The organism is Rufibacter roseolus, from assembly GCF_017916365.1.
In the GTDB taxonomy this organism is placed as follows: Bacteria; Bacteroidota; Bacteroidia; order Cytophagales; family Hymenobacteraceae; genus Nibribacter; species Nibribacter roseolus.
Window position 1 is genome coordinate 1,441,372 of record NZ_JAFMSU010000002.1, and the last position, 57,671, is coordinate 1,499,042.

48 protein-coding genes and 1 tRNA gene (2 of these 49 only partly in view) are annotated in these 57,671 nt (G+C 49.1%); 9 read left to right on the forward strand and 40 right to left on the reverse strand.

Annotation, left to right across the window (positions count from 1 at the left end; all coding sequences use genetic code 11):
• A protein-coding gene (locus J3P35_RS14890) for a PepSY-associated TM helix domain-containing protein (protein WP_210465363.1) crosses the window boundary here: on the reverse strand, window positions 1-744 show its 5' portion. It extends 573 nt beyond the left edge of the window; only the first 744 of its 1,317 coding nucleotides appear in the window; it begins with the start codon at window positions 742-744; its stop codon lies beyond the left edge, outside the window.
• Between the two features lie 490 nt (window positions 745-1,234).
• On the opposite strand from J3P35_RS14890, the gene J3P35_RS14895 reads away from it, so the two are divergent.
• From J3P35_RS14895 to J3P35_RS14925, 7 genes are all read left to right on the forward strand, one after another.
• Window positions 1,235-4,456, forward strand: a complete 3,222-nt coding sequence (locus J3P35_RS14895; RefSeq protein WP_210465364.1) for a S41 family peptidase — start codon at window positions 1,235-1,237, stop codon at window positions 4,454-4,456.
• A 68-nt stretch (window positions 4,457-4,524) separates the two neighbouring features.
• Window positions 4,525-5,070: an RNA 2'-phosphotransferase gene (locus J3P35_RS14900; protein WP_210465365.1), complete on the forward strand. Its 546-nt coding sequence runs from the start codon at window positions 4,525-4,527 to the stop codon at window positions 5,068-5,070.
• Window positions 5,071-5,350: 280 nt separating this feature from the next.
• Window positions 5,351-6,658, forward strand: coding sequence for a hypothetical protein (locus J3P35_RS14905; protein ID WP_210465366.1), 1,308 nt, complete (start codon window positions 5,351-5,353; stop codon window positions 6,656-6,658).
• 400 nt (window positions 6,659-7,058) lie between these two features.
• Window positions 7,059-7,130, forward strand: a tRNA-Glu gene (locus tag J3P35_RS14910).
• A 293-nt stretch (window positions 7,131-7,423) separates the two neighbouring features.
• Window positions 7,424-7,897: a hypothetical protein gene (locus tag J3P35_RS14915; RefSeq protein WP_210465367.1), complete on the forward strand. Its 474-nt coding sequence runs from the start codon at window positions 7,424-7,426 to the stop codon at window positions 7,895-7,897.
• Window positions 7,898-8,292: 395 nt separating this feature from the next.
• Window positions 8,293-11,373, forward strand: coding sequence for a beta-L-arabinofuranosidase domain-containing protein (locus J3P35_RS14920; protein ID WP_246850231.1), 3,081 nt, complete (start codon window positions 8,293-8,295; stop codon window positions 11,371-11,373).
• A 208-nt stretch (window positions 11,374-11,581) separates the two neighbouring features.
• Complete coding sequence (locus J3P35_RS14925; RefSeq protein WP_246850232.1) at window positions 11,582-14,347, forward strand: DUF5695 domain-containing protein; 2,766 nt, start codon at window positions 11,582-11,584, stop codon at window positions 14,345-14,347.
• Window positions 14,348-14,512: 165 nt separating this feature from the next.
• Here J3P35_RS14925 and map read toward each other — a convergent pair whose 3' ends face one another.
• The 23 genes from map to J3P35_RS15040 all read right to left on the reverse strand — a co-directional run bounded on the left by map (window position 14,513) and on the right by J3P35_RS15040 (window position 36,473).
• Window positions 14,513-15,277: a type I methionyl aminopeptidase gene (map, locus tag J3P35_RS14930; RefSeq protein ID WP_210465368.1), complete on the reverse strand. Its 765-nt coding sequence runs from the start codon at window positions 15,275-15,277 to the stop codon at window positions 14,513-14,515.
• A gap of 316 nt (window positions 15,278-15,593) precedes the next feature.
• Complete coding sequence (locus J3P35_RS14935; protein ID WP_210465369.1) at window positions 15,594-18,122, reverse strand: cellulase N-terminal Ig-like domain-containing protein; 2,529 nt, start codon at window positions 18,120-18,122, stop codon at window positions 15,594-15,596.
• Window positions 18,123-18,402: 280 nt separating this feature from the next.
• Window positions 18,403-20,079: a glycoside hydrolase family 43 protein gene (locus J3P35_RS14940; RefSeq protein WP_246850317.1), complete on the reverse strand. Its 1,677-nt coding sequence runs from the start codon at window positions 20,077-20,079 to the stop codon at window positions 18,403-18,405.
• A 332-nt stretch (window positions 20,080-20,411) separates the two neighbouring features.
• Entirely contained in the window at window positions 20,412-21,374 is a 963-nt protein-coding gene (locus J3P35_RS14945) for an alpha/beta hydrolase (RefSeq protein ID WP_210465370.1), read from the reverse strand.
• A 116-nt stretch (window positions 21,375-21,490) separates the two neighbouring features.
• Window positions 21,491-22,849, reverse strand: a complete 1,359-nt coding sequence (locus J3P35_RS14950) for a glycoside hydrolase family 43 protein (protein ID WP_210465371.1) — start codon at window positions 22,847-22,849, stop codon at window positions 21,491-21,493.
• Window positions 22,850-22,929: 80 nt separating this feature from the next.
• Window positions 22,930-23,781 (reverse strand): sialate O-acetylesterase, encoded by an 852-nt coding sequence (locus tag J3P35_RS14955; protein ID WP_210465372.1) that lies wholly within the window; start codon window positions 23,779-23,781, stop codon window positions 22,930-22,932.
• A 649-nt stretch (window positions 23,782-24,430) separates the two neighbouring features.
• Entirely contained in the window at window positions 24,431-25,309 is an 879-nt protein-coding gene (locus tag J3P35_RS14960; RefSeq protein ID WP_210465373.1) for a hypothetical protein, read from the reverse strand.
• A gap of 431 nt (window positions 25,310-25,740) precedes the next feature.
• Window positions 25,741-25,962 (reverse strand): hypothetical protein, encoded by a 222-nt coding sequence (locus tag J3P35_RS14965; RefSeq protein WP_210465374.1) that lies wholly within the window; start codon window positions 25,960-25,962, stop codon window positions 25,741-25,743.
• A gap of 82 nt (window positions 25,963-26,044) precedes the next feature.
• The gene (locus tag J3P35_RS14970) at window positions 26,045-26,950 is read right to left on the reverse strand and encodes a tetratricopeptide repeat protein (protein ID WP_210465375.1); all 906 of its coding nucleotides are present in this window, start codon (window positions 26,948-26,950) and stop codon (window positions 26,045-26,047) included.
• Between the two features lie 85 nt (window positions 26,951-27,035).
• Window positions 27,036-27,734: a hypothetical protein gene (locus J3P35_RS14975; RefSeq protein ID WP_210465376.1), complete on the reverse strand. Its 699-nt coding sequence runs from the start codon at window positions 27,732-27,734 to the stop codon at window positions 27,036-27,038.
• An 89-nt stretch (window positions 27,735-27,823) separates the two neighbouring features.
• The gene (locus J3P35_RS14980) at window positions 27,824-28,303 is read right to left on the reverse strand and encodes a hypothetical protein (RefSeq protein WP_210465377.1); all 480 of its coding nucleotides are present in this window, start codon (window positions 28,301-28,303) and stop codon (window positions 27,824-27,826) included.
• A gap of 266 nt (window positions 28,304-28,569) precedes the next feature.
• Window positions 28,570-28,848 carry a hypothetical protein gene (locus J3P35_RS14985; protein ID WP_210465378.1) on the reverse strand — a complete coding sequence of 93 codons (279 nt, stop codon included), beginning with the start codon at window positions 28,846-28,848 and terminating at the stop codon, window positions 28,570-28,572.
• 77 nt (window positions 28,849-28,925) lie between these two features.
• Entirely contained in the window at window positions 28,926-29,450 is a 525-nt protein-coding gene (locus J3P35_RS14990; RefSeq protein ID WP_210465379.1) for a hypothetical protein, read from the reverse strand.
• 63 nt (window positions 29,451-29,513) lie between these two features.
• Entirely contained in the window at window positions 29,514-30,008 is a 495-nt protein-coding gene (locus J3P35_RS14995) for a DUF6756 family protein (RefSeq protein ID WP_210465380.1), read from the reverse strand.
• A 90-nt stretch (window positions 30,009-30,098) separates the two neighbouring features.
• On the reverse strand, window positions 30,099-30,458 hold the full coding sequence (locus tag J3P35_RS15000; RefSeq protein ID WP_210465381.1) for a hypothetical protein: 360 nt from the start codon (window positions 30,456-30,458) through the stop codon (window positions 30,099-30,101).
• Between the two features lie 64 nt (window positions 30,459-30,522).
• Complete coding sequence (locus tag J3P35_RS15005) at window positions 30,523-30,981, reverse strand: hypothetical protein (RefSeq protein WP_210465382.1); 459 nt, start codon at window positions 30,979-30,981, stop codon at window positions 30,523-30,525.
• Between the two features lie 82 nt (window positions 30,982-31,063).
• The gene (locus tag J3P35_RS15010) at window positions 31,064-31,477 is read right to left on the reverse strand and encodes a hypothetical protein (protein WP_210465383.1); all 414 of its coding nucleotides are present in this window, start codon (window positions 31,475-31,477) and stop codon (window positions 31,064-31,066) included.
• A gap of 106 nt (window positions 31,478-31,583) precedes the next feature.
• Complete coding sequence (locus J3P35_RS15015; RefSeq protein ID WP_210465384.1) at window positions 31,584-32,024, reverse strand: hypothetical protein; 441 nt, start codon at window positions 32,022-32,024, stop codon at window positions 31,584-31,586.
• Window positions 32,025-32,134: 110 nt separating this feature from the next.
• Window positions 32,135-32,650 carry a hypothetical protein gene (locus J3P35_RS15020; protein WP_210465385.1) on the reverse strand — a complete coding sequence of 172 codons (516 nt, stop codon included), beginning with the start codon at window positions 32,648-32,650 and terminating at the stop codon, window positions 32,135-32,137.
• A 118-nt stretch (window positions 32,651-32,768) separates the two neighbouring features.
• Complete coding sequence (locus tag J3P35_RS15025) at window positions 32,769-33,188, reverse strand: hypothetical protein (protein ID WP_210465386.1); 420 nt, start codon at window positions 33,186-33,188, stop codon at window positions 32,769-32,771.
• A 111-nt stretch (window positions 33,189-33,299) separates the two neighbouring features.
• Window positions 33,300-33,902 carry a hypothetical protein gene (locus tag J3P35_RS15030; protein ID WP_210465387.1) on the reverse strand — a complete coding sequence of 201 codons (603 nt, stop codon included), beginning with the start codon at window positions 33,900-33,902 and terminating at the stop codon, window positions 33,300-33,302.
• A gap of 98 nt (window positions 33,903-34,000) precedes the next feature.
• Complete coding sequence (locus tag J3P35_RS15035; protein WP_210465388.1) at window positions 34,001-34,402, reverse strand: hypothetical protein; 402 nt, start codon at window positions 34,400-34,402, stop codon at window positions 34,001-34,003.
• Between the two features lie 601 nt (window positions 34,403-35,003).
• The gene (locus J3P35_RS15040; RefSeq protein WP_246850233.1) at window positions 35,004-36,473 is read right to left on the reverse strand and encodes a tyrosine-type recombinase/integrase; all 1,470 of its coding nucleotides are present in this window, start codon (window positions 36,471-36,473) and stop codon (window positions 35,004-35,006) included.
• A gap of 122 nt (window positions 36,474-36,595) precedes the next feature.
• On the opposite strand from J3P35_RS15040, the gene J3P35_RS15045 reads away from it, so the two are divergent.
• On the forward strand, window positions 36,596-36,901 hold the full coding sequence (locus tag J3P35_RS15045; RefSeq protein ID WP_210465389.1) for a hypothetical protein: 306 nt from the start codon (window positions 36,596-36,598) through the stop codon (window positions 36,899-36,901).
• Between the two features lie 261 nt (window positions 36,902-37,162).
• Here the strand turns inward: J3P35_RS15045 and galB are convergent, their stop codons facing one another.
• From galB to J3P35_RS15070, 5 genes are all read right to left on the reverse strand, one after another.
• Window positions 37,163-39,586 (reverse strand): beta-galactosidase GalB, encoded by a 2,424-nt coding sequence (gene galB, locus J3P35_RS15050; RefSeq protein WP_210465390.1) that lies wholly within the window; start codon window positions 39,584-39,586, stop codon window positions 37,163-37,165.
• A 414-nt stretch (window positions 39,587-40,000) separates the two neighbouring features.
• Window positions 40,001-42,454, reverse strand: coding sequence for an outer membrane beta-barrel protein (locus tag J3P35_RS15055; protein WP_210465391.1), 2,454 nt, complete (start codon window positions 42,452-42,454; stop codon window positions 40,001-40,003).
• Between the two features lie 566 nt (window positions 42,455-43,020).
• A complete protein-coding gene (locus tag J3P35_RS15060; protein WP_210465392.1) occupies window positions 43,021-45,237 on the reverse strand; it encodes an acylase in 2,217 nt (738 codons plus the stop codon).
• A gap of 308 nt (window positions 45,238-45,545) precedes the next feature.
• A complete protein-coding gene (locus J3P35_RS15065) occupies window positions 45,546-46,874 on the reverse strand; it encodes a patatin-like phospholipase family protein (protein WP_210465393.1) in 1,329 nt (442 codons plus the stop codon).
• Between the two features lie 205 nt (window positions 46,875-47,079).
• Complete coding sequence (locus J3P35_RS15070) at window positions 47,080-48,111, reverse strand: spore photoproduct lyase family protein (RefSeq protein WP_210465394.1); 1,032 nt, start codon at window positions 48,109-48,111, stop codon at window positions 47,080-47,082.
• A gap of 206 nt (window positions 48,112-48,317) precedes the next feature.
• Between J3P35_RS15070 and J3P35_RS15075 the strand changes: the two genes are divergently transcribed.
• On the forward strand, window positions 48,318-49,397 hold the full coding sequence (locus tag J3P35_RS15075) for a spore photoproduct lyase family protein (RefSeq protein WP_246850234.1): 1,080 nt from the start codon (window positions 48,318-48,320) through the stop codon (window positions 49,395-49,397).
• Window positions 49,398-49,779: 382 nt separating this feature from the next.
• Here J3P35_RS15075 and J3P35_RS15080 read toward each other — a convergent pair whose 3' ends face one another.
• From J3P35_RS15080 to J3P35_RS15130, 11 genes are all read right to left on the reverse strand, one after another.
• Window positions 49,780-50,475, reverse strand: coding sequence for a LytR/AlgR family response regulator transcription factor (locus J3P35_RS15080; protein WP_246850237.1), 696 nt, complete (start codon window positions 50,473-50,475; stop codon window positions 49,780-49,782).
• A gap of 15 nt (window positions 50,476-50,490) precedes the next feature.
• Window positions 50,491-52,011: a sensor histidine kinase gene (locus J3P35_RS15085; protein ID WP_210465395.1), complete on the reverse strand. Its 1,521-nt coding sequence runs from the start codon at window positions 52,009-52,011 to the stop codon at window positions 50,491-50,493.
• An 11-nt stretch (window positions 52,012-52,022) separates the two neighbouring features.
• Entirely contained in the window at window positions 52,023-52,196 is a 174-nt protein-coding gene (locus J3P35_RS15090) for a hypothetical protein (protein WP_210465396.1), read from the reverse strand.
• A 51-nt stretch (window positions 52,197-52,247) separates the two neighbouring features.
• On the reverse strand, window positions 52,248-53,738 hold the full coding sequence (locus J3P35_RS15095) for a serine hydrolase domain-containing protein (protein ID WP_210465397.1): 1,491 nt from the start codon (window positions 53,736-53,738) through the stop codon (window positions 52,248-52,250).
• Window positions 53,739-53,943: 205 nt separating this feature from the next.
• The gene (locus J3P35_RS15100; RefSeq protein WP_246850238.1) at window positions 53,944-54,117 is read right to left on the reverse strand and encodes a hypothetical protein; all 174 of its coding nucleotides are present in this window, start codon (window positions 54,115-54,117) and stop codon (window positions 53,944-53,946) included.
• 235 nt (window positions 54,118-54,352) lie between these two features.
• On the reverse strand, window positions 54,353-54,736 hold the full coding sequence (locus J3P35_RS15105; RefSeq protein WP_210465399.1) for a DUF3037 domain-containing protein: 384 nt from the start codon (window positions 54,734-54,736) through the stop codon (window positions 54,353-54,355).
• A complete protein-coding gene (locus J3P35_RS15110) occupies window positions 54,714-55,511 on the reverse strand; it encodes a HipA family kinase (RefSeq protein ID WP_210465400.1) in 798 nt (265 codons plus the stop codon). Before J3P35_RS15110 ends, J3P35_RS15105 begins: the two co-directional genes overlap by 23 nt.
• 138 nt (window positions 55,512-55,649) lie before the next feature.
• Window positions 55,650-56,075: a hypothetical protein gene (locus J3P35_RS15115; RefSeq protein WP_210465401.1), complete on the reverse strand. Its 426-nt coding sequence runs from the start codon at window positions 56,073-56,075 to the stop codon at window positions 55,650-55,652.
• A 369-nt stretch (window positions 56,076-56,444) separates the two neighbouring features.
• Entirely contained in the window at window positions 56,445-56,660 is a 216-nt protein-coding gene (locus tag J3P35_RS15120; protein WP_210465402.1) for a hypothetical protein, read from the reverse strand.
• Window positions 56,661-56,729: 69 nt separating this feature from the next.
• The gene (locus J3P35_RS15125; RefSeq protein ID WP_210465403.1) at window positions 56,730-57,164 is read right to left on the reverse strand and encodes a hypothetical protein; all 435 of its coding nucleotides are present in this window, start codon (window positions 57,162-57,164) and stop codon (window positions 56,730-56,732) included.
• Between the two features lie 258 nt (window positions 57,165-57,422).
• Window positions 57,423-57,671, reverse strand: partial view of a DUF3943 domain-containing protein gene (locus J3P35_RS15130; protein ID WP_210465404.1) — the final stretch only. It continues 1,311 nt past the right edge of the window; the window shows 249 of its 1,560 coding nt (coding positions 1,312-1,560); its start codon lies beyond the right edge, outside the window; it ends in the stop codon at window positions 57,423-57,425.

A 57,671-nucleotide genomic window follows, 5' to 3' on the forward strand; every position in this document is an offset into this window, starting at 1 on the left:
CAGCGAGTTGTGCAGGTCATGGTTGATGCGTTTCCAGTTGCCGCTGGTTTTGATCTTTAGACCCTGTTTCCAGTTCTTCAGTTTCTTAGGGAACCAGATCACCAGACCCGTTAGGATGATGAACACGAAGATGATGGTAGAGGCGCCCACCACAATTTTACCGGGGTTGAGCGCACCGGGCTCACCTTTCACCAAGAGGGACCGGTGAATGGCTTCGGCGGTTTCAAAGAACTCATGGGCCGGGCCATCGGTGGTGCCTTTCACCTCACCGGTGTATTGATCCACCAAGTACGTTTTACCACGGCCACCGCCGCCACCTGGTCCGCCGGGACCACCCTTGCCGCCTTTTTGACCTTCGCCACCAGCACCAGGACCGGCTGCCATTGCTGGCTTAGCACCTTCGGCTTTGGCCTTCTCCCCTTCTGGTTTGCCTCCTTTGTCCCCTTCCTCTTTTTTAAGGGTGAAACGGTACGGCTTAGCTGGGTCCTGCGGAATCTGAAGGGCGGTCACTTTGCCTTTCTGGGCCTGCTGCAGTTTAATGATCAATTCATCCGGAGATAGAGCCACGGCATTGGCCGGTACCTGCACGCTGAATTTGCCGGGCTCCAGAGCTTCCTCAATCTCGGTGTGGAAGGTGAAGATGGTACCGGTGAGACACACCAGGAACAGTACCAGCCCGCTGGCCAGCCCTAACCAAAGGTGAATGTCATTGAACAATTTGCGCCAGGTGAACCCTTTTTTCATGGATGCTTCTACTTTATGAATGTACTTGATTTCCGCTTTGGGGCTGTTTCTCAGGAATTGGGCTTTAAACCGGTACCTTGTTGAAAGGCTGGGAGGTATGACAATCCTTCTCCTTTACACGATGGCAAACTAACCATCTATTTAGATTAATTCCAAACTGAAGGAAAAAGAATCGGCACCAAATATTAGATTATCTAGATGGGATTAAAAAATGGTCTCCAGCGATGCTGGCGTCGTTGTTTGAAAGGCGCAATCGGCACGTGGAATTATATTCAATTTTTCCTATTTAAACTCATGGCTACGCCCACTTTCTTTAAGGAAAGAACTCAAGGGAAGGGGCATTTTGAGGAATTGGCAATCTGGTCCGATCCTCCAAACCAAAGGCCTCCATCTCCTCTGGAAAAACCCTAAAAAGGTTGCGGTAGCGGACTCCTTGCCTCTTTTATATCATGCAAGCTCTCCGTAACTTACTGCGCATTTCTACCCTTCTATGCTTAAAAGACTATTGTACACCGGGGCCTTGTTGGCCGGCACAGTAAGTGCGGCACAAGCCCAAAACGCACCCTCTTGGCTGCGTTACTCGTCTATCTCACCAGACGGCCAAACCATTGTCTTCACCTACAAAGGTGATTTGTACCGGGTACCGGCCAGCGGCGGTACCGCCCTGCCCCTCACCGTGCACGAGGCCCACGATTTCATGCCGGTTTGGAGCAAAGACGGCAAAACCATTGTGTTCGCCTCGGACCGCTACGGCAACTTTGACCTGTTCCAGATGCCAGCCACCGGCGGAGAGGCCAAACGCATGACGTTCCACTCGGCCAATGAGTATCCGTATGAGTTCAGCCCCGACGGCAAAACCGTTTACTTCGGGTCTACCCGCATGGACATGGCCAGCAACCGCCAGTTCCCTACGTTTGCCTCCCCCGAGCTCTACAAAGTGGCGTTGGGCGGCGGCCGCGTGCAGCAGGTAATGACCACCCCCGCCGAGGAAGTGAAACTGAGCAAGGACGGCCAGATCATGCTCTACCAGGATAAAAAAGGCGGTGAAAACCAATGGCGCAAGCACCACGTCTCTTCGGTGGCCCGCGACCTTTGGAGCTTTGATACCAAAACAGGCAAGCACACCAAACTCACCACCTTCGCCGGCGAAGACCGCACCCCGGTGTTCACCGACAATGACAAAACCATCTATTACCTGAGCGAGGAAAGCGGTACCTTTAACGTGCACCGCATGGCCGCCGATAAGCCCGGCACCTCTACCAAGGTAACCAACTTCACCAAGCATCCGGTACGCTTCCTCACGGCCTCCAACAACGGTCTGCTATGCTTCGGGTTTGACGGAGACCTGTACACCATGCAGGGCAACGGCGCTCCGCAGAAAGTGAACGTAACCATCGCCACGGATGTGAAATCCAACAACGAGCGCATTGTACCGGTAGCGGGCAACGGTGTGCAGGATCTGGCGGTATCGCCTAACGGCAAGGAAGTGGCCTTCATCTACCGCGGCGAGGTATTCGTATCGGCGGTGGAAGGATCTGCTACCAAGCGCATCACCAACACCCCGGAGCAGGAGCGCCACGTGAGCTTCTCGCCTGATGGAAAGACCCTGATCTACGCCACTGAACGCGGCAAAGGCTGGAAGATCTTCCAGACCCAGATCACTCGCAAGGAGGAGCCTTATTTTTACGCTTCCACCCTGCTGGACGAGACCCCGGTCATCAACAATGACAAGGAAAACTACGAGCCCCAGTTCTCGCCAGACGGCAAAGAGATCGCGTTTGTGGAAGACCGCATGACCCTGAAGGTCTACAACATCAAATCCAAACAAGTACGCACGCTGCTCACCACCAATGAGCTGTTCTCCATGCGCGACAACGACCAGTACTTCACTTGGAGCCCAGACAGCAAATGGATTGCCTTCGATTTCTCCGAGCCCGGTTTCGCCAACGGCGAAGTTGGCCTGATCTCCGCCGACGGCAAAAGCAAAAAAATCAACCTCACCGAGAGCGGCTACCAGGATGATTCTCCGCAGTGGATGGCCGGCGGCAACATGCTCATCTGGAACAGCACCCGCGAAGGCATGCGGGCCCAGGCCAACAGCGGCGGCGCCCAGTCAGATATCTTCGCCCTATTCATAAACCAGGCGGCGTATGACAAATTCCGGTTAAGCAAAGAGGATTATGCCTTGGTGAAGGAAGCCGATGAAAAAGCTGCCAAGGAGAAGGAAAAAGACAAAAAGAAGAAAAAAGACGAGGAACTGACCATTGACTGGGAAGGCCTCAAAACCCGCAAAGCCCGCCTGACGCTGCATTCGTCCCAGTTAGGCGACGCCCTGGTGTCTAAAGACGGCGAGACGCTGTACTATTTGGCCCGTTTTGAGAGAGGCTACAACCTCTGGAGCACCAACCTGCGCACGAAGGAAACCAAAATGGCCGTGACCCTGAACGCGAACCGCGCCAGCATGGATTGGGACAAGGACATGAAAAACCTGTTCCTCTTAGCCGATGGCCGGGTGATCAAGCTGGACCCTGCCGCGAACAAACAGGAGAACGTAGCCATCAGCGGGGACATGAACCTGAACGTAGCCGCCGAGCGCGCCTTCATGTTTGAGCACGTGTGGCGCCGCACGCAGAAGACCTTCTACACCGCCGGTTTCCACGGCGCCAACTGGAAAGCACTGAAAGGCGATTACGATAAATACCTGCCGCACATCAGCAACAATTACGAGTTCTCCGAGATGCTAAGCGAACTGCTGGGCGAGCTGAACGTGTCCCACTCGGGCTCCAGCTTCTCTAACGTGCCAGTAAACGCCGATGCCACCGCTTCCCTGGGTATTTTCTATGACCCAAGCTTCACCGGAGACGGCATCAAGATTGACGAGGTGATTCTGGAAGGACCGCTTCAAAGAGCCGGTTTTGATGTGAAGCCCGGCATGGTGATCGAGAAAATCGATGGGGAAACCGTTACCGCTGACCGCGATTACGCCCAGTTCCTGAACCGCAAAGCCGGCAAGAACACGCTCATCACCATCTATGACCCAAGCTCTAAAAAGCGCCGCGACATCACCGTGAAGCCTATTTCACCCGGCGAGGAAAGCAGCCTGCTCTACAAGCGTTGGGTACGCCGCAACGCCGAGGAAGTGGATCGTTTGAGCAACGGCCAGCTGGGCTACGTGCACATCCCGGGCATGAACGACCCGGCCTACCGCACCGTGTACGAAGAAGTGATGGGGAAATACGCCAACCGAAAAGGCATGGTGGTAGACACCCGCAACAACGGCGGCGGAGACCTGGTTGCCGATCTAGCCATGTTCCTGAGCGGTAAAATGTTCCTGAACTACACTACTGACAATCGCTCAACCGGTATTGAGCCCTCGTTCCGTTGGAACAAGCCCAGCATCGCGCTGGCCAACGAAGCCAACTACTCAGACGGCCACTGCTTCGCCTTCAGCTACCAGGACCTGAAACTGGGCAAGCTGGTGGGCATGCCGGTACCGGGTACCTGTACCTTCGCAGGCTGGGAATCACTTCAGGACAACAGCGTACGCTGGGGCGTGCCGCCGCTGGGCGTGAAAGACGTGCAGGGCCGCTACCTGGAGAACCTGCAGACCGAGCCAGACGTGAAAGTGATGAACGAGTTTGAGCAGGTGAGCAAAGGCAAAGACCAGCAGTTGGAAGTAGCCGTACAGGAACTCCTGAAAGAAGTGAAATAACCAGCTTAACTACTACAAGAAAGCCCCAGCCCAACCGCTGGGGCTTTCTTTTTGCGTATTATTGAATCATGAATGATAAAGACATAAGCAAATTCCTGAGTCTGGTACTCCGGCATGAGCCACAAAAAATAGGGATTACCCTGAACCAAAATGGCTGGGCGAATGTAGATGAGTTGCTGACTAAACTGCAGCACAAACGAATGAGCGTTGACCTGGAGAGGCTAAAGCGGGTGGTGGAAACCAACAACAAACAACGGTTTTCCTTTAACCCAAACCAGACTAAAATCAGAGCCAACCAGGGACATTCTGTGCAGGTAGATGTAGGCCTGTCCCCCACTACTCCGCCTGAGATGCTGTACCACGGTACATCCGTTACTACTGCAGAGATTATTCTAAAAGAAGGCATCAGGAAGCAATCCCGTTTACACGTACACCTGTCCTCTGATATTGCTACCGCTTTGCAGGTAGGTAGCCGGCACGGCAAACCTTATGTTTTCACCGTACTCAGCGGCGAGATGCACCGCAGTGGAATCCCCTTCTACCTATCCGAAAACAAGGTCTGGCTCACAAACTATGTAGATCCTGCTTATTTATCAGAATATAAATTATCCTAACCCGTAAAGGACAAGACAATACCCAAGCCCCATCCACAGTTTAATTTCAGAGGCACTTACCGCCAGACATTTAAGGGTGTGCTTTCCGGAATCTTCCGTACAGCTACAAATTATCCTAAAAATACAATACCCCTTAGAAAGGATAACCGTATTATTAGCAACACCGGTGTTAATATACCCGGTGCATGCCCCTAGAGCGGGGTTTGGGCCTTTCTTTCAATAAGAAGCCCCTAAACACCCAATGCCAGCTTTTAACTTCTGAAAGAAAAATAACTGATTTATGCAGGTGAAGGAAAAACTTACGACATATTACCACCATTATCAGGAATTAAAAGAGAAAGGCGGCCCTGAGGAGAATACCGAATTATTTGAAGAGGTCATCCACCTGGAGGAGGAGATTATGGCCTCCTATGGCTTGCCTCCGTCCCACACCCACCTGCAGATTTTGTGGCAGTTCACAGAAAAAGCGCCCTTAAGCGAGGAAGTCATTCAGGGTACCCAGGAGAAACTGGAAACCGCGGCTACTGAGCACCTCATGGCACCCGTGAAGACAAACCTGGAAGTTTTGCAGGAAGCAAAATCCGGGAAGATGAGCGCGTTCAACGTGCTGCCCGAGATTGGCCAACCAACCCATGATTATCCTATTTTCCTGTTTGAGGAAATGCTGCTGAAAGACAAAGCCACCCCCGAGGCCGTATTACAAGAGATGGAATCTGTGAAGGAGCTGGACTGCTACGGCGAGGTGGCAACTTTGCTTTACTACCACCGCAAGACTTTCAGGAGAACCAAAATCTACAAGGCCCTGAAACCGCACCTGCAGTTCCTGGACACCTACCTGCAACAATTGAAAGCCCTGGGCGACAGCACGGAGCACAGCATTTTTGTGTCCAGCCTCGCCAAAGAGGCCCAGCAACTTTCACAGCCTACTACCCTGCCTGAGGACAAGATCATCTCCCTCATTGGGGTAGACCCGGCTACCTACACGCCAGAATCTATCCTGCTCACGGATATCTTTGAAATGGAGGAGATTGTCTACGATGTGGACACGGCCATCACGGTTACCGGCAAACTGAACAAAGGGGATTCTTCAAAGGCCGTTTCGCTGGGGTTTGACCTGGGCGAACTTTGCGGCCTGCTTTCCCAATACCAGGAGCAGGGTCAGCAAATCCTGGCCTTTTTCCATAGAACCCCAGACCTCAACCTCCCGGACTCCCCCATTGTCATCAACCTGAAGGACTGCACCGGCAGCACTTTCCTGGCCGATGCACATTATTTCAGGGTATACAAACCCTTGGTGTTGGGCGAAGACGGTACCCACCAGATGATGCAGGAGGAGTTTTACCTGGTTGAGGAAATTCTGGAAAGAGACACCTTTGATGCGGAACAGCTTAAAAGAACCTCAGAATCGCTCAATGGTTTACTCCAGCACCTCAAAGGCAGCTACCAGGAATATGTGGCTTACCTTCAGGAAGGCGAAACCGAAAAGAAAGCCCGCCAGAAGACCGGATTGGATCACCCCACCACCTTTGAATTGGCTCGTCACCTGTACAACTATGAAAAGCACGGCGGCAAAGCCAGCTTTGATTAGGCTCATCTGGTTGCCACTGCACAAGCGGGAAGAAGATCAGGTACGAGAGGCAGCACACTACTGTTTTGAGTCTGTTTTTGTATAAATAACCTCAAAACAGGTAAGGTGAAAATGGTCTGTTTTAAGGTACCGAACTTTCTGCATCCTTTGCCTAGGCTAGTTTTCCTCTAGGGTAAGAACCCCAGCATGTACCTTTATTCGGGGTTTTAGAGCTGATTTAGAGAAAACGGTCAGGAAGCACGAAATTTTTTTTAAAGTTTAATCAGCTTGATTTTTCTTCAAAATCAGACACTTAGAAGACAAAGGGGGAAAACTGATTAAAAAACAACACTTTTTTTCTGAGAGATGTTTTGCAGATCAAAATCATCCCTCTATATTTGCACCATCAAAACCGAAAGATGGTCCGTTCGTCTAGGGGTTAGGACACCAGATTTTCATTCTGGTAACAGGGGTTCGATTCCCCTACGGACTACTCAAAAGCCTCTCAGTTCATTCTGAGGGGCTTTTTTGCTTTAAGGCTGTACACATGCACGTACAACTCTCTACTCCAACCTTTCTTTCTATTGAAGACAGGCCCGAACGGGCATTCATCTCCCAATTCTCCTGCTGCTCCTTGACCTAGAGCATAGTTACCAATCCAGTTTTTGCTTAAAATCCAAATTGAAAAGGCCTTAGCTTTTAAATAGATAATGTATTTCAAATGCGCCTTTATTTGAATAACTTAAAGACAATCAACAAGTTATTCACAACATAAACTCTATGATTATGAAAAAGGTGTTTTCCTTTAGCTTTCCAGTCATGGTTTGTTTGATTACTTGCCTGACCTGGAGTTGTTCCACAAAAGAGACAGATCCCTCCCCTTCCTTTCTTTTCGTAAAGGAAGCCTCCACCAAAACCGCTGATTTGAACAAGAAGGAACCTATAGTTTTCAATACCATCGCAACTTCATCAGAAGGTTCCACTTATTTCGGAACGGTGGCGGTATCTGGTGGAATTAATGCAACGGGCACCTACGTAATGCCCACAGAAACGCTTGGGATGGCGCTGCACTGCACCCTTATCCTCACCCTACCTGAAGGCTCTATTACTATCCGGATGAACTGTAACATGAAAACTTCAGAAGGCCAGTGGAAGATTTTAGCTGGTTCTGGCAGTTACCAAAACTTAGAAGGTGGTGGTAGCCTTGTTATGCCAGATGACATAAGAGAGATTTTAACGGGATCCATTTCCTGGAAATAAGACAGAATAAATTTGAGTTTGCTAAACAAGGAAGCCTTGAAGTACAAACCTTCAAGGCTTCCTTGTTTAGGAGCCACAGCCTCTTACTCCATTCAACAACTGATCTGAATCCGCTTGGCAAATCCCTCCTGAAGTTCCCCCCCCAATGGTATTACAGTTACCCCCAGCCGTCCATTCATCCTCTGAAGGCCTTCTCCTCCAACTATCTCATGTTCTGAAAAGGACACATGTTAATATCATATGATTATCGGCTAAAATAAGCTTATAGAAACACAGGTACTCTCTCTAGTTTTAGAGAAGTGTAAAAGCGGAATCACCTCACCCTGCACACCTTGGTTTTCAGCAGGTTATCTTATAACCATCAGCCTTTAGGAGGAAAAAAACGGACTCTAAATATGAAAATGCAAAAAGTATTCTTTCAAGCCATTCTGTTTGTCTCTGTGTTAACCCAGTGTGTTTACACTTCTCAGGCCCAGAACGGTGACCAAATTTTAGACGGTATTGGTGAAACAGGAATGATTGCCCGCTATGTGTTCAACGGAGACCTGAAAGACTGGTCTAGAAATACGCTGCATGGTAAAATCCAAGGTTCCCAGGCTTCCTTTGCCAATGACAACAAGTTTGGAAAGGTCTTGTCGCTTTCCGGCGATAACAATGCTTTTGTAACCATTCCGGTAGAAGCATTAACAGATCTGGAATCATTGAGCATCTCAGGGTGGGTCAACTTGCGCTCAAAGCAAACCGGCCAAAGGTTCTTTGATTTCGGGAAGGATGCAGGCAGGCATTTCTTTGCGGCTCCGGTGGGTACCAAAACCCAGGAAGGCTTCCAGGCGCTCATTACTGCCGATAAAGGAAATAAAAAAGGAGCTGTCTCTCCGGCCATTGAGGTGAACAAGTGGGTGCACCTGGCCATAGTGGTAGATGTCCCGTCCAGGTCCTTGATTACTTATGTAGATGGTAAGCGTGCCGGTGAGGCAAGGGATATTCCCCAGGAGTTAACAGAGGTATTTGGCAAACAACCCGGAGGAAATCTGCTTTACATCGGGAAATCCCTAACACCCGGAGATCCCAACCTGAATGCTCTCCTACATGATTTCCGGATTTACCGCATTCCCCTGACGGGCAGGCAGGTCGCTGGAATCTACACCAATGCCCAGAAAGGTAGAGGCGTCAATGAAGGCATGGTCAATACTACGGGTAAGCAGGCCGAGGATGATCTGCCCCGCTTTTCCCCAAACCAGCCCCAGCTTTATAATGCCTATCTGGTTCAGGTGTCTGATGTGGAAGTAGAAACAGAGGTAGGAAACTTGCCCAGGTTGCCCAGTCATGTACAGGGAACCTATAAAAACGAAATGCAGGGGAAAGGGCCCAAAGTGCGGGTAATCTGGCCGGCTGAAACGGACAATAGTCCTGTTCTGAAACCCGGGCGCTATACCATTACCGGCCGGGTACCCGGCACCGCTTTTCAACCGAAGGCCAATGTCACGGTAAAAGCCTCTCAGAAATCCTCCAAACCAGATCTGAAGCTGGCCTCGTTTGATTTGGGAAAGGTTACCCTCAAAACCGATGCCCAGGGCCAGCAAACCCAATTCACCGAAAACCGCGATAAATTCATCAACACCTTAGCACAAACAGACCCTAATTCCTTTCTCTACATGTTCCGCCATGCCTTCGGTCAGAAACAACCTGCCGGTGCAAAGCCCTTGGGCGTATGGGACAGCCAGGATACCAAACTGAGAGGCCACGCTACTGGTCATTATCTCACGGCCATCGCGCAGGCCTACGCCGGAACAGGGTATGACAAGGCGCTTCAGGCCAATTTCTCCAAAAAGATGGAGGAAATGGTAAACACCCTTTACGAGCTATCCTTGTTATCCGGAACACCGAAATCAGAAGGTGGCCCCCAGATGTCTGATCCGGCTGCGGTGCCGATGGGCCCTGGTAAATCAGCGTACGACTCAGATCTGAGCGATGAAGGCATCCGGACGGATTATTGGAACTGGGGTGTAGGATACATCAGCGCGTACCCGCCAGACCAATTCATCATGCTGGAAAAAGGAGCCAAATACGGCGGGCAGAAAAACCAGGTCTGGGCGCCTTACTACACCCTTCATAAGATCCTGGCCGGTCTGATGGATGTGTACGAGGTAAGCGGCAATAAAAAGGCCCTGGCTACCGCCTCCGGCATGGGAGATTGGGTATATGCCCGCCTGAGCAAGGTGCCCACTGACACGCTGATTAAGATGTGGAACACCTACATCGCCGGGGAGTTTGGCGGCATGAATGAGGCCATGGCCCGCATGTACCGGCTTACCGGTAAACCCAATCACCTCAAAACCGCCCAGTTATTTGACAACATCAGGGTGTTCTTCGGCGACCCCAATCATTCGCATGGATTGGCCAAAAACGTTGACCTTTTCCGCGGTCTGCATGCCAACCAGCACATCCCGCAGGTAGTAGGAAGCATTGAAACGTACCGGGTCACTAAAAATCCGGAGTACTACAACATAGCCGATAACTTCTGGTACAAGATGGTCAATGACTACATGTACAGCATAGGGGGCGTGGCTGGTGCGCGTAACCCAAATAACGCAGAGTGTTTTGTGGCCCAGCCCGGAACCCTGTACGAAAACGGCTTTGCGGCCGGCGGGCAGAATGAAACCTGTGCCACCTACAATATGCTCAAATTGACCAGTGACCTTTTTCTCTATGACCAGCGGGGAGAATACATGGACTATTATGAGCGGGCGCTGTACAACCATATCCTGGCCTCGGTGGCCGAAGACAGCCCTGCCAACACCTACCACGTACCGCTCAGACCAGGGTCTACAAAACAATTCGGCAACCCCAACATGACGGGCTTTACCTGTTGCAACGGTACCGCCATAGAAAGCAGCACCAAACTGCAGAACTCCATCTACTTCAAAAGCAAAGATAACCAGGCGCTTTACGTTAACCTATTCGTACCCTCTACCCTGGATTGGACAGAGCGCAAAGTAAAAGTGGAACAAACCACAACTTTCCCCAAGGAAGACCAGACCCGCCTGACGATTAAGGGTAATGGGAAGTTTGATGTCAATGTGCGGGTGTCCGGCTGGGCTACCAAAGGATTCTTCGTGAAGATCAACGGCAAAGAGCAAAAGGTTGACGCCAAGCCGGGCAGTTACTTAACCCTAAGTCGTAAATGGAAAGATGGAGATGTGATTGACCTGAAAATGCCTTTCCAGTTTCACCTGGATCCGGTGATGGACCAGCCCAACATCGCCAGTCTGTTTTACGGACCTATTTTGCTGGCCGCCCAGGAACCCGAAGCAAGAAAAGAATGGCGTAAAGTAACCCTTGATGCTGAGGATTTAAGTAAATCCATCAAAGGCGATCCCCAGCAGTTACAGTTCACCATTGATGGAGTGGTGTATAAACCCTTCTACGAATCATACGGCCGGCATTCCGTTTACCTGGATGTTAACTTAAAATAGGCTTAAAACCCAAAGGGGCTGATAGGGCCCTCACTCACGTGAGCGATGCCCCCATCAGCCCCTTTAATTATCATATCAGGTTATTTCCCAGCACCCATTTGCTTAAGCAGTTCTATCACTGCATTGCAGCACTACCTCCTTTCCAGCTGGCGCCGTGAGAAATTTATCTTTGACACCCCCTCTATAACTTTCTAAGTTAAAATAGACAATGATGTTTACCCCAAAAACGACTGTTACCTTTAGAAGACTGTTTTTTCTAACCCTGCTTGGGTGGCAGTTCCTTTCCTGGCCGCTCTCCCTGTTTGCCCAATCATGGAAAGACCTTGCCCAACGCCCCTCCACCTTGGATGTAGAGCAGGGTACTATTTCCTTTCAAACTCCCTCTTTTAAGGTGGAATTGGTAAAAGCCTCTCAAACCGTATCAGGTTTGCACCCTAAGGCAGAACCGGCTTTTGATTATACCCCCGGTGACCGATTGAAAGTGCGTAGCAGTAACGGCATGTATCACCTGGGCGATTTAAACTTGAGAATCCGGGAAGGTCAAGCAGGCCAGTGGAAGTCTTTTTCAACAGCCTCCCAACGAAAGCCAGTACAAACATTGGCGGCAAAAGGTATTGTTCTGGCGGCCGCAGATCTGGCCAATACTTTGCCGGCAGACATACCCCTTACCGTAAAACGTTTCTGGCAATTAGAGCAAGGGCAATTGGTGCTACGCTTTGAATTGACCAACCGTACCGCAAACCCTGTGGAAATTGGGGCCTTGGGCATTCCCATGATCTTCAACAACATTCTGGAAGGGAAAGACCTGGTACAAGCCCACGCGCAAAGCGTTCTGTATGATCCCTACATTGGTCAGGATGCTGGGTATTTACAGGTAACCCGTCTGCACGGAAGAGATTCTTCCTTGTTGGTGCTCCCTTACGGAAATTCTCCTTTTGAGGCCTATAACCCTTTGAATGATGATCCAACCCCCAGAGGAATTGCCTTTGAAGGCTTCCATGAGTGGATGGTACACAGCAAGGCCTTTGCAGAAAATGAATGGAAAAAAGCAGAGCCCTGGAACAAACCAACTTCCGTCATCCTAAAACCGGGAGAGTCAAAAAACTATGGGGTTCGCTTTGTGCTGGGAGGAACACCGCAAAACATTGAAAAGAAATTACTGCAGAACAATCGTCCCGTAGCCGTGGGCATCCCCGGGTATGTGCTGCCCCAGGACGTGAACGGCAAGCTGTTTATCAGCTATAAGAGCAAAGTCCGAAGCATAAAGATGGAACCGGAAGGTGCTTTGATCATTACCCCAGCGCCCTCTACTAAAAATGGCTGGAAGGCCTATGCGGTCAAAGGCCAGAAATGGGGAAGAGCCAGGGTCACGGTTCAGTACGAAGATGGCCTGGTACAGACGGTACATTACAAGGTGATCAAGCCTGAAAAGGAAACCGTAGCCGATTTTGGAAACTTTCTAACTACTAAGCAATGGTTTGAAAAAGAAGGTGACCGCTTTGGCCGAAACCCTTCGGTGATCAGTTACGACAATGAGAAGCAGCAGCAGGTGCTGGAAGATAACCGCGTCTGGATAGCTGGCCTCAGCGATGAAGCAGGAGCCGGTAGTTGGCTGGGGGCTATCATGAAGCAATCCGTTTTGCCTGATAAGAAAGAAATAGACAAACTCCAGCGGTTTGTAGGGGAAACCCTGTGGGGCCGCATACAGGTAGCAGAAGGCCCGGATAAATACGGGGTTCGCAAAAGCCTTTTCTATTATGCGCCCGATTCCATGCCTGCTGGCACTTACAATATTCCTGCAAACCTGAAGGTATGGTCTTTATGGCCCAAAAAGGAAGCATATTCTCTGGGGCGCTCCTATAACTACCCCCACGTAGCAGCAGCGCATTGGGTACTGTACCGCTTGGCCCGCCACCACAAAGGATTGGTTTCCACCCAATCATGGAACTGGTATTTGAACAACGCTTATGAAACCGCCATGGCCATGGTTCGTCTGGCACCGCATTATGCTGAGTTCGGGCAAATGGAAGGAACTATCTTTTACATCATTCTTAAAGATTTAAAGGCCGAGGGAATGAGTGAGATGGCCGGTAAATTGGAGGCAGAAATGAAAAAACGGGCCATTCACTGGGCCTCCCTTTCCTACCCTTTCGGAAGCGAAATGCCCTGGGATTCAACCGGGCAGGAAGAAGTGTACATCTGGTCGCTCTTTTTCGGTTACGATGATAAAGCCGATGTGACGCTAAACGCCATCCTTGCCTACATGCCCACCATGCCCCACTGGGCCTACAACGGCAATGCCAGACGCTACTGGGATTTCTTATATGCCGGAGGTTTGCCCAGAGTAGAGCGGATGATTCACCACTATGGCTCGGGCCTGAATGCCATTCCTGTGCTAACTGAATACCGCAGGCAACCTGATAATTTGTATTTACTGCGGGTTGGCTATGGCGGCGTTTTAGGGACGCTCTCTAATATCACAGAAGAGGGCTTTGCCCCCGCTGCTTTTCACAGTTACCCAGCCTCCCTGCACAACGACAGTTACTCCGGAGATTACGGCCCAGGGTTCTTTGGCTACGCTGTGAACTCCGCTACTTACCTAACGCAACATCCGGACTTAGGATGGCTGGCTTTTGGCGGCAATGAAAGCTTACAGAACCAGTGGGTGGAAGTGCAGCCAACCACTGCTGGCAGATCTGCGGCGTTTATTGCACCTGCCGGTTTGTGGATTTCTTTACAGGCAGGAAAGATGAAAAAGATAGCCTACCATCCCTCTACCGGTCAGGTAAAGATCACCCTTGACGCAGCAGATACCTTTACCCCGGCAGCATTTCTAACCATAGAGCAGCCAGGCCCTGCAAAAGAAGGTCCAATCTATGGTTTAAAAACAAAAGCGACGAAGGAGAGAAATGGTTATGCCATCAACCTTTCCAGCAAAGAGACTGAAGTAATAATTGACCGTCAGAAAAAATAACAGCCAGGTAGAACATGAAAGCAGGAAGGGGCCATCAATTAAAGCATGATGGCGTCTTCCTGCTTTTGCACCGCCTTGTAGCCCCTACCTTTCCATAGCCTTTTCTGCCGAATATAATCCCGGAGTATATACTGCTAAAAGTATTGCAAGCACCTGTTGATCCCATCAATCCCAGACTTCATTCATTTCTGTTAGGATGATCGGTTTGCCATCAGTTATTACAATGGTATGCTCATGTTGGGTCACAAAACCTCCCCTGTTGCCCACCAATGTCCAACCGTCTTTCATGGTGTTGGCGATGGTTGAATTGGTGGAAATAAAGGTTTCGATGGCCACTACAGAGTTCTTTCTAAATCTCTTTAAGTTCAACCTGTCATAATAATTGGCGATCTCACTGGGTTCTTCGTGCAATTGTCTCCCGATCCCATGACCAGTCAGGTTTTTGATTACCTTATACCCAGCTTTGTTTGCTTCATTCTCAATCAGCCGACCTATTTCTGCAATCCGTACGCCTCCCTTTATGTTTTCAATTGCCTTTCTCAAGATCTTCTTGGAAGCATCTACCAGGGGTTGATGGTGATGAATATCCTGCCCTAAAACGAAGGAGCCTCCATTGTCTGCCCAAAAACCATCTAATTCAGCAGAAACGTCAATATTGATCAAATCACCTTCCTGAAGCACCTTTTTATCTGAAGGGATGCCATGGGCGATTTCGTTGTTCAAACTGATACAGGTCCAGCCAGGAAACCCATAGGACAAGGCAGGGGCTGATTTGGCACCGTATTGCTTCAGTAACGCGCCTCCAAAATTGTCCAGGTCTTTTGTTGTCATACCCGGTTGAGCATAGTTCCGCATTTGCTTCAGGGTTAATGCTACAACCTCACTTATCCGCTGCATTCCAATAAGTTCAGATTCACTTGTGATTGACATAGGCTTCTTGTTTAGACTTCATTTACTATTAGACCTAACCGATGGTGGCAGGAATTGTTGCTTTTGGCAGGCGATATGCTGTCAAGCCGCTGCACTGGAAGCAAGTTAACACCTTTGACGAACCTTCAATCAGCCTTTCCCTCATATCGCAACTTAGCTAGTGAAAAGGTGGACTTAGTTCTAGGTGTCTTACAACTCAGGTGAACTTGTTGAATGAATCGGCGCTGCTTTTGGCAAAGTTTAAAAAAATAGCGCAAGAAATAAGCCGCAAACCGTTGGGCTTATTTCTTGCGCTAAACTGAAGAGAGAAATCCGTTTACTTCACTAAATTCTTGAACGCCGATCCAAAGATCAGATAAGCGGTATTGCCACCAATGGTTCCTTCGTTCTGGCCCCACAGGAAAGGCCAGTCGTCGTAGTTCTCAAAGTGGTCGGGTTTTCTGAACAGGATACCGGGGGCAACGTTGCCCGGGATAAAGGAGAAATCGGCCCGGTTGTTACCGTAGAAGACTGCTTTGGGGCGGGTAGCGCCCACGGTAGCCACTAGGGAATAATTATGGTACGGATGCGCTCCGAACAGATAGTTTGTGGCTTTGAAAGCATGCTGCCCCTCAATGATCTCAGGGAAGTATTTGCTCGCAAAGCAAACGGTAGTCCCGAAGCTCATCACGTCCCCGCTGCCTGCCCAGTTGGTAAGGCCAATTGGCACGCCGTAGGGATTGTTCTTTTCAAGGCCGGCAATGTATTCTTTGTACTTCACCACGTACGGACGGAGCTTTTCTTTGTAGGAGGCGTCCAGGTGCGGGATGGCATCCAGGGCCGTTAATAGGTTTCCGCTCACGTTACGCTCCAGGGATGGCCATAGAAGCTCCTGGAACCTATCCAAATACTGCTTTTCGTTGGTGGCAATGTACAGCTGAAGGTTGGTGGCCATGTTGGCGGCGTTACCTCTGCCACTAGTATCCTGCTTCTGGTTGGCCAGTAAGGCAGTGGCCTCTTTCAACAGCCTTTTCGACTGGGTCAATGCTCTCGCCGAAAGGTCATCGTTGTATCCTTTCAAAGCCCGACTGGCAGCGGCAAACATTGTGGCAGCCCTGAGGTCCAGTTCGGGTTCGCGGCTGGTGAAGGCCCACAGATCATCTTTCACGCCGCTGGAGCGACCGTCCTTGGCTACTTCATACGGACCGAGTTTGGGGTTGTAAGGAAGGCCATCTGTCAAGGAAGCGGCGTCACCCAGGTGGTGGTAGTTATCCAGCACCGAGTTAGAGAGCGTCTGGGCCATGTGGCCTATGATCTCTGCTTGGGCTACCAGGTTCAGAGTGCCGTGCTCAATAAACTGCAACACATCCGGGATTCCATCGGGGCGGTGAAGGTCTACGTAACGCTGCTTCTGGTCAATAAACGTCTGGTCGCGCTGGGGTTTGAAGCTTTCCCAGGTTTTGACAAAGTTCTGCACCACGCTGATGTTCGAGCCGGTCTCGATGTCAAAATCCCCAGCATCAAAGAAACCTCCTACGTTCAGGCCAGGTATCAGGTCCAGCGCTTTGTATTTGGTATCTGTGGTTGGGCCCTGGGCATGAAGGTCGAAGTGATCGGTGTTAGGAGGGGCCTGGCGGTAACCTTCCTTGAACGGCTCGCCGTGCCACACCCGGTACGCTTCGTTCACGAACATATGGTTCATGTGGATGGGGATCCAGATGTCGCTGGTAGCATCGGTGATCTTGCTGTACACCTGCTCCCCGATCAGGAAATTATTGGTCTTGGTGTCTCCGTACTGAATGTAGTAGATACCAGGCGTCTTCACGGATGAGAAATCGAACTTCACGTAGTGGTACTTAAAGTAGTCCCCCCAGGGTGCGATTTTGCCGGTGAATACCTTGGTGGCTTTGCCGTCATCGCCTACTTTAAAAATAGAGGCGCTCTTAGCGGGTTTATCTTTCTTGTCCAGTTCAATGATAGAAACTTTGGGTTGCGCAGGAAGGTAGCCTACTTGGGAGAACCCGATGTTGGGATCTCTTACCCAGCCTTTGATAGCGTTCGGCTCCACAGTCCAGGTCAACACCTTGCCGGTTTTCCCGGCCGGAAGCAAGCTGCGCACCACAAACCAGCCGTTCTGGGCCAGCATACGGCCATCGAACAGCATCAGGTCGGCATCTTGAGAGGTGATTTTTACCATCCGTTCTTGGGCATCGGGCGCAAACAGGAAGGTACGACCGGTTTCCAGCGGAAGCGGATCTATGAATTTGCCGGTTCCCCGGTCATCGGAAGTGACGTAGCCTTTGTATTGCTTCGGTTTCTGGCTGTTTGGCCGCGTAACGGTATTGCCTACCACATAGCGCGGGAAGAGATTAGGGCGACCATCCACCAAATAGTTCTTGGCCCAGTATTGCGAGGGCAGGAACTCCAGGTTAAACCCGGCGCTTCCTTCCAGTGCCTTGGGAACTGGTTTGTCCAGGTAAACGGCTATCTCTACGCCTTTGCCCTTGGCCGTCACTACTACCCGTGAATCAAAATTGTATTCTTTGTACCGTAACGTAGCCTCTACCGTTTTGGCGGCCCGGTCTACTTTCCGGTTGAGAATGTCAGGCACCAGGTCCCACTGCTCCGGCGTGTTGGAGAGCCGCACTGCACCGCCTTGCGCGGTTCTTACGCCATGGTGGATCAATTCTATCCCGGCGTTCTTCTCATCGTTGAAACCTCCGGTAAAAAGGTTGTTGTACACCAGCACATTGACGCCTTGCTGCTCAAAATACTCACGGTCATTGAGCTTCAGATCCTGGCCCGAAGCATACTGGTATGCCCCAAGTAGTAGCATGGCTGCTGGTAAAAGTATCCGTCTTTTCATATTCATTAAATCCGTCTCTTCATTTTTAAAAATATGTAATCCCTGCTAGTCAGCCCTCTTATACCAATTAATGATAAGCTTCTTCCTTATTTGTCTATCTTCCTGGACTGTCCCCTGAAAAGCCAGGGCGTAATGGCCGGTTACTCTAGCTAGGTAACTTGCACCAGGTCTGTCGGGTGACAGACCTGGGAAGTGGCCTTTGGGTTTTGAGCCTAAAAATCAAAAATGTAGTCTAAACCACCGGTTAGCTACTGGGGTGAATCCCTGTTACTTGGTCTTCTTACTGCGGCTGTACATCATTGGCTGACGTAGCGTACAAACCTATCAAAGTGCCCGTGAAACCTCCTGCCACATTGGTGGAGAGAATATCACCTGACACCGGGCCGCCCAGATTCACGAAGCTTTTCCCATCCGTTGAATAGCTGAACTGGTAGGCATCGCCCTCTGCCTTTACCCGCAGTTGTATTGGCTTATTGACATCAACTTTTTGGCTGGCTATGACTTTAGAGGCGCCTTTTTCGGTTCTTTCCAGAACCAGGTAAGCGTCTTTGCCTTTTCTGGTCAGGCCGAACACGTAGTTGAAGGCCTCGCTTTGCAGCAACGTAATACCCGCCAGATCCTTTTCTGAGGCAGGCTTGTAGTCTAAGGTGGTGGTATAAGTGAAACTGTTGTGCTGCTGACGGAGGAAGAGGGTAGAGGTGGGTTTTACCTCCTTGATGTTTGCCGGGAACGGGTTAATCTGCAAACCTTTCTTTGTCTGGGAAATAAAAGCCTCGCGTGGGCCTCTTAAACCAACCCAGCGGTAGTCCAGGTTCTTGGAAGTAAAGTTGTCAGTGAAGGTGAAGTTGCCATTGGGGATGAAGCTTTCTTTTCCGGTTTTGTTTTCCACGCCGGCAGGTGTTTTCAGCTTTGGCTCCATGGGTACAAGTCCATTGACAAAAACCGGGAACTGGCCCGACCAATCAACAGGCAGGATAAAGGTTTCGCGCCCAATGTTGACGCGGTTCTTCTCGTTCGGCCGGATACCCAGGAACACGCCATAGTGTTTCCCATCGGGGCCTTCTACCAGATCAGCGTGGCCGGCCCAATCTACTTTGTTTGGTCTGTTCTGGCTAAGGTGTCTTTGTGACAGGATGGGATTGTTGGGAGCAGGTGTAAAGGGGCCTTTGGGGCTATCGCTTATAAACACCACCTCGCTGTGGTTTCCGCCGGTACCGCCCTCGGCGCACATCAGGTAATACTTTCCGTTTCTTTTGTAGATGTGGGGAGCTTCAATCCAGATCGGTTTTTTGGCGAGGTCTACCCCACCGTTTACTATAATCTTGTCAGTTCCGGCAATGACCTGGTCTTTTTCAAGGTCATAGTCCCACACCTTGATCACCCGGTGCCCTTCATACAGTTCTGTCCCTTTATCCGGGGCATCATTGTGTACCACGTAGGCTTTCCCGTTGTCATCGAAGAAAAGAGAGGGATCTATCCCCTGGAAATTCAGCTTGAACGGGTCGCTCCAACCCTTGGCCGGGTCTTTTGATTTCACCACAATGTTCCCTGCGCCTCCGGCAAATGCCGTCACGATCATGTAGAACGTGTCATTGTTGGGGTTGTACTCTATGTCCGGGGCATAGACGCCGGCGCTGATTCCCGTATCATGCACGTCCAGCTGCGATACGCGGTCCAACGCGTGTCCGATCTGCGTCCAGTTCACCAGGTCCTTTGAATGGAACACCGGTACCCCAGGGAAAATAGCGAAAGTGGAAGCTACCAGGTAGTAATCGCTGCCCTTGCGCGTGATGGCTGGGTCTGGATAGGCGCCTTGTAGAATAGGGTTATAGAACTCTCCCGGTTTTAGGGGATTATCACTGTAAACTTTGTCTTGGCCTTCGTAGACAGAATTGGAAAACACCGGGGCGTTTTTAGCCTTCTTTTTTAGATTCTGGCTATTCCCAGGTAGGCCCATAAATGAAAATAAGGCCACCAAAACACAGAGCATAGCTACCAGTCTTTTTCCCTGAGGAGCAGACCCAAATTTGATTCTCTTCATCTTAGAATTTTATTACTGATTTTTTAGTCTAGACTCCTGTCACTTCTGATTCATAAGAAGTGACAGGAGAATGATGTTAGTGTTACTTTTTAAGTTTTCGTACCTGAAACCATCTTACATTCAGGAGGTCCCAGAATAAATTATTTCAACCCAAGAGCATCTGTTTTTCCGCATTTGCGGACTAAGCGGCATTTGCCTCTAAGCGGTTCGCCTCTTAGGTTAAATCACTCCCTTTACAGACTTTCTGATTACTTCTTAGCCTGGGGCTTAAGGAATTTGTTAACCTCCAGCCAGTAAATAAAGGCATCGAACCAACGGTTACTGGTTTTGTCTGGGTTGCCCAGACCGAAACCGTGGCCGCCGTTCTGGTAGAGGTGGAACTCCACGGGGATGCCCGCCTTGAACCAGGAATCCACTACCCCAAATTGACCGCGGAACAGGAAATCATCGGAGGCAATGGCGTTGAACATGGGCGGGGCGTTCTTAGGAACTTCCACCGGACCCATTCCGCCGTAGATCGGGCCGATGAAAGCCAGTTTCATGGTCTTGGAGTTAAGGGTAGAGTGCAGGGTGAGGCCGGCACCCGCCGAGAAGCCGATCATGCCTATTCGGTTTGTATCCACCCCCCACTCTTTGGAGCGCTTCAGGATCATGGCGTAAGCGGCCTCGGCATCTTCTAACTGGTTAGACAGGTCTAACTGCGGCATGCTGGGCGGAGTTGCAGTTGTACTGGCTGATGCGCTGGCGGAGGGAGCTGGGGCCGGGGCGTTGCGGGGCCGGTCCATCCAGGCCTTGAAATCCTCCAGCGTCTCCGGCGTGGGGTGCAAGCGGTATTTCAGCACGAAGGCAGCGATTCCTTTGTCCGCCAGGGCCTGGGCTACTTCCCAGCCCTCATTGCCCATGGAGAGCCACCGGTAACCGCCACCGGGCGCCACGATCACGGCCGTGCCATTCGCCTTTCCCGGAGCAGGCAGGAAGGGTGTGAGGGTTGCAGTGGAGATGTTCCGCGCCATAGGGTCTCCCCACTGCTTGAACCAGGTCTCAGGGGCTTTCTGCCCCTCCACCCCACCGGTACCCAGCGGAATGGCTTTTGGCTCAGCCGGGGCCTTGAGTGGATAGATGGTACCATCCTGCGCCATGGCAGGTGCAGCAGAGACTAATAAGAGGACCAGAACGGATCTTTTAGCCAGTTTTATAAAATTGTAAGTCATGGAGAAATGATTTTAAATGTTCGTTAAAAGATTGGGTATGATTACAAGAGCATAGGAGTTTCCTTTTCTGCCTTGTTTGCGTTTTGCTAGCCAGGTCTTGCCCTATTTTTCAATGACTATTGGGAGAATTTCCAGTAGTCGAAAAACAGGATATTGCTCGCTTCTTTTCCTTTGAAGACAAAATAGACATCATGGACGCCGGTTACTTTTTTAACATTTGTAGATACCAGGGCCCATCTGTCATTCCCTCCGGTAAGGGGTGCTTTCACACTTCCCAGTAATTCACCTTCCACGCTGCCCAACCTGATTTCCAGGGTCACTTCGCTGTTATGCGTGGTACCCAGGCGGGCGGTAAATTTAGTAGCCCCCGTTTTTCGGAAATCAACGTCTTTTACTTTGGTGTAGGCGCCGCTGCGCAGGGCCGTCACGAATACGCCCACTTTTTCATTCTGCATGGACTTAACCCCTTCAGACCACGCTATGGTTTCGGCTTCGTTTTTCACAAACGGGTTTAAAGGAGCCAGGCCTTTGGTAATTCCTTTGGTCATGTTCATAGGCTGCAGGGTACCGTCTTTTTTGAACGCCGCTTCTTCTACAGAAACAGAGCGGGTAAAGCCGCCGCCACCCGGCAAGGCTCCGTTGTGGTAGAAGAAGTAGGTTTTCCCTTTAAAGTCAATGAGGCCCGGGTGGTTGGTGAAACTGCCTCCCTGGGTAGGCATTAAAATGCCCTGGTATTTCCAGGGGCCGGTAGGGCTGGAACTGGTGGAATAGCCAATGTGCTCCGGAATGGGGCCAGCGGCAAAAAGCAAATAGTACAACCCTTTGCGTTTGTAGAGCCATGGGCCTTCTTCATAGGTGGTAGGCCTTTCAGGGTTGCCCTCGCGCTTGCCAAAGGCTTCTATGGTATTGGGTACCGGCACTACTTCTCCCTGGTAAGAGATCATGTCTTCGTTCAGTTTGACGTAGTAGCATTTGGGGTTGCCCCAATAAAGGTAGGCCTGGCCGTCATCATCTATAAAAACTGATGGGTCAATATCTCCGGCTCCGCTTTGGATGAAGGGCTTGCCCAGTGGATCTTTGAAGGGCCCGTATGGGCTGTTGGCCACCGCTACCCCAATGGCCCCTTTGTTATCATGGGTGGTTAAGGGAACGTACATGTAAAATTTACCACCGCGTTCTATACATTGCGGGGCCCACGCATTTATTTTCGCCCAGCTGAAATCAGAATAGGAAAGTATGGTGCCATGATCCGTCCAGTTCACCATGTCATCAGTGGTATAGAGCTTCCAGTCATTCATGGTGAACCAGGTAGAGCCGTCTTCATCATGACTGGTGTACAGGTATAGTTTGTTATTGTACACCATGGGGGCAGGGTCTGCGGTATAGGCAGTCTGGATGATGGGGTTCTGGGCCTGAATTCCTTGCAGGGCGCAACACATGAGAAGAAGAAACCAGGCAATTTTTACCTTTATCATGGGGTGTAGTACTCCTTTACTAGTGATTTGAAAATGTACCGTTGTTGAGGACCAGCGTATTTCTTCCCAGGTGTCTTTTGTTACTCAGGCCGGGCATTTTTATACCCCAACAAAGACAGCATTTTGGCTCCGTAGCGTCTCCCTAGTTTTCTGTATCCTTCGGCGGTGAAATGCAGTTGGTCATCAAGAGCCGTACAACCTTCAGAGGAAATGACATGCGCGTTAGGTATCACCTGGGGCAGTTGGGCAATGATGGCGTTCATGCTGGCGCATTTACCTCCCTCCTCCTTACTTACCATTTCCCCAGCCAGCAAGGGCACTTTTTTGGGGTTGAGGTTCAGATCTTTCAACAGGTTGTCATATACTCCTTTCACCTTGGAGGGCCAGGTGGTATCACCGGTGTTTGACTCTCCCTGGTGCATTAAAATACCCTTGATCACCCCGTCTTTCTGCGCCAGTTTCGCCATCTCCACCAGGCGACCGTAGGGGTTCTTGTCATAGGGTACCAGCGCCGCCGTCATCCAGTCTGGTGCTGTTGCCACATAAGATTGGTAAGTGCCTTTTTCAAACAGCTCAATTTTGCAGCCGCCCACCGCTACATTGATGACGCCTACTTTGACATTGGCTGGAAGGGTGGCTACCAGGGTTCGGCCGAAATAATCAGCGGGGGTAAGGCCGGTGTTGCACCGGGTTAAAGGTGGCGTAGCGGGGTACCATTCGCCTTTCTTCCTTCCCAGGTTAGGGCAGTCTACTGCTTCCATGACCATGAACCGCTTATTGGCGGTGGTGTCCTGCGGCTCAAACTTGGTATGCCCCTCCATGTTGGATTGCCCGAAGCACAGGAAGATGTAAAAATTAGGGTCCTGGGCGAATGCAGCCGTGTGCATCACAAACATCAAGGCCAAAAGGGAAAAACTCAATTTATATTTCATTCTAGCTCACGTTTAATTTTTAAAAATATAATTTGCTCCTGGTTAAGACACCTCAAAGTATTAAATGGCTGTTTTCTTTAAAACATGCCAAAAATGGCAGAATAGCCCTTCCCGGTACTTTAGAAAGAAATAAAGCTCTATCGCTACAGCACTATTCCATAGTTTAGCAAGGCTTTTTCTCCTCCAATCTTCTACCAATAGTTCTTTTGGCAAATTCTTCCCTTTAGCTAATAAGCGAATTCAGCCAGCCGTTGTGAGCATTTGCACCTCTATAGGTAGTTTACCAAAAGAATCAATCAGAACTGCGTCAAATCCTTGGTCACCATGTAAGGTGGCTACCCTCTTTGCAGGAGCACCTCTACCTGAAGTTAGCTGTTCAGATTACCAGCAATACTTGCAAAGAGGCATGCCAACGTTGGCATTAAGGTATTAAAAAAAAACCACTCCTAGAAATTAACTTTCTATTCCTGCTCAATTTATAAGTGTTCTTCTAATCGGTTGGCTGCAGGATTATTGAGTCAAAGGAAGGCAAGCTTCTTGCTTCGCTCTTTTTCAGACAGAAGAAGTGTCTAAAATGACGCATAACAGCCTTGGGCATGAGGCGTGCCAACCCGGCGGCCGAAGCATGACCTATGCACCATGATGGAGGTCAGTTGATTTTCTTATTTACTCTTTGAATTGACCTGGTTTCATAATAGAGGTAATTCTCAGTTGGATTCTTTTCAAGCTTCCTGATAAAATACTTTAGGAAGTATTCCTCTAGCTTGGCAGGTTTCAACATCTTCATCCTACCCAAATCATCTTGGTCCACACTGTTGAATAGTCCACCTGTGACAAAGGCCGTGGTCACGCTGTCAAGCTTTATAGCCGTTCTGTCTGGGCCGAGCCTATAGATTTCTGCTGCTGCCTTCACATCTGCTTTCAAGTCTGGGATGTCAAAGTGAAGGTAATACAGAGAGTCTCCGCTATTACCCAGAAATGAGACAGTGTTGGTGTTAGCAGGGCTAAGTCTATTGAACACTTCCTCTTCGCTAAGGGTGAGAATGAATAATTTGTCGGTATCTACCAGTATTTCTACTTCCTGCCTTTTTAGAGTGGTTGCGCAAAATGAGAATAAAGAAATAAGCGCGAGAGTAGCGGTAGTTAAAGGTTTCCTGTGGTTCTCATAACCACAGTTCCTATTCATGAAATAGCAGTAAGACAGGGGAAGTATAAATATTGCCAGCAAGTCTGTATAGTCGACAGTACGGTTAGCAGCCACCCCTAAACTGTTGCAAAACTCAATCAATGGCTGAGAGATGGGTGATTTCCAGATAAAGAATACTACTGCTGTCGCCAGGTATATTGCGTTCTTTGATTGAGGTCTAACTGCGGAGAAAAAGTAGGGGAATATGAACAGCCCTGCAAAGTCTGACAGCTTGCCCGTTAGCTCATTGTGGAACTCATACTTTAAGTAGAAGTCATTTACCAAAAGAATGACTAACCCCAAAAAGAACAACGGAGCTTTTATTTTCCCTATGTCAGACATTCATTGCATCCTTTCAATTACAACTACCACCAACGACATGGCTAAATAACAGGCGAGGCCGTCGGCCGTAGCTGCCGTTTACACCATGTTGTGTGTAGTATTTTTTATGTATGGTTATTGTAGGCCAAGTGAATTTTGTCTACCCATTCCTTACCCCACACGCATAATTCATAAGTCCAAACATATTCAGTCTTACCGTTTTCAGTCCATTTCTCTTCATTGCTGTCAACTGAGAGCCCGTTCTTGAAATCTTTCTGAAATATATAGAATGAACTACTGTCTAGTTCTATTATCTCTTCCAGTTTATCTATGGCAAAAGAGCTGTCTAATCGTAGGAAAAATGAGTTAAAGAATCTTGCCGTGGCAAAATAGGTATCAGGGTCGCTTAGGTCTGGCTTTAAGCAAGAGAAGATTTCTCTAAATTTCTCAACCTACGTGAACGGGAATGTAAATCTGAATGTCGGTGCCTGAGATTCTCTGTAATGTACCTTGTCCGTTGCTGCATTTGTTTCTTCAAGCGTCAACACGGCAGCTTCAGGAATTACTTCTCCAATAATATTAGATAAAGCCATAATAAAGTCACCAAGAAAGTGTCTGCGTTCTTGCTGCTGTCTTAAATATCCAATTCTTTCCTGACGGCTTGTTTCTTTCATATCAATTTTTCACACAACGGACTAGTATAAAAGACGGAGAGGCCGTCGGTCGCTGCTGGCGTTTACACGTTGTTGTGGCAAATTATTTTTGCTCATTATATAAGCTGTAGTATTTATTAGAATTTTCGAAATCTCCTTTCAATTTGTAGACAGAGGCAAGGTTCTTTAATTCTAATTTTATAAAAGAGGAATCTTTGAAATGTGAGATTTTAAACTCTGCTGCCTTTTTGAAGATGCTGATTGCACTTTCATAGTCTTTTTTCATTACATAAGTAGCTGCCAAGAGGCTAAGACCATTGCCATATCCCTCTTTCTTATTGTTCCTACTAAAGTAGTTAGCTGCAAACAGAGCGTTTTCCGTTGTTGAGTCAAGCTTGCCGAGGTATAAATTCAGAAGAACCCTAGAGGAAACGGCATCAACAATCAAAGAAGAGTCTCCACTAGATTCTCCAAACCTGTGAATCTCATCAATGAGTCCTGTTGCCTTTTCATATTCGAGATTAATTATTGATAAGTCGCAAAGGATGCTCTTTGCCTCATAAAAATCAGTACTATCTATGTCAGGTAATGCCGTGTATTCTTGCAAGGCTCTGTTAATAGCAACAAGAGCAGAATCTTTCCTTCCAGATTCCCTGTAGATGCGGGCAAGAACTTTGTGTGTGTGTGCAGTCGTAATGCCCTTGGTTTTGTACATTGACAGAGCCAATTGAAAATAATGCTCTGCATTTCCATAATCCTTCATGTCCATGTAGACGTAGCCAAGCCTATAATATGACTCTGCTAGAAACATGCTCTCAGGGAATCCCCTTTCACCAAAACTCACCTGCTCTTTGGCAATGGCTAAAGCTTTATTATAATCTTCGTTTTTAGAATATGTCCAATATTCCTCCGTTTTCATTGACCATTTGCTTTCAGTTGGCTCCCCAACAGGTTTACTACAACCAAAAGATGCCACTAAAACAAAAAGGGAAACGAAAATTCTTTTCATATTATTAATTTGCCACAACGGTGTTGTACATAAGGTGAGCAAGGCGTAGCAGAAGCTTTGCTTATATACTGGGTTATGTAGTATTTTATTTCAGCCTTATCCTATTGACCACAGCACTTTTCAAGTTTGGAAACTCTAAGATGAAGGTATAGTCACTTAATCTATCACATGTGTCAATATGCACTTTTTCTATTGTGTCTGCATACCTTTCCAAACCTCTTAAGCTTTTGAGATTTCTGGACCTATCTATGGTAATTTCACTCAAGCCTTTCATACCGTTCAATTTGGTTATATCATTAACGTTTGTCCAGTTGAGACCAAGTTTCTTAGCGTACCTCGGAAAGCTGAAGTCTGAGAAGGATTGATCTTTTGGCTTATGATGCCACAGGTCAAATTTCTCTACACTTTCACAAGTATCTAAGCTTCTATCCTTCTGATGCCACTCAAGAACTAGGGTATTGAGGGAGGGGAAATGAGAAAAATCAATCATTGGTCTCTTTCCCATTACCCCGAAATATTCAGCATTTTCAAGATTATACAAACCCGTTACATCATTCACATTGATGTTCCAGAACCAAAAGAACTTTGCATCTCTGAAGTCTTTCACGAAATCGAAGTCTGCATTTTTGAACCCAAACGTTGAATTGCCAAAAATCCCATTAAAATTTTCCTGTTGGTATTTAGAAATGCATTTCTCCAGCTTATCAGTAACTACTCCTAATGATTTATAGCCTCCCTGTTTCTCTTTATCAATGTAAACATCGTCTTCGGGTACAATAACCATTGTTTGTTTCTATAATTTAAAATGAGGCATAACTGTCTAGTGCATGAGGCGTGCAAGGCCGTTGGCCGTAGCATGGCTTATGCACCTTGTTATGCCACGTTTTTTATTGCGCTTATTCTGATTATCCTAGTTAGCCTATTAAATACTTTATTTGAAATTAATCTAAAATTTAATTCCACGATAACAAACCTCACAAACAAGATTCCTAATAATACAGGAAGAATAAGTTCAATAGGTTTTTCTACTTCTTTTCGTAAAAGTGTCAACAAAATGGAAAGGATTGGAAGCAACATCAAAATTAAGGACAGTATTTTGTATGTAAGATGAAGTCTTATTTCAATTAAACCCACTTTTCCTTGAAAGTCACCACTTAGAACACAAAATGCTCCATACTTTGCAGATGAGATTACCTTAAACCTATTTTCCTTTATCTGCCCAATAAATGCCTTATCCGTCGACTCCAGAACAAGTAAGTCGGTAGGCTTTGTATTTTGTTGTAGATGATTTAAAGCTATTGTAGAATCGTCAGGTAACTCAATTTTGTAAACCCGTGAAGGAAATATATTCATATTATTTAAAATGAGGCATAACGTCTTGGCTAAACGACGGCGACAGCCGTCGGCTGGAGATGACGTTTAGCTCTTGTTGTATGGCGTTGTTCTTCTGCGCTTGCCACGAGCTTTATCTGCTTTTGACCTGTTTTCAGAAAAAGGGCCGCTAATCACCTTCCCGAAGTTCAGTCAATTTTTATCCGTACGTTTTTGGCCTTATTTCAGAAAAACAGGCCGAAAACGTTAATGCGAGAAGTTAGATTATAGTCAGCCGTACAGTTCTTTTATTTAATTTCTTTCAAGTCCGTCTTCAAAATCCAAAGTGAGTTTGGCTTCTCATTGTGGCATTCAAGCCCGTGGCTATTTACATCAATGTCAAATTGGAATAAAACCCTGCTTCCATTCGGGAAGTTTAAGTCTTCTGCGTAATCAGTGACTGTCCCTTCCTCTTCGAGCAACTTCCAATAGTTTTCATTGTCGTCGCAATCTTCCTCTGGGATTCTTGTACCGTTGAAAGATTTAAGAACGTATTTTTTGCCTTTTTCCATTTCTATCAATGCCATACAACGGATAGTATAAACGACGGCGAAGGCCGTCGGCCTTTGCTGACTTTTATACAATGTTGTACCAAGTGTTTCTTTTAGCTTATCCAAGGAGTTTCATAAAACGATTCTACATTGTTTGATTCATCAAAAAAGAATAAATAAATCACACCTGACGATCCTTCATCTCCTAACTTGCTATAAGTCACATGGAGTAGAATGGTATTATTATCTAGTTTGGAAATGATGGTATTTTTGTGGCGGGACTTAGGCAAACAATCCAATTTTAATTTGGAACCAGAATTAGTAGGCTTGTCTTCAAAAGATTTGAAAATTTCACCAATCTTGTCTTTGTCTTGGTTCCACAACTCTTCAAGCTTTACGTTCAGCTTCTTGGCTGTATATATGTTAGCAATCGGGCCATCAAAGCCCCAACCGTCTAAAATCCGATTGTCGAACTTAAATTCAAAGCTTTTTAGGTTTTCATTGTGCTTTAGGTGCCATATTGCCGCTCTAACCTGTTGGCAGGTTATTTCTTCGCTATGTTTTTTGGCAGCGACTTTCTGTCCAAAGTTTAATAAGGGAGTTAGGAGTAGAAGCAAAATGATAAAAGGCTTTTTCATTTTTTACATTTGGTACAACGGACTAGTATAAACGACGGCGAAGGCCGTCGGCCGAGGTGACGTTTATGCCATGTTAGGCCACGTTGTTTTTATTTTGAATTCTTCCATTCTTGAAACCATGTTACCTAAGCCAATCAATATGCCATGATGATTTTCACAAACCAACCATTCATATTTTTTTGAGATAATGTAATATTCGAAATAAGGTAATTCTGCGATAACTTTCTGAATCGGCTTGATGTATCCTTGGAATAACCAAAACTTACTTGGGTCGTGGTAAGAGTCACACGCTACAAACCAGACCTTTTCTTCATAGTCAATTAGCTGGTCAAGAAATTCAAAGGCATTGTCTTGTTCAAAGCTAATTTGGAATTGAGTTCCTTTAAAGCTTTCCCACCACCAGTTAAATTTAGTATTAGAATTCTCTTTTTTTACGAAGGCCCGTTCAATTTTCTGCATGATTGCAGGCCATGCATAAATTCCGACAGCTTCAAAGTCGTCAGATATAATACCTAAAGCATTTGCTATTTTTTGAGCATTTTCTTTGAATCCTGTCATTTTTCAATGTGGCCTAACGTACTTGTGTAAACGACGGCAAGGCCGTCGGCCGATGCTGGCGTTTACACGTGGTTAGGTAAAGTTGTTTTTCTATTTTACAAGCATTCTCACTTTAGCCTCTAATTCTTTACTATTATAGAAGTCCATACATTTCATAATATCTAATCTTTCATCATGCTTGCTTGAATACTTTTTCTTACTGAATTCGAGTGCCATGCTGTCGATTGTTTCCATAGCGTCAATACCGAAATTCCCTGTTTCAAAATATCCTGCGGCACTTCCTTCATTTTCCCAATAGTCCGACTTTGGATTAGATTTATATAGGCATGAGCAAAAAGCCACCCTCTTTAATTTTTCTCTACCCTCGTTTAATTTTCGTCGCTCCTTAATTGTAAACCCAGCTACAAAGAGTAATACAATTGCAAAGAAGATAAATGTCAGCTTTTTCATAATCTTCAATTTTACCTAACGTACTTGTGTAAACGACGGCGAGGCCGTCGGCCGAAGCTGACGTTTACACGTTGTTCTGTGTTGTTTTTGTTTCTTTTACTAATTTAATTAACTTTTCTATTTCAGATTTGTGTGTTTTAGGCCAGTTAATTTCTTCATACGATTTGTCGATAAACTTTAGAATAGCGCGGTAAATCGGTAGAATCAACGAGTTAAAGCTTCCAGTTAGAACAAAGACCTTTCTTCTGTCGGATATATCAGAATTAGCAAAGTAAATACCGATACTATATTCGTTACCGATTCTTTCAAATTCAAAATAGTAGCCTTGGGGTTCTAGATGCCACCAAACTTCTGTTTTTATTCCTTTAATAACATTCCTCAAAGAAGTAATCAACTGGTCAACCGGATTTGCTGGAACGTCCGAAGCTTCAAATTGTAAATCAAAGTTTTCAAAAGCCAAATTCACTGGAAGCCAGCCATGTTCAGGTGCTCCTAATTCTATTTTCAGCTTTTCTCTATTCATAATTTAAATTACACAGAACGGCTTGGCTAAACGGCGGCGAGGCCGTCGGCCGATGCTGCCGTTTAGCTGTTGTTATGCGCTGTTATTCTTTCTTTTTCAAGCTCCCGAAGTAAGTAAACTTAAGGGTACATGCCCTTGGGTCAACAGGAATCAAATCTATTTTTCCTGCAGAACTTTTGCTTGGCTTTATAACTACTTTAGAACCAATAGAGAATTCGTTTGGAGAGTCGGCTCCTTTCTTTGTATTACACAAATTTAAGACTCTTACTGTGTCTCCAGCCTCTGTTCTAACAAGACTTACTAAGGCTGTAGAAATCCGTCCACATAATACAGTTGGCTGTTCATTGAACAAGACTGTTCCAACTATATCCTTCTCTAGTTTATTATACTTCCAGTCCGATTGACAGGATGTTTTCTCTTTACTCAGACTTTTACCTTGTCCGCCTACTGCATTAAAGTGCAAAGCAGCAATCAGAATGAAATAAGGGATTCCCATTAGTCCGTCTTTAATATTTTAATTGCGCATAACGGCTGGGCTAAACGACGGGCGAGGCCGTCGGCCGAAGTCTGATGTTTAGGTGTTGTTAGGGGAAGGTTTTTCTTTATTCTTTTGGGATAATTGCTCCATACCAGTCGCATATTTCAATATTGCTTACCGCCTTTGTAGCTGAAACTTTAAACTCTATCAACGTATGGTCTTTACAATTTACTGAAAGACCACAGGGTACCATCTTAGTGTAACCTCCGCTCGCTTTAGATTCATTTTTCCCATCACTGTCAGTAACAGTCTTTTCTACGGTGTATGCATAAGCAACATAATTACCTACAGGCACTTTGTTGAATTGAAATGTTTTCTTGTTCTCTTTTATGAAAGTTTTGTAAACCTTCTTAGTGGTTGTGTTTTTTATGTATACAAACATCTGAGGGATGTAATGTCCTGGATAACATAGAGTTCCTTTGATAGTCCCAAGTTTATTCCCCTTCTCAAATTTGGGCTTAGAATTGAAGATTAGTAAAACTGCAAGTATTAAAGTCAGTTTCATAGATGATTTCTTAATTTTATATTAATAGTATAACTTACCCCTAACGATTAGTATAAAAAACGTGCAAGGCCGTCGGCCGTAGCATGGTTTTTATACAGTGTTGGCGGGAGTTATTTTTCATTTTTGCTTGCAAGAGAATAATAGTCTATCACTTCTGTATTGGGCCTTTTGTACCCGAATGAAATAAAGAGCTCCTTAAATTTCTTAAAGTCAAAGTAGTTAAACTGGATGAGTTCATAACTTTTCCCCTCCCTTGTGTAAATCACGATGGAGTCCCAATTGGTTCTACCTAATTTTTTACTGGACGGGAAGATGCTTGATATATCTGCTTTAGCAAGGAAATATTTCCTTTGAAGTATTAAGTTTCGGATTACAATTCGCTCGTCGGAAATTCTTATCCATAGGCACTCTGTTAGAACACCTTTTATCATTTGATAGGCCCCTAGAGAAAATAACCAAATAATGAAGAATGTATAGAAAACAAAAACTGCATCCTCTGAAATACCCTCCCATTCTTTTTTTAATATCCAAGAAACCATGAGAATCACCATTCCAACTGAAAAAATGAGGAAGGCTATTCTAAGGATTGGAATCAGAAAATTGAATTTAAGAGTATATTCTTTCATTAAGTTTTAATTACCGCCAACGGACTTGGCTAAACGGCGGGCGAGGCCGTCGGCCGATGCTGGCGTTTAGCTGCTGTTAGCCGTTTGTGCATTCTTCTTTCTCAAAATCCTTCCCTAATTAGTGACCTCTTAGTTGATGCAACAATGAAGACAAATCTTCATTCTCTTTGATAAACTCTAATAAATAAGATTCTGTGATAGTGAATTGCTCATTATTTTTTGTTTTAGTTCTAAGAACCTGTTCGTTATTTTCAGTTATCTGAAAACTATGAATTATCCTGTTTCTTTTACCGATTATTGATGAGAATAATACTGCAATTTTTGTGTCGGAATTTTTAGTTATGGTTTCTTTTACGGGTTGGGACAACTCTCCAGAAGTTCTATCTACTAGTTCATACCAATTATAAGTAGAGTTATCTATTCTCAATATATTTTCGATTACGAATTGATTATTGGAGTTAAACACACAGATTGCAGAGCCTAGCAATTCTCTATACCTTTTTGAAGGCAATGCTTGTCGGCTATATTCTTCGTACATATTAATCTTCTTTTTTGATTTTACTTTTGGTGAGTTATGATTGCATAACGGCTAACGTACTTGGCTAAACGGCGGCGGAGGCCGTCGGCCGATGCTGGCGTTTAGCTGTTGTTAGTGCTTAGTTATTTTTACAGTTGGTGGCAAAAACTTAACACCTCCAAAACCTTCTTTCCAATTAACTGAGTCCGAATTATAGTTTCTGTTGTTCATTTTTGCTTCAAGGACCGCTAATTCCTCTTCGGTTGTTCTTCTGATGGTGTAGTATCTTAATTTTTTCTGTTTAATTACTTTATGAATTGTTTCAAAGTGTTCGTTGTAAATCGAGTCGGTTGGTGATGAGATAGAAACAAATACCTTTTTACCAATGCTACTCGTGTCTTGCACTGTTTCATGTACAAAATCCTCAATAGTTTCATCTGCCAGAACGATAAGGTCGGTTGGCTTTAAGCCAATAAATTCAGGTTTAGAAAAGTCTACTCCATTTCCACATGCCCATAGTTGCATATTATGGCCGTGGTAATATGTTTTCCCAGCATTAGAGATAATAAAGTTATGATGTCCGTAAAATAAGACTGGCGGTGGTGGTGGAGTTGAGCCTGTCGAATCAACAATAGGTTTTTTTATTATGTGATACACGACTTTCTCTTCTTTAATCGCTTTGCCGCATGTAGACAAACCGAGGGCAAAAAGAAAAAAAGTTATGTATCGCTTCATTTTAATTTATAATTAGCACTAACGTATTGGGCTAAACGACGGCGAAGGCCGTCGGCCGAGATGGCGTTTAGCTCTTGTTGGCGGGAGTGTTTCTTTTCTTATGCTTTTGCTCCTTGCCCAAGCCCAAAGATTCTTTTTTCTCCAATGATTATTTCCCAAGGTTCATATCCGCTTGAGTCTGTCAATATTTTAAAGGTTAAATTATTTCCGAATTCAAGGTACAAGTCGCCTGTATTTAGGTTTCTTTCTATTGAGTTCAGGCTACTGTTAAGGAGTGACTTTCTGATTTCGGTTTTTAAATCTATCGGGGTTCTATGCCCGTAAATTTGCCCGTTGTCCTTTGATGTCCATTTTATTCTTCTATTTTCTAATAGTCTCCAGAAGCTTTCAATTTGAACTCTCAAGTCATTTTCAAACACAAGAAGCCACATCCCGCTTTCACTAAAGAAGATGAATTCAGTAAGAGCAAAGCTTCCCTGTAATAACGTTTCCTTATTCATATTTTACATTGCCGCCAACGGTCTCGGCTATGCGGTCGGCTGGGAGACTGAAACGCAGTTTCATGTCGGACGGCAGACCGCTTGCAGGCGGCGATGTAACGTCGGCCTGAATAAAACCCAGCTGCCGTATAGCTATTGTTAGGGTGTGTTTTTCTTCTTTTACTCCTTTTCCACTAACTGATTTCTTTTGTTAGTTGAGCAAATTTTCTTTTCAAGAATATTACAATCAGGATTAATCCTGAAAGTACTAGCAACGATAGCCAAATAGAATCGGTCGTTTTTTCTGGAATTTTATGTCCAGAAGCCATAGCTAACATCCAGAAGAACAAGTCCGCAATAGTTAATAGGATTAGAATTGTCAAAATTATGTTTAGAAGAATCTTCATGAGAGACTTTTCATGTTGTCAGTTTTATGTTACTGTTTTTTTTTAATTTAAATACACCCTAACTACTGTGTATAAGGAGCAATTCCGGTTATTGGCACTTTGGATGGAGTCATGGATACTACTTCCCGCCGTCCCATCCTACCAAATTTCGACCCTAAATCCTTTTGCAAAATACAACTTTCCACAATATACCTGCTGTTGAATATAGTAATTGCTCACAGATTGTCAAGCGGGCTTTTGATCCCCTCAAGGCCGTAGCTGGTGATATGGGTATAAATCTCGGTGGTTTTGCTGCTTTGGTGACCTAGAAGCGCCTGAATGTAGCGCAGATCAGTTCCTTGCTCCAGCAGGTGCGTAGCGAAGGAGTGACGAAGCGAGTGAGGCGTCACCTTCCGGCCCACCCCCGACTTCTCCAGGCAACCATTGAACACGTGGCGGATGCTGTCGGCGGTGTACTGGCCGCCTTGCTGCCCCTCAAAGAGCCATATTTTGGGCCTGTATTTTCTGTAATACGCCCTGAGGCTCTCCAACAGCCTCTTGGAGAGCAGTGTGGTACGGTCCTTCTTGCCCTTACCGCCCCTGATGAGCAGCAGGTTCCGCTCAGATTGCACGTCTGTGACCTTAAGGTTAATGACCTCACCAATCCTAAGTCCCCCGGCGTAGAGCAGTTGCAGCAGACACCGGTGTTTCAGATTCTCAGTAGCAGAAAGAATCCGGGCTACTTCCTCCTTGCTCAGCACCGTGGGCAGCCGGTCCGGCTTTTCAGGGCGCTCTACCCCGTTTAACTCCAGGCTTTGGTGACCCAAAACCCGCTGGTAATAGAACTTGACCGCGTTAATGCTCTGGTTCACAAAAGAAAAAGAGTACGCCTGGCTCTGTACCATCTGCCGGTGGTATTGATTGATCTCCTCTGCCGTAAAAGTGTCTATTTTTCTCATGCCAGAATCGCGGTGGGCGTTAAGAAAACGCACCAGCAGGGAGTGGTAAGTCCGGATGGTGTTCAGGGAATAGTTCAGCAACTGCAGCTTCTCCAGGTAGGTGAGCGGGCAGCTTAGGTAATCACCGTCCTTGTGGTAAGACTGCTCCCAGAGCCTCCGCAGCACCGACATGTCTTTTACTTTCACTGTGGCGCTAAGCCATACGAGGGCCACGCCTTGCAGTCTGTCCAGCAAGGCATGTATTCCCTGGGAGCCGGTATCCAGAGAGAAGCACATTTCCTTGGGTAACCACCTACAGGCACCACTCTCCTTGAGCCTGGCGTAAAGCTCTCTATTATAAGTGAAACCTATATAAGTGAAACCTACTTGCAGCACCTCTTTACCTTCGTGCAACAGGGGTTGGAGTCGCACTACCGGCAAATTGGGCAACTTCCGCAGCGGTTCGGCCTGCCTGTTTTCCCCTGCCACTACGGTCCCCAGGTCTGGCCTAAGTCGCCGGGGCCGGTTCAGGTAACGAGTGTCTACCTGGGCAATCCCTTGGAAGGTCTGGTGCAGCCGCTCAATAGTGTGCTGGGTGCGGTGAGCCACGTAGCACTTATACGTTTTGCTGTACCTGGCCACCCTGGTCTCCTTCAATCTCCTGCTGATGCGTTTGTCCGGCTTGTGCCAGAGGCGGATGAATTGCTTTCCCCCGTGTTCCAGGGGATTGAGGTACAGGACAGGGATGGTTACAACTGGCTGATGCATACTTGTTTGGCTGAAAACACCAAAATAGCCTCTTACCTGGCCTTAGCCGTAAACTACGCGTATATGTCCGTATGTATCCGGATGATACGGATATAACCGTATGTATTCGGATAAGAACGGGTATGGAGAAAATCGGAAAAGTTTGCGGCCATTGTGGTGAGCCCCTTGTGGGCAGGGCAGACAAGCGGTTCTGCTCAGACCAGTGCCGGGCCAGGTCTGGGAACCAGCGCAAGCTGCAGGACCGGGGTGAACGGCTTATGCGGGAGGTGAACAGCGCCTTGCGCCAGAACCGGCAGATTCTGCAACGGTTTAGTCCCCAGAGAAAAACCACTCTCCGCCGCGAAGCGCTGGTGCAGGCGGGCTTTGATTTCCGCTACCTTACCAATCTTTACCGTACCCAGAAAGGAAACACCTATCATTTCTGTTAAGATTATGGCTACCTGCTACTGGAGGAGGAGAAGGTGCTTATTGTGAGTTGGCAGTCTTATATGGAAAGATAAAGTGAATGGCAAGGTCCTTTAGACCAGAACTTCGGAATGGCTTTGGGGTTCAAAACCGGCTTCTTATCTCCCCTACAGCATTCAACCACAGGGGACCTGCCCGGAAACAAAAAAGCAGTACCCAATCTTTTGCAAGTCAGGGTACTGCTTCTGTGGTTTTTAACTCGTTTTTTGAGAAACTGCTCTAAACTAACGGGTAGATGTCAGGCTTACCTTTCCGGTCTGCAGGCCTTTCCCTTTCACGGTCAGCTCCAGGTTTCCGGCTTCCTCAGTGGACTGCACCAGCACCACCAGCTTGCCGCTGAACAGTTTCATGGTGGGCAGGTGGAACTGCTCCAGAGAAGTTGGGTCTCCGTTAGCGGCGGCCCGGTAAGTGCCCTTGCCCTTCACGCTGAAGTCAAGCTGGTTTGTGGACGTGGGGCAAAGGTTACCGTCCTTGTCCACCACTGAGACTGTCACAAAGGAAATGTCTTTACCGTCAGCAGAAATTTGGGTTCTATCAGGCTGCAGCACGATCCGGTGCGGCTTCCCGGCGGTCTTCACCTCCCGCTCGGCCACGGGCTTGCCGTCTTTCCCGAAGGCCACGACCTTCACCGTGCCAGGCTCATATTTCACGTCCGTCCACATGAGGCGGTAGCGGTTCTGCGGGGTGGCCGCGTGCTTCTTCTGCACGCCCATGCTCTTGCCGTTCACAAACAGCTCGGCGCTGTCGTAGTTCGTGTACACGAACACCGGGGTGGTCTGGCCCTCGCGGCCCTCCCAGTTCCAGTGCGGCAGAATGTGCAGGGTCTCCTGTTCCTTGTTCCAGCGGCTGCGGTAGAGGTAGAATCTATCTTTCGGCAACCCAGCCAGGTCATTGATCCCGAAGTAGGAACTGCGCGAAGGCCACTTATCATCGTAAGGAGTGGGCTCGCCCAGGTAGTCGAAGCCCGTCCAGACGAACTCGCCTATAACCCAGGGCTTGTCGTCCTGCAGCACGAAATCATCATCGGGCAGGTTAGACCAGGAGCAGTACTCCAGGTCATAGGAGGAGCTCTGGAAATCGGGGTACTGCTTCTCCACGGCTTTCTCCACGGGGAATTTGTAGATGCCACGGGAGCTTACGGTTGATGCTGTCTCTGAGCCCAGGATGAAGCCCTGCGGGAAGGTTTTGTACGCCTCCTCGTAGAGGTGCACGCGGTAGTTCAGGCCCGGGATGTCCAAAAGAGCCCCGAAACCCGAGGCCATGGTGGCTTTCACCTGGTCCATGCCAACCGTCACCGGGCGGGTAGGGTCCTCGCGGTGGAAGATCTCCTGCAGCCACTTGGCACGTTTCACGCCCTCGGCGCCCCACTGGTCGGGTACCTCGTTGCCCGAGCTCCACATCACGATGGAAGGGTGGTTGCGGGAGGCCCGCACCAGGTTCACGATGTCCTTCTCGGCATACTCCTCAAAAAAGCGGTTGTAGCCGTTCTTCACCTTGGGCTTGGCCCACTCATCAAAGCTCTCGGCCAGGAACATGAAGCCCATCTCATCCGCTAATTCCAATTGCTCCATGGAGGGCATGTTGTGCGAGGAGCGAATGGCATCACAGCCCATGTCTTTCAAAATCCGCAGTTGCCGGCGCAGGGCGGCCTTGTTCACCGCCGCGCCCAGCGGACCCAGGTCGTGGTGCAGGCACACGCCCTTGAACTTGCGCACCTTGCCGTTCAAACTGAAGCCCACGTTGGGTTTGTAGCTGATCTCGCGTATCCCGAATCGGGTAGAGACCTCATCTTTGAGCACATTGCCCGCGTAGAGCCGGGTCACCGCGGTGTAGAGGTAAGGCGTCTCGGGGCTCCACAGCTGGGGGTTACTGACCGCGATGTTCTGCTCAAACTCCTGCCCGAAGAGCTTGCCGGTGCTGTCGGTGGCCACGGTGTTGCCTTTGGCATCCAACACCTGGGTGACCATGCGCAGGTTGCTGCCTGAGACCCTGGTCTTCAAGTTCACCTTGGCCATGTCCTGGGAGATAAAGGGGGTGGTCACGAAAGTGCCCCACTGTTCAATGCTCTCGGGGTTCTTCACGATGACCTGCACCTTGCGGTACAAACCGGCGCCGGGGTACCAGCGCGAGGACTGCCCCTGGTTGCTCAACTGCACGGCCAGCGTATTCTTCTTCCCCTCCTGGATTTGGTCCGTGACGTCGAAGTAGAAGTAGCTGTAGCCGTAGGCCCACTCCCCTACTTTCTGCCCGTTCAGGAATACCTTGGGCTCGCTCATGGCTCCCTCAAAGACGATCAGTACTTTTTGCCCCTTTTTGTAATTCGGGAGCGAAAACTCGTTTCGGTACCAAGCTTCGCCTATGTAAGGCAGCGCGCCGGTGCGGCCGGTTTTTTCAGAGGCTTTCTTCTCATTGTTCTGCTCAATAGCCACTACCTGCTTATCAATTTCCTTGTCAAAAGGGCCGTAAATTGCCCAGTCGTGCGGAACCGTTACCTTCTGCCAACTTCTGTCATTGAAATCTGTGCGGTAGGCCTGGTCATGCTTCCCTTTTCTGAATCGCCAGTTATCGCTTAGCTCCGTCACCACCCGCACCTGGGCCAGGGAAATTTGGGAAACCAAAAGAGACAAAAGGAGCAAATACCTTTTCATCAAATACTTCTTCATAGAAACGCAATTATAGAACTTAGGCTTGATAACGAGCCCACCCCCCTCTAACTGATTTCATAGTCTGGGGTAATGCTTCCGTTACAAGTATCCTACAAATCTACGCAATTGCTTTTCCAATAAAAGGCTGCTTTCCTGTTCAAACCTTCGGTAAGATGGGGTGCTCCATTAGTTGATCTTCCTGATGCAGCTTTGCCTGGCTACCCAGAGTTGCAACTACACCAGATGAAGTAAACCCACCGGCCAAAACCTAAGACCGTTTTGGGCTTCTTTTCATAAAATACCATCAGAAACAGCTTGTCCCGCCCATTCTTTTAAGAAAGACGCCAACCTATCTGTTCGCATATGTGCAACCTGGCTTTTACCTCCACGCCCTCAGGCTGGAAGGAACTACCAGGCTTAGTTCTTGGCCCGTTTGCGTTCTTCGGTGGAGCTGGTTTCCCGGCGGGCAGAGGCTTTCATGTTGCGGTTCCCGAAGTTGCGTGAGTATGTGAGCCGGACCACACGCGGATCAGAGAAAATCCCGTCAAAGCTGGAGTACAGGTTCAACTCCCTCATGTCAGACAATATCCTGAATCGGCTGGTCCAGAAAATATCTTCTATGGATAACCTGAAAACGCCTTTCTCGTCGTCCAACTCTTTCTGGATACCGGCATTGAGCGCCCCTAGAGCCTTAATGTAGGAGATCCCGAACGGCGTGCGGGTTTGGTAGAAACCGGAGAGTTCCAGGGTGAAGTCTTTAGGCAGTTTGAAGGTCTGGTTCAGGTTCACGTTGGCGAAGCCGCTTTTAAGGGTAACCTCCCGGCCATCGTACAGGCCGGTGGTATTGATCCAGGTGGCCATGAGGTTGCTCTGGATCTGCCACCACCGGGTAGGGTTAAATGGCAGCGACAAAGTGAGCGAGTAGTTGCGGCGATGTTTCAGGTTCTCTGCCCGGGCGTACTGCTTGTTCGTGGCCGAGTCCAGGTGGATCTGCCAGGCAATGATGGGCGTTTTGTCATAACTGTAGCCCAAGGTAATGAGGTAAGCGTCCTTGAATCGGTAGGTGGTCTGCAGGGCATCGGTGATGGTGGGCCGCAGGTTGGTGTTGCCAGACAGAAACGTGTTGGGGTCAATAAAGTAGACAAAGGGGGCCAGGTTGTCATAGGTAGGCCGCGTGATACGGCGGCTGTAAGAAACCTGCAGGCTGCTTTTCTTGGAAAAATCTCTGGAGACGAAAATACTGGGGAAGAGATTGCCGTAGCGCCGATCAACAATGGGTTCTTTCTCAATGGTGTGCAGGTCTGTGTGGGTGTATTCATAGCGCAGACCCGTCTGCAACTTCACCTTGAAAGGCAGTTGGTGAGAGAAATTCACGTAGGCCGCGCCAATGTCTTCCAGCATGCGAATGTACTGGCTGAACTCTGCATTGATGGTCCAGACGCCGTCTTTGTAGTCCTGCACCACCACCTGGTTCTTCAGTTGGGAAATGGTCGCCTTTACCCCGATTTCCAGCGTGGTGTTCTCCTTCAGTTTATACCGGTAATCGGCTTTGGACACCCACAGTTGGATGGGCGTGGTTTTCTTCATTGTCAACTGCTGGTCTTTGGTTTCTGCGGGAGCGTAAAAGGTAAAGGCATTGCTGTATTGGTGCGGGTTTCTGTCGTGGTAAAACAGGAGATCGGTATCCAGGCTGAATTCCTGGTTGGGTGTTAATTTGTGGCTCAGGTTCAGGTTTCCCATGAGGTGGCGCCAGTGGTTCACCTCTACGTGCCGCGTACTTACCGCCGATTCCAATACGCCGTTCACTACGGTCTGCGAGGATCCCTGCTCATCTCTGGGGCCTGTTTCCCATCTATCGCTGAATCCAGACACCAATCCGCTCAGGGTGGTTTTGGGAGAAATGGTATAGTCAAACCCCGCACGGGCCGTATGATTGGCGATGATGGGCTGGCGACGGTTGGCGCTGGTGGTCTGCTTTATTTGCCCTTCGTAAGAAACCTCCCTGAAGGTCTCAATGCGTTCATATGAATGGTTGCGCAGGAAAGAGTAGTCAGTGTACAGGTTCAGCTTTTCGGTGCGATGGTTCAGGTTGAAGGTACCCGCCGGTTTTTCATACCAGCCGTAGCCCATGGTAAGAGAATAAGCTCCGTTGGTGCCGTAGTCCTCGTTCTTTTTCAACACCAGGTTAATGATCCCGGCATTTCCCTCGGCATCATACTGGACCGAGGGGGTGGTGATGATCTCTATTTTCTCAATGTTGCCGGCGTTCATCCCGCTCAGCATCTGGATCACCGCCGAGATAGGCACCCGGCTCTGCTTCCCGTTGATCATGACCACTACGCCATCTTTCCCGGCAATGCTCATGCTATTGCTTTGCCGGTTCACGGTAATGCCCGGCGAACGCTCCAGCACCTCCAGCGCCGTTGCTCCTGCAGACACAATACTCCCCTCCACATTCACCACCAGGCGGTCAAGCTGTTGCTCAAACAAGGGCTTCTGCCCCACCACTTTCACCTCCTTCAGGGTAATACCTCCGCCCGCCAAAACCAGGTTGATCTCTTTTTGGCCGTTTTCAGAATTTGCCACCGAAAACGCCGGACTGAAGGTTTTCCCGTACCCCACCATGGTGGCGGCCACCATGTAATGGCCCGGCTTCACGTTCTCGAACAGGTAGGTGCCGTTTTCCCTGGCCAGCACACCTTTGACCAGCACCGAGTCCGTACCGTTCAGCAGCAGCACATTGGCAAAAGGCATGGCCTCACCGGTCTTCTCCCCTACTTTCCCTGAAATGGTGAACTGGCCCATAGCACTGTGGCACATCAGCAGAAAGGCCAGCAAAAAGATGAACCTTGATTTGTAGAATTGTTCCATTGATCAGCTACCAGAAGTCCCCATAAAGGAGGTGGATACAAATACCAGGAGCAGTTTATCTGAGGCCGAAGCACTCCATTGGGAATGAGCAATTAAAGTTCTGTTGAGATCTGATAGAACGGAAAGCCTGATGAAAGCTCAATGAAAACTGTTTTTCAGAAATGCATGCTCCCCAGAACTGAGACAGCATGAAACTGGGACAAGGCGGCCAATGCTTTTTGCCAGGCAACCAAACCCACCTTTGGCAAAAACGAAAAGTATAACTTACTCTAATAAAGTTAACATAAATTCAAAAATCTTCTACTTTGATTGGTAAAAAGATGACTGGGTACTTCAAAAGATAAGAGTCTCATGAGTTAAGGATAAGAATCAATTACGAAGCCCTTATCAAGCCCAATCTGCTTTGTCCCACAGCCCAACCTTGTTTAGCCAGGAAGGTCTGGGTTGTGAAAGAAATCTCAGGCTGCATGGACCTAAAAACAAAAGACCTCCCAGGTAGAGAGGTCTTTTATTTGGTGATAGTATTTTGGGCCTGTTTTCCAGAAAAGGGCTCCTAAACGGAAAAGCTATTTGGTTCTAGTGGGTTTCTGGCCTGGATGATAGGTGGCTTCGGCGCGTTTCTCCACATCCTCGCGGTAGTAGGCCACGTCTTTGAACTGGACATCGGCGTAGCGTTGGGCCTGGTCAGAGAAGTGGGGCGATTTAGGGTCGCCGCTCTGGCCGCCGGCCAACAGGGTTTTGGCCTTCACTTTGTCGCCGAACTCCACCACTGCCACAAAGCTGTTGCCAAGCGTGCCGTACAGGCGTTTGGTGTTGTAAGCGCTAGACCCGAAGGAAGCCAGCGCGCCCCAGTTCCCTGAAGCCATACCCACCGGAATGCTGGGCGCCGCGTCATTGAAGGGCTGCTTGATGTCGCCGGTGAGGCGCTGGTAACGGTTGATCTCGCCCCAGGGCGTTCTCCAGTTCCCGAAGTCCTTTTCCACCTGCGCCACGGTCTGGGAGAAAATCTCCAGGCGCTCTTTCTCGGGAGCAGTGTTGGCATAGTAGGTGATGCGGTCAATCAGACTCAGGCCCTGCGGCGCGCTGCCATTCTTGAACAGGTTGGTGGCGTAGAAATGCGCCAGGGACATAGGAACGGATTCTTTTGAAACGGCAAAATCCCAGTTGCGCATCACGTCAAGGGCTTCCTTCAATCTGGGATCATTGGGTTTCTGGGCATCATAGGCTTTCACCAGACCTGGGATCAGGACCTCAAACGCGGGCAGGTACGGGTCATAGGCCAGCTTGATGAGCTTGTCCAGGGTAAGGTCATTCGCTTTCTTCAGGAGACGCACCGCGTGGATACCCCGGAAATTCTCCGGCGACTGGCCCATGTACACGGGGTAGTTTTCCTTTTTGGGACTGTATTCGCCGGCGCTGGTGAACGGGGTGGAATTGCAGTTCTGGATCCAGCCGTTGGCCGGGTTGGTGACAATGATGGTTTCCTCCAGCGGGTGGATTCCCTGCCAATCGGTTTTGGGGTTTGAGCCATCCACCGGTTTGGTGTAGTCAAAAGCCGGGTCGCGGCGCGGGAAGAAGTTGCCGTGGTAATAGGCAATGTTGCCGTCGGCATCGGCGTAGACGGTGCCGTTGGAGGAATTCGTCCTGATCTTCATCATCTCGTTGAACTCCTTCAGGTTGCTTTTCTTCGTGCGGGTGTAAGATTGGGTCAGCGCCTCAACGGGTTTCCACATGAGGGCCGTGGCCACCCATTTGTCGCCGTTCTGGTGCGTGATGGGCCCATGGTGCGTCCGGAACGTGGTGAAGGTTTTCTCTTTCACCTCGCCGCCGTCTTTATAGGCCAGGGTCACTTTAGACGAGGTCACCGGCCGCTTCTCACTGCCGTACTGGTAGAACAGCTTGCCGTTCTCCTTCACAATGGTTTCCTCAAACTCGTCAATCACATCGGCGTAGGCCGAGGTATGCATCCAGCCGGTTTTCTCGTTGAAGCCTTGGTAGATGAAGAACTGTCCCCAGGTCACGGCGCCGTAGGCATTGAGGCCTTCCTCACTTACGGCATGTACCTCGCCCCGGAAGAAGAAGGACGTATGCGGGTTGATCAGGAGCATGGCCTTGCCAGAGGCGGTGTGCTTGCCCGAGATGGTGAAGCCGTTGGAGCCTTTCGGCTCGGCCAGCAGCGCCGGGTGCTCCAGCCCGTCGCCGAAGGAGTTGTAGCCGAGTGATTTGTTGGACTCATAAAACGCCTTGATGCGGGCCGTGGACACGCTTTCAATATCGCCGCCAATGGAGCCTTCAGAGAAGTACATGGGCATCCAGGGCTCAAAATGGGTGAGCAGTTTGGGTTTCACCTCGGGGTGCGTGTGCAGGTAATAGTTGATACCGTCGGCGAAGGCGTTGCAAAGTGTTTTGAGCCAGGCCGGGCTTTTCTCGTAGTTCCGGATGGCTTCCTCTTTGGTCATGTACAGGCGTGCCCGCAGGTCGCTGTAGAGCATCTCCTCGCCTTCCACCTCAGCCAGGCGGCCGATGGCCCACAGGTAGTTGCGCTCCACCCGGTTGAAGTCATCCTCGCACTGCGCGTACAGCAACCCGAAAACCGCATCGGCATCGGTTTTGCCGTAGATGTGCGGCACCCCGAAATCATCGCGGATAATGGTGACGCGGGCGGCCTGCTGCTCCCATTTCTCCACCTGTTTCGCGGAGACGGCTTTTTCACTGGAGGCGCAGGAGAAAAGCAGGGAAATGAAAAGGAATACCAGAGTTGTATTCTTTCTGAAGTAATGCATGGGTTGTTGAAAGGTGGTATAGTCAGTCTGCCAATTTAGCCTCTTTTGCTGAAAATGCCCACAAAACGCCACCACCTGATGTAAATAACACTCCTAAAAAATAAGGTTAATTCATTATCATGAGTACCTGGTTCAAGTTTCCAAATGGGACCTATATTGGCCGGAAGTTTGCAACCTCCTTGAGGCAAAAGCATCAACCTGCTTCGCTGATGTTATTACTCAAGCATACCAGAACTGCCCATACATTAGCCACAACCTAGTGAAGTCTTAAGGTTTGCGTTTCATGGCTGTTTTGTCAAAATATTGGTTCAGGCGCCTGGCGCATGGGAAGAATCTAGCCCTGGATGATCTTTGAGATGGCCATGGATCAAGGCTTTGGTATTGGCCTTGGCTAACATGTTGTCTGACTTTTGTTTTAGGGCTACCATGGTTTGCCGCAGTTCTTTGTATTTAACCCAATCAAACCTGATGAGAAAGTCAGCGGCGCCTTTCACCCCCAACTCAAACAAGCGGAGTTTCTGCGCATCAGGCATCCGGAAGTCAAACCAGGTGAACTCGTCGGTATCCAGAAAGGCCACCAGGTGCCGGTAGTCTGGGTTACGGGCAATGAAGTCATAGTCGTGCACATGGCGGGCCGAGTCAAAGATGGCGCCTATTAGGTTCGTCACGGTTTTGATGCGCCTTGGTTCATTACGGTCCACGCCCAGCTGCACCCCAAAGGTAGGCGCCTGCGGGACTTTGTTATGGTTGTGGAACAAATCAATGGGGAAGTTTGAGTTGATTCCGCCGTCAATGAAATAGACTTCTTCCGGCACGTTGCCGGTGTAGCCCACTTTGTTCCACCTGTCCAGGGCCGCCAACCCCTTGGGCAGGTTTCTCACCACAAACGGCTGGTAAAACAAGGGAATGGCCATAGAGGCCCGCACAAAATCTGCCGGGTTCACCTGGCTGGGGTTTGCCCAATACAGATTGGCCATGGCCGGGAAATCCACCTTGGTCTGGGTGGTGACATCGGCGGCCACTAAGGCCAGCCGGCCCGCGGAATCTGAGACATAGGGCGTGCCGTCGCGGTGGATAAGGCGTTCATTGCCCTGCGCCCTGAGGGCCTCCAGTTTGCCCCAGGTGTCTACCCCTTTCACCTTCAGCTGGGCCGTGAGCCATTCATGGAAATGCCGGCCGGGGTTCAGCCCGAAGTCATTCCGGAGGTTGTCTATGACCTGAGCCCCTTTCCAGGTGAGTTTCACCAGGCCGCTGCCTTCTACCCAAGCCTCAATAAAATCCCTGGCGTCTGAGTCGCCGTCTACAAAGTCATAGAAGTTCTTATTGGCCATGATCTGCAGAATCCAGTCGCTGGCCGGTTGGTATTTGGGTCCGGCCGCGGCCATAAGCAGAGCGTTGATAGATCCCGCCGAAGTGCCGCCCAAGCGCAGAAACCTGATGCCCATCTGCTCCAGCACATATACGTAACCCACCAAGGCAATCCCCAGCATGCCGCCGCCTTCCATGACCAGGTCCACGTACTGGTGCCCATCCCCGTCTACCACGTCTGAGAAGGTTTTATCTTTCACCCGCTCGCGCAGTTGGGTCAAGGTAGACTGCACCAGCCCATTCTCGGTTGTAAACTGTTCAATCCTCATCTTTCAAACACTTAAGTTCTGGGTACCTGGTCTTTTGTTGGTGTCAGCACGGAGATTCATAGATGTAATGATGCCTCTGTTGCTGAATCTAATATAAAGACCAGCAATGACTTATCTATGCCCTACTCTGATGAAACGAAGGATAAAAAAAAGCCTCTGCTTCCATGAAAGCGGAACAGAGGCTTATGCGTTTTGAGGCTGTTTTTCAGAAAATGTACCTGATCTGGCACCACGGAATCACTTCCTGCTGCAGCTTTTTGAATTCAGAAATCCACTGGGCTTTGAGCTGGTATTGGTAGCGCACGTTGATGCCGCCAAACTGACTTTGCTTAGTCTCCTGAATGGCAGGGGCCCAGATCATGTCCTCGGCTTTAGGGTTGATAGACAGGTTGATCTCGTGCTGCCACTGGTTGTGGGTAAGGAAAATGACTTCGCAACTCATGGTCTCCTTCAGCTTGGGAGGCACCACCTCATTCAATTGCTCAAACAGTTCGCGGTAATCGTCCAGCCAGCCTTCATACACAATCACCGGCGAGAAATTTACGTGCACGTCATAACCGGCCTGGTAGAAGTCGTTGATGGCGGACAGGCGCTTGGCCAGACTATCGGTGCGCACGTCTACCAGCTTGCTTACTTTCTGGGGCAGCAGACTGAACCTGATCCGGGTCTTGCCCTGCGGATCATAGTCCAGCATCTGCGGGTTCACAAACTTGGTTGCGAAGGTGGCAAACGCTTTGGGATGGTCCCGGAAGAACCGGATGGCCGTCTCCACACCATCAGAGATAGAAGCATCCACCGACACGTCTGAGTTACACCCGATGTCATATGTATAGAACTGAGCGTGCGTCTGGTTAGGGACCTTAGGCCAGGGCTGCTTCTGCACGTGCTTGTTTACGGCGGCCAGAATCTCCTCGGTATTGGTGAACAATGTGATGGGGTTGACGGTCTTGTTGCGGTCAACGTAGCAATAGGCACAAGCCCCCAGACACCCATTGGCCAGGCTAGGCGCGATGAAATCTGAGCTGCGACCGCTCTCCCTACACACCAACGTTTTCAGGCGGCCCAGCACCAACACATCTGATTTCACCTGGTAGTGGTTCCCCTCCAAAGCCGGCAACCGGTTATGCTGCGCAATGGCCTGCGGCACCGCGTCTGGATAGGTGAGCAAAGCCTTCTGCCCGCGCTCATTCAGGGCATCGGGGGTATAAAGAATAGTGGACGGATTGAATTTCTGCATACCCTTTTACAACAGCTGCAACAGTGTTCCGGTTCAGGAAAATATATTTACAACCTATTGATAAATAACTATTTACAAATTTTTTACAGGCTAAAAATATGAATCAAAGGAGGTGAGTTTATGTTAGTTCTATAGCAGCAGAAAAGCCTTTTCATGCTGATGTGCTGCCTTAGAATCACCCATTATCTCAGCTATAAAACACGTACATGGAAGCAGTTCAGGAGATTGTAATCCCCAAAGCGGAGATCCGCTCTAAAATATGGATGCCCAAACAAGTGCTTATCACCCCGGCTGCCTTGGACGAACCCTGGGGCAGGCAGATCTACGAGCGGGTGCAGGCCTTGGGCTTGCCGGTGCAGGAACTGAAAAGCAACCGGCTCACAGGCTTGCGCGGCGAGGACGAGCGCGAAACTTACCGCAAGGCCAAAAGCACCCTGGCCATTGTTACCGCCCCACCCAGTGCCTTGAAACTGCAGCCCATACCGCCCTCCGCCGATTACCAGTTCCACCTGGCCGAGGGCTGTCCCGCCCATTGCCAGTACTGCTACCTGGCCGGTAGTTTGCAGGGTCCGCCCGTGATCAGAACCTTCGCCAACCTGCCTACCATTCTCAATAACCTGGTGAACTACCGTAAACCCAACGGGATTACCACTTTTGAGGCGAGCTGCTACACAGATCCGCTGGGCATTGAGCACCTCACGGGCAGCCTGGCCGAGACTATCCGTTTTTTCGGGGACCAGGAGAACATGCACCTGCGCTGGGTCTCCAAGTTTGACCAGGTAGACGGCCTGCTCAACCTTCCGCACAACGGCCACACCCAACCCCGCATCAGCCTCAACACCGACTTCATCTCGCGGCGGATGGAAGGTGGTACTGCTTCCATGGAGGCCCGGCTGGCCGCCATCCGGAAACTGGCGCTCCCGCAAGCACAAGGCGGCGGAGGCTACAAAGTAGGCCTGGTCATCGCCCCCATCATGCCCGTGCCGGATTGGGAAGAGCAGTACACCTATTTACTTGACCGGCTGGAGCAGACCCTGGATTTTCCCTGTGAGTTCACCTTTGAGCTCATCAGCCATCGGTTCACGCCGGGTTCCAAAGCGCTCCTGCAGGAATGGTACCCCAACACCATCATTGACTTTGACGAGAGCAACCGATCCCTTAAGTACAACAAGTTTGGCGGCAAGAAGTACGTCTACAACTCCGCCACCATGAACATGCTGCGCAGCTTCTTCTACAGCGAACTCAAAAGACGCTTCCCTGAGGCTCCCATTTTGTATTGGACCTAAGGCGGAGAATATATTTTGGAAAGCGAAAGCCGGTAGGAATTGTCTTACCGGCTTTTCGTTTTTACTACGCATTCCCCACGCATATCGTCCCCCTTTGAAGGGGGTAGGGGGATGACAAGGTATGTTCAAGAACCGTTTGCTTTTGCAATAGAGAATCTGCGCTTATTGCCGTTGTTGGTGTTATCACAAAACCAAGACTGCGGAGGCAAGCGCAAGGGCAACCACAAGGGATTGCCCCTACATTGGGAATGCCATGATCAGCACGAGTGGTCATCCCCCTACCCCCTTCAAAGGGGGACGGAATGCGTGCACAAAACACCATCAACCTTTCAATCTGTTTAGGAGCAGTTTTCTGGAAAAGCGGCTTAAAACCAATCTACTTTTACCGGCTCAGGTATGCGGTGAGGCTTTGGCGGAAGGCTTCGCTGAGGGGGATGGTTTTGTGGTTGATGGTGACCTGGTGCCTTTCCACTTTGTCAATCTTGTTCACTGCCACTACGAAAGAACGGTGCACCCGCACGAATTTATCCGGGGGCAACAGGTTGATGGCTTCAATGAAGGTGCTGCGCGAGAGGATGTTTTTGTCTTTGGTCGCGAAGGTCACGTAGTTGCCAGTGGCCTCCAGGTAGAGGATGTCTTCGTAGAAAACCTTGATCTGCTCGTAGCCGGTTTTAATGTAGAGGTGGTCCGTGGTTTCTGAGGCGTTTCTGAAATTGTAGAGTTCAAACGCCTTGTTGCAGCCCTTGATGAACCTTGACAAGGAGAACGGCTTGAGCAGGTAATCCACGGCATCCATCTCAAAAGAGGTCACGGCGTGCTCTGAGTAGGCAGTGGTGAAGATAAGGAGCGGCTTTTTGCTGAGAGAATTGAAAAAATCGATGCCCGAGATATCGGGCATCTTGATGTCCAGGAACAGTAAGTCAATGCTTTCCTTCTGCAAGTACTCCAGGGCTTTGAAGGCATCGGTGAACTCAGCTTTCAGGTCCAGGAAGGGAACCTTAGAGGCGTGCGAGCGCACAATCTCCAGCGCTATGGGTTCATCGTCAATGGCAATGGCTTTCATAGTAGAAGTGGACATATAGGTTTTAACGGACTAGGCTACCTGCAGGGTAAGATGCACAAAAAATTCTTTGCCTGTTTCCCGGATGATGAGTTCGTGCCGGCCCGGGTACAGCAGTTGCAGGCGTTGGCGAACGTTCACCAACCCGATGCCGCTTTTGTCTTTCTCCGGATCGGTGCCTTGTTTGTCGTGCTTGCTGTTGTGCACGTCAAAGTAGAGCGTCTTGTCCTTCACCTCCAGCGTGATGTTGATGTGCGAGGGCTCTCTAAAGCTAATACCGTGCTTAAAGGCGTTTTCCACAAACGGAATGAGCAGCATGGGCGATATCTGGATGGGGCAAATGGGTTGTTCAATCTGGGCAGTGATGCGTACGCTGGGGCTTTCATCGGTGCGGAGGCGCTGGAAGCTGATGTAGTTCTCCAGGTACTCCACTTCACGCACCAGCGAGATCCGCTCCTGCAGGTTCTCCTGCAGCATGAACCGCATCATGTTGCCCAGCCTCTCCACACCCTCGCTCGTGCGCTCGGCGTTTTCCTGGATGGCGGTGCCGTAGATCGTATTCAACGCGTTGAACAGAAAATGCGGGTTGATCTGAGAGCGCAGGAAGTCAAAGTTGGCGGTAGACTGCCCCAGTTCCTGCTTGAGCACGTGGATCTCTGCATGGCCCTGCATCTGGCGCTTGAACAGTACCCAGGAAACAGGCACTGTGATGAGTAACTGAAAGAAAACATTGAAAATCGCTATCATGAAGGCAAACTCATTATCCTGTACAGTACCCTGTACCAGAAGCAGCGCCAGAAACCCGATGGGAATAATTGAGGCAATCAGTACCAGAACTGCTTTTCCCAAATATGCTCTGAAGGGTTTCTTTTTAGACAGAGATTTAGGGATAAGGGCATAAAACGAGTAGCAGTAAAGCAGGATACTACTGGGCCCCACAATGCCCCAGCCCAAAATCAACTCTCCTTCAGCATCCACTACCATCAAGAGGAACATACTGATCATCCAAATCACAAAAGCGGCCAGGCCGTCGCGGGTGATGAGGCGGTATTTAGACTGGATAACCTCTGAACTGGACAGCAGGTACAACCCTACATATTTAATGAAGGCGTAAAACCCGATGAGCAACAGCAACCTAAAAGCATAGAAATAGCTCCCCTGGAAAATGGCCTGGTAGGCCTCGTCCTCCGAGGTGTACCGGTTAAGGATGTAATTTTTAGAATAGGTATCGGTGATGCCAAACACCAGTCCCACCAACAGAAACAGCCCCAGCACCACCAGGATGTTCTTTACTAAGCCTTCTTTCTCCAGGAGTTTGGGGATGACTTTGAAGTTGAGCAGCAGGAAGCCCAGGTAAAGAAGCGTGTAGCGGATGAGCCGCGGAAAAAAAAAGTCCTGGTAATAGTAAAACGGAATCCCGGCCTCCTCAAACCGATGTTGGTCTGGCCCGTGGGAGATGGTGGTCAGGAAGAAAACCGCAAAGACGAAGATGGTAGTGGCGCCCCAAAACTCTACTCTTTTGAGGTACGATGGATTATTGACGAGGTCATTCATGGCTCAGGATTTTAAAACAATGATAGGGCAATGCCCGCTTGAAAAATAAAAAAAGTGACGAGTGCCGCCGAAAATGTGATGAAAGCCACCAGGCGTACCGCTGGGCAAAAGAAAAACCGGGAAAAAGATTGTAAAGCAGGAAGGCTGACCAGAAAGGCGGCTGGCATTTTGGATGCGCTTTCCACAAAACAGCTCTAAAACACCAGCGACATTTCTCTATGAAGAAGGCTTTTGGGCTAAGACTTTCGTCTAGCCGATGTTACCTCCCAGCGCCCCGCATGCAGGTGCAAGCCCCGGGCCCGGCCGTTTTCCATGGAGAAGGCAATGCGCAGGTCCTCGTCTACCTCCGGGACGAACACGTGGTTTCCCTGGTACAACAGTCGGAAGGGTTTTCCGCCCAGGGACTGAGCTTTGAGCTGGCCCTTCTCACAGAACACCCGCAACTCGCGCGTTTTCTGGCCGGCCCGGTAAGTATAGGTGCCTTGGTACTTGCCGATCTCTTTGGCCCGGAGAGGCAGATCGTGCACCTCCAGGCCTAGGGCGGCACGGGCCAAAGATTTCAAAACCTCTAAAGGCTTTCCGGTGGTGGAATTCATCAACACGGCAACCGTGAGGCCGTCTTTTGGGTAATAAGCCAGCGCCGAGACAAACCCGTTGGCACTGCCCGTATGAAAAACCTGCGGATGCCCACCCAATTCATCCAGCTCCAACCCGAAGCCATATCCCACGGTATCGCCGTTGGCCAACTGGGTAGGCGACATCATCTGCCGCAATGAAGCGGGTGATACTACCCGACCACTGTGCAACAAATAGGTCCAGCGGAGCAGATCACCTAAGTTAGAGCAGAGCGCCCCTGCCCCGCCGGCCACCTGCATGTTGACATAACCGGCGTTCCTGAGTTTGCCCTCCTGGTACTCGTAACCCCGAGCCCGGTTAAGGATCAGCCGTTTTTCCTCGCAGAAAGCGGTGTGGTTCAGCTGCAAGGGCTGCAGGAGCTCATTGTTGACATAATCCTCATAAGCCATGCCGGTTACCCTAGAGATGATCTCACCCAATAGGTAATAAGCCATGTTGTTTTCTGCGAACCGCTCGCCGGGCCTGAAGTCAAAAGGCTGTTCCCCGAGGAGTTGGACCATCTCTCTGTAAGAAAGATCCTGCCCGCACCGCCGCCGGTTTTCCTGGGCCAACAATGGTAACGACTTTATGCCGGAGGTGTGATTGAGCAGGTGGCGGATGGTGACCTGGTTTCCCTGCGTTAGGTAATCAGGCAGAAACTGGGTTACGGGGTCATCCAGGGAAACCCGGCCCTCCTCCACTAACCGCATGACCATAGCCGCGGTAAACTGTCTGGTGAGCGAGCCAATCTTGTACACCGTTTCCGGACCGGCCAATACACCGTTCTCTACATCGGCCTCGCCGTAGCCGCGCTCAAACACCACCTTGCCGTCTTTGGCCACGGCCAGGCTCATGCCCGGCGTGAGGCCCGCCCGCAGGTGATCATCGGCGGCCAGGTTGGCGGCGAACTCTATCCGTTCTATGTGGGGGAAGGAAGGTTGGGTAACCAGGCTTTGCGAAGCGTAAACTTGGGGGTGTGCCAATTGGGCCTTCTGGGTGCAGGCAGGCAGCGAGGCTACCCCGAAGGCAAGAAGAAGTAAACTGCTCCGGAGAAAGGAACCTGAGGGCAGGCACCGGGTGGTTTGGCTGGCTTTCTGAAGGGAATTGCTCATAATCTTTAGGGTTAGATGTAACAACCTGTACTAATGATGAGCAAGAGTAAAAAGCTTTGAGCAGAGGCAAAATTAAATGTGATGAAGTCTCAGGTTTGTGGGACAGAAACCAAAAAAGCCATCTTCTGATGGCTTTTTCTGGGCTTAATTCCATAAAAATAGGCGTTAAACGCTACATGCGCTCGTAGCGCGATTGCTGGTTCCCTTACTCTTTGTTCTTGATGGCGCTGTACAGAACCGGGCTGAAAAACCGCAGGTTCTCCAGCAGGCAGGTCAAAGTATAGAATCTGTCCAGGTCTACCTCAGGACTCTCGGCCATGGTTTCCAGGAAAGCATCCAGGGTCTCCACCAATCTATTATCAAATTCTTCTTCTGTCATCTTCATCTGGGTTGTACCTCTCTTTATGCGGTCCGGGTGTCTGCTCTTACATGCTGAGCTTTCCGCCACCAAAGGCGTCAGAATGGAAACATCACTCAGGCACAATGAATTCAATTCCCATGCTTTTCAAGCTGCCCGCCGGAGGAATTCTCCATATCTGGCGAGCCCCGTTTTGGTAAAACAGGCGCTAACCGGAGCCAGGCTATTAATATCATTTTTTTACCAGGCGCTCAACTTACAGCACCAGTTGATGGAACAGGCGGTCCAGGGTCTCCTTGGGATCAGTGCAAAGGCCGGGGTGTACGGGCGAAGTCTGCACAATGGTGCTGCGGGTAGCTGTAAGCCACCTGAACCGGGAAGCAATGGGCAACCGGCCGATAGTGCCGCCCGCTTTGCCACCGGCGCAGATGCGGGCGAAAGCATCCAGGCGGGCGTGCAGCTCGTCCAGGTCCACGGGTGTGGTGAAGGCCTGCAGGCGCTGATGGTCCAGGTGGAACAGGGTTTGGAGAAATCCTTGCGAAGAACAGTAGAGCACCACACCCACGTTGAGAAACTCCTCGCGCTCCACGCAGGGAACTACCCTTAAAACGGCGTACTCAAATAAGTGCTTTTCTTGCATGTTGCGCTTCTTTCACAAAGGTTTCGGTATGGGCCAGGCGAGTCTCCAGGAACTGGGCGTAGGCCTGGCGGTGCTCTTCTGGGGTGGCAAACGGGGAATCTCCGGTGAGCCAGTCCTCGGGGATCAAAGATACAATGGATTGGATTACCTCGGGGGTAAGAATCGCCTTGAACTCAGCGTCCACCGCCTCCAGCTCGGTGGCCTGGGGCAGCAGCACGTGGTCTTTGGCCTGGGCGAACGGCCGTTTGGCCTGCTCCAGCCAGTTCTGCCACGAGTGGTGGAAGTAAAAGGCCGCGCCGTGGTCAATAAGCCACAGTTCCTTGTGCCACATGAGCATGTTGGTGTTGCGGGGGGTGCGATCCACGTTGGTGATGAGGCAATCAAACCAGACTACTTCAGAGGCCAGCCGGGCGTCAACGGTGGTCACCAGCGCATCAAAGGTGATGGCCCTTGACAGGTAATGAAGGCCCAGGTTGAGGCCTTCGCTGAACCGCAGCAAATCCTGGATCTCCTCATCAGGCTCAGTGCGCCCGAAACTCTCGTCCAGGTGCGCGAACACCAGCTCGGGTACCCTGAAACCCAGGATGCGGGCCATCTCGCCGGCTATTAGCTCGGCAATGAGGGCTTTTACACCCTGTCCGGCTCCTCGGAATTTGAGCACATAGAGAAACTCATCGTCTGCCTCCACAATGGCGGGCAGAGAACCACCTTCGCGTAGCGGGGTCACGTACCGCACCACATTGACGGTTCTAAGCTCTGGTTGCTTGTAATTCATAGATTGTAATTTCCTTCAGGTGCACCGGTGCCCGGATAGCCGCCGTTGCTGCTTTCCTGGCAAGATACACCCGCATGATGGATGGTTTTTGTGGGCCGCCTGAACAAAGCGGTGCTTTTTGTAAGAAGGGGCAGGGCTTTAATCATTCAGGAGCCAGTCTAAGGCGGCATCCTTGGCGAAATGCACCTTTATTTTCCCCGTCACCGGAGCATCTTTTCCTTCGGCGGGTTTTTCATATACTTTATGCGGATTGGTCATGACAAAGCACTCAGGCGCCATGACAATCGCGAATTTCTGGAGTTGGTTTGAGGCAAACAGCGGCGCCATGTTCTGCTTGAGCCAGGTCTGGTTCTCGGGTTGCATGACTTTGATTTTCTGGGCATCGGTGAGCCAGAGCTTGACGCCCTTCAGGCCCGCCCGGTCAAAGGCCAGTTGGTACCGGTTTCTGAACTGATCAAGAGTGGGCTGCTGCAGGAAAGTAAACTGCAGCATGGCGTTACCTTTGTCTAGGTCTATCTGGACAACGTCATCCTGATACAGATTCTCTAGTTGCAAGGTTGCCATTTTCCGGTTCCTGATGGGGTTTTCACCAACCTAACTATCAAAGGAAGCATTTTGTTTATGTACTCTGTCTATGTACAAAAGTTTAACCTATAGGGATATTACTCCATTGTGATAGGGCTTTGCTGTGGCGCGGATACAATAAAGTTTAGATATGAATTGTTATTTTCTGCTCGAAAAGATTTTACAATCTATCATCAACTCACCCCTTGTAGTTGCCAAAGGCTCCAACTTGAAAAAGCATGTGTCACTGTACCAATCTAGTCGCTCATAATTAATATTAAAGTTTCCGCTAACTGTGTCTGAACGATAAAATGAAGAATTATTCCAACCAAACTTGAGTAAACCAAGTCCTTTCACTGTGCCAACCATTCATAATTTCATTGCATTTGGATGAATAGCTTCTTTGTCTATTACAATAAAAATTTCTTGCGCTCGGTCATCCAAATTCAACTTCATTGTTCTTGTTGTTACCCAAAAACCATTTTCAACTGATATGAAAAGATATAAGAACCCACTCGTCACTAAAACCGCAATAATAGCACTGACTTTTCCTGCATTTTTGGGAAGGGTTCTACTTAACATCATGTTTTATAAAAAGCTATTTCCCTAAAAACAATCTCACAACCAAATTCAATTACGCTCAACAAGCCAGAATTAACGTTTTTTCCGGCCTTTCCAGTTCTTGAGGGACTTCTCTTTCTCCTTCTCCATTTTGAACTGGGTAAACTCCTCATTGGGCATGGTCACTGAGTAATACGCCTCAGAGAGGATGTTCAGGTCCTCATCAAAGTCATAGACTACGGTTAAGTACAGCTTTTTGTCGGGGTTCAGGACGTACTCCTCCCCTACCTTGTCATACACCTTGAACTCGTACACCCCGTCTGCCGAGGGTTTGCCGCTCACCCGCGCCAGGCAGTCGCCGGTGATCACCAGTGGGGTTTCCAGCTCGTCCAGATACTCAAAATCCTGGTAGTAGCGTCCGTCTTTCTTGCTGGTGAGGTATTCAATGGAATCAAGGTGCACCTCAATTCCTTTGTGCCGACTGTCGCGCTGCGTGCTGATGTTAAGGATGTTGCCTATTGCTTTCATGTTTCTGCCGTTCTCTTCCAGGGTTGCGCCAGATGGCCAACCCTTTTCTTAAACGCTAAAGGTACGGCATCAGGGGCAGAACTTATAGAATTCCCATTAGGACGTTACTTTCCTCCTGATTTCAATAGAGCCAAAAGCAGGAGCCTAGGTTAGTTTTAGCATGAAGCCCTGTTTGGTTTTAAGCCCGATTTTGGCAAAACAGGCCTTAAACACTAACTGGCTAAACAAACCTGAGCGAACGATAACCAGACATCAGCCTTAGTTGTACCGGCCTTTACGCTGCGGGTCCTGGAGGAAGAGTTGCAGGAAGATTTTCTGATCGGTGATGACGGCGCGCTGGGTGGGGTATTCTTCCAGCCGGCGGTTGGTGGTATACCCGAAGTGCTCGTAACCCAGGCTCAGGTTCTTGTACAACTGCACCGTTACCCGCGGCCGGATGATCCCGATGGAGTTGCTGCCTTCCAGGCCTTCAAAGGTCTTGAGCCAGTAATGGTAGTACACAAACGC

Bases quoted from the DNA above. Each gene is read 5' to 3' on its own strand.
- J3P35_RS14905 (WP_210465366.1), top strand. From the start codon at position 5,351: ATGCAGGTGAAGGAAAAACTTACGACATATTACCACCATTATCAGGAA.
- J3P35_RS14975 (WP_210465376.1), bottom strand. From the start codon at position 27,734: ATGGTTATTGTACCCGAAGACGATGTTTACATTGATAAAGAGAAACAG.
- J3P35_RS15115 (WP_210465401.1), bottom strand. From the start codon at position 56,075: ATGGCAACCTTGCAACTAGAGAATCTGTATCAGGATGACGTTGTCCAG.
- J3P35_RS14895 (WP_210465364.1), top strand. From the start codon at position 1,235: ATGCTTAAAAGACTATTGTACACCGGGGCCTTGTTGGCCGGCACAGTA.
- J3P35_RS15105 (WP_210465399.1), bottom strand. From the start codon at position 54,736: ATGCAAGAAAAGCACTTATTTGAGTACGCCGTTTTAAGGGTAGTTCCC.
- J3P35_RS14940 (WP_246850317.1), bottom strand. From the start codon at position 20,079: ATGGGCCTACCTGGGAATAGCCAGAATCTAAAAAAGAAGGCTAAAAAC.
- J3P35_RS15065 (WP_210465393.1), bottom strand. From the start codon at position 46,874: ATGAGGATTGAACAGTTTACAACCGAGAATGGGCTGGTGCAGTCTACC.
- J3P35_RS15075 (WP_246850234.1), top strand. From the start codon at position 48,318: ATGGAAGCAGTTCAGGAGATTGTAATCCCCAAAGCGGAGATCCGCTCT.
- J3P35_RS14935 (WP_210465369.1), bottom strand. From the start codon at position 18,122: ATGAAAAGACGGATACTTTTACCAGCAGCCATGCTACTACTTGGGGCA.
- J3P35_RS15110 (WP_210465400.1), bottom strand. From the start codon at position 55,511: ATGAATTACAAGCAACCAGAGCTTAGAACCGTCAATGTGGTGCGGTAC.
- J3P35_RS15080 (WP_246850237.1), bottom strand. From the start codon at position 50,475: ATGTCCACTTCTACTATGAAAGCCATTGCCATTGACGATGAACCCATA.
- J3P35_RS15120 (WP_210465402.1), bottom strand. From the start codon at position 56,660: ATGATGTTAAGTAGAACCCTTCCCAAAAATGCAGGAAAAGTCAGTGCT.
- J3P35_RS14920 (WP_246850231.1), top strand. From the start codon at position 8,293: ATGAAAATGCAAAAAGTATTCTTTCAAGCCATTCTGTTTGTCTCTGTG.
- J3P35_RS15045 (WP_210465389.1), top strand. From the start codon at position 36,596: ATGGAGAAAATCGGAAAAGTTTGCGGCCATTGTGGTGAGCCCCTTGTG.
- J3P35_RS15030 (WP_210465387.1), bottom strand. From the start codon at position 33,902: ATGAAGCGATACATAACTTTTTTTCTTTTTGCCCTCGGTTTGTCTACA.
- J3P35_RS15100 (WP_246850238.1), bottom strand. From the start codon at position 54,117: ATGACAGAAGAAGAATTTGATAATAGATTGGTGGAGACCCTGGATGCT.
- J3P35_RS14995 (WP_210465380.1), bottom strand. From the start codon at position 30,008: ATGACAGGATTCAAAGAAAATGCTCAAAAAATAGCAAATGCTTTAGGT.
- J3P35_RS14965 (WP_210465374.1), bottom strand. From the start codon at position 25,962: ATGAAAGAAACAAGCCGTCAGGAAAGAATTGGATATTTAAGACAGCAG.
- J3P35_RS15060 (WP_210465392.1), bottom strand. From the start codon at position 45,237: ATGCATTACTTCAGAAAGAATACAACTCTGGTATTCCTTTTCATTTCC.
- J3P35_RS15020 (WP_210465385.1), bottom strand. From the start codon at position 32,650: ATGAAAGAATATACTCTTAAATTCAATTTTCTGATTCCAATCCTTAGA.
- J3P35_RS14900 (WP_210465365.1), top strand. From the start codon at position 4,525: ATGAATGATAAAGACATAAGCAAATTCCTGAGTCTGGTACTCCGGCAT.
- J3P35_RS15035 (WP_210465388.1), bottom strand. From the start codon at position 34,402: ATGAATAAGGAAACGTTATTACAGGGAAGCTTTGCTCTTACTGAATTC.
- J3P35_RS14960 (WP_210465373.1), bottom strand. From the start codon at position 25,309: ATGTCTGACATAGGGAAAATAAAAGCTCCGTTGTTCTTTTTGGGGTTA.
- map (WP_210465368.1), bottom strand. From the start codon at position 15,277: ATGTCAATCACAAGTGAATCTGAACTTATTGGAATGCAGCGGATAAGT.
- J3P35_RS15005 (WP_210465382.1), bottom strand. From the start codon at position 30,981: ATGAATAGAGAAAAGCTGAAAATAGAATTAGGAGCACCTGAACATGGC.
- J3P35_RS14950 (WP_210465371.1), bottom strand. From the start codon at position 22,849: ATGATAAAGGTAAAAATTGCCTGGTTTCTTCTTCTCATGTGTTGCGCC.
- J3P35_RS14970 (WP_210465375.1), bottom strand. From the start codon at position 26,950: ATGAAAAGAATTTTCGTTTCCCTTTTTGTTTTAGTGGCATCTTTTGGT.
- J3P35_RS15095 (WP_210465397.1), bottom strand. From the start codon at position 53,738: ATGAGCAATTCCCTTCAGAAAGCCAGCCAAACCACCCGGTGCCTGCCC.
- J3P35_RS14990 (WP_210465379.1), bottom strand. From the start codon at position 29,450: ATGAAAAAGCCTTTTATCATTTTGCTTCTACTCCTAACTCCCTTATTA.
- J3P35_RS14925 (WP_246850232.1), top strand. From the start codon at position 11,582: ATGATGTTTACCCCAAAAACGACTGTTACCTTTAGAAGACTGTTTTTT.
- galB (WP_210465390.1), bottom strand. From the start codon at position 39,586: ATGAAAAGGTATTTGCTCCTTTTGTCTCTTTTGGTTTCCCAAATTTCC.
- J3P35_RS15025 (WP_210465386.1), bottom strand. From the start codon at position 33,188: ATGTACGAAGAATATAGCCGACAAGCATTGCCTTCAAAAAGGTATAGA.
- J3P35_RS15040 (WP_246850233.1), bottom strand. From the start codon at position 36,473: ATGCATCAGCCAGTTGTAACCATCCCTGTCCTGTACCTCAATCCCCTG.
- J3P35_RS14985 (WP_210465378.1), bottom strand. From the start codon at position 28,848: ATGGCATTGATAGAAATGGAAAAAGGCAAAAAATACGTTCTTAAATCT.
- J3P35_RS15125 (WP_210465403.1), bottom strand. From the start codon at position 57,164: ATGAAAGCAATAGGCAACATCCTTAACATCAGCACGCAGCGCGACAGT.
- J3P35_RS14915 (WP_210465367.1), top strand. From the start codon at position 7,424: ATGAAAAAGGTGTTTTCCTTTAGCTTTCCAGTCATGGTTTGTTTGATT.
- J3P35_RS14980 (WP_210465377.1), bottom strand. From the start codon at position 28,303: ATGAATATATTTCCTTCACGGGTTTACAAAATTGAGTTACCTGACGAT.
- J3P35_RS15015 (WP_210465384.1), bottom strand. From the start codon at position 32,024: ATGAAACTGACTTTAATACTTGCAGTTTTACTAATCTTCAATTCTAAG.
- J3P35_RS15000 (WP_210465381.1), bottom strand. From the start codon at position 30,458: ATGAAAAAGCTGACATTTATCTTCTTTGCAATTGTATTACTCTTTGTA.
- J3P35_RS15055 (WP_210465391.1), bottom strand. From the start codon at position 42,454: ATGGAACAATTCTACAAATCAAGGTTCATCTTTTTGCTGGCCTTTCTG.
- J3P35_RS15085 (WP_210465395.1), bottom strand. From the start codon at position 52,011: ATGAATGACCTCGTCAATAATCCATCGTACCTCAAAAGAGTAGAGTTT.
- J3P35_RS14945 (WP_210465370.1), bottom strand. From the start codon at position 21,374: ATGACTTACAATTTTATAAAACTGGCTAAAAGATCCGTTCTGGTCCTC.
- J3P35_RS14955 (WP_210465372.1), bottom strand. From the start codon at position 23,781: ATGAAATATAAATTGAGTTTTTCCCTTTTGGCCTTGATGTTTGTGATG.
- J3P35_RS15010 (WP_210465383.1), bottom strand. From the start codon at position 31,477: ATGGGAATCCCTTATTTCATTCTGATTGCTGCTTTGCACTTTAATGCA.
- J3P35_RS15070 (WP_210465394.1), bottom strand. From the start codon at position 48,111: ATGCAGAAATTCAATCCGTCCACTATTCTTTATACCCCCGATGCCCTG.